This is a genomic window from Acinetobacter sp. YWS30-1, from assembly GCF_033558715.1.
Taxonomy (GTDB): Bacteria; Pseudomonadota; Gammaproteobacteria; order Pseudomonadales; family Moraxellaceae; genus Acinetobacter.
Genome location: NZ_CP114606.1, coordinates 1,153,432 through 1,211,102 on the forward strand (window position 1 = coordinate 1,153,432; position 57,671 = coordinate 1,211,102).

A 57,671-nucleotide genomic window follows, 5' to 3' on the forward strand; every position below is an offset into this window, starting at 1 on the left:
CCAAGCTATATTAACCAGACCGCCATTATCTCGCGTCCTGAAGACCTGAAACATCATGATGTTTTGCCTTTAACGCATATTAAAAATCATCAGAATTTCAGTTTTCAGCATGTGCATAGTGCAGAAAAGGTTGAATTTGAACTGAGCTCACGCTTTAGTACCAATAACAGCCTGGTTGCAAAAGCCATGTGCCTGCAAGGCAATGGGGTTGCCAAGATTTTATATCTTGATGTTAAAAAAGATTTATTAAATGGTTCACTGATTGAAGTCTTGCCTGAATGGAAACTTCCGCCAGTCACCCTTTATGCAGTTATGCCTAATCGAGAACAGCAACCGACTAAAGTCCTGCGCTGTCTGGAGGCATTGAAACAATATTTTAGCCAGATCTCTGGTGGACGTTTGTTACAAGTCGCATCATAAATTCCCTATAAACAAAAAAGCCGCTTTAAAGCGGCTTTTTTGTTGTTCAAGATAGACTTAAGCAAGATAAGCCTTGATCATTTTCACTAAACGTTTGATCAGCTGATCAGCCTGTTCCTGAGTAATGTTCAGGGTAGGCAACAGACGAACGACATTACCTGCAGTCACGTTGATAATGGTTTTGTATTCATCGCGTGCAATATCTACCAGCTCACCGCAGTCTTTAGGCAACTCAATCCCGATCATCAGACCGAAACCGCGTACAGTCACTTGATGATCTGCAAGCTGGTTACGTAACTGCTCAACAATATATGCACCTTTTTCAGCGGCATTGGCCACGATATTCTCTTTTTGCATAATATCGATAATGGTATAAACCACGCGTGAACCCAATGCAGTACCGCTATAAGTCGAACCGTGGTTACCCGCAGTCAAAACACCGACACCACGACCTTGAGTCATCACGGCACCAATCGGGAAGCCATTGCCCAGACCTTTAGCTGTGGTCAGTACATCCGGCACAATATTGGTGTGCTGATAAGCAAAATATTTACCGGTACGGCCATTACCTGTTTGTACTTCATCCAGCATCATCAACCAGTTGTGCTGATTACAGATCTGACGGATTTCTTCTAGGTAGCTAAAGCCTTGCGGTGCAGTGTTGACACCACCTTCACCCTGAATCGGTTCAACCAGAATAGCCACGATATCCGGATGGTTAATTGCAGCTTCTTCAATGGCTTCAATATCACCAAAAGGTACACGAATAAAGCCTTCAACCAATGGACCAAAGCCTTGTTGAACTTTTTTGTTACCGGTTGCAGACAGGGTTGCCAGCGTACGGCCATGAAAAGATTTGTCAGCTACAATAATTTTTGGTGACGCAATACCTTGCATATGACCGAATTTACGCGCAATTTTGATCGCACCTTCATTCGATTCTGCACCACTGTTGGAGAAGAAAACTTCTTCCATGCCAGCGACTTCAGCCAGTTTCTGTGCTGCAGCAGTTTGCCAAGGCACTTCAAACAGGTTACTGGTATGAATCAGGGTTGCAGCCTGTTCCGCAATTGCTTCAGCAATCACTGGATGAGCATGACCCAAACCGCAAACGGCGATCCCAGTTAAGGCATCTAAATACTCTGTACCATCTTCGGTATAAAGATATGCACCTCGTCCTCGGACAAAGCTGATCGGTTGACGACCAAAGACTGGCATCAAATGTGAAGGTTGATCAGTTTGTACCGGAGCGAGGGTAATATTGTTCATGACTAACTCTTTACTGTTAGGTGGAAAGAAAAACTTATATAAGCAAAAACTTGGTCAGATTTAAAGGGTAATTGTAAATAAAAATGGATTTATTACTTTAGACGTACTGTTTTTCTCTGTTTTGGGTATAATGCGAGACAGATTAGTTGAGGATTTATCAATGACTGAACAAGCACGCGATACCGAAGCGTTAATTCGTGACCAAATTGCCAAGCACGCAGTACTTCTTTATATGAAAGGCACACCACAATTTCCACAATGTGGTTTTTCTGCACGTGCGGTAGAAGCACTCAGTCAAATTGGTCGTCCATTTGCTTATGTTAATATTCTGGAAAACCCAGATATTCGTGCAACTCTGCCACAAATTGCGAACTGGCCGACATTCCCACAACTTTGGATCAATGGTGAATTGATCGGTGGTAGTGACATCATGCTAGAAATGTTCCAAAAAGGTGAATTACAGCCTTTAGTAGAGCAATACAGTCCAGCACCTGAAGCTTAATCCTTGGATTAAGCTGATAGATATGAAAAAGCGCTTCCGAAAGAAGCGCTTTTTTTATGGGTGAATAGTGAGGCAGGGGGCAGAATTAATCTTTTGCCTGATCCTCAGATTTTTCCAGTTCTTTTGATTCAGCAACCAAGGCCTCAGCTAAGGTATCTGGATCGGTCTGAACTTCCTTTATAGGCGCCTTATCTTTTTTCTTTTTCTTCTTTTCTTTCTTTTTCTTAGGTTCTTCCTCAAACTCGGCACCATCTTCAATGGCTTGCCAGTATTCGAGTTGGTCCATCACAGCAGCAAAGATCGAGTTTTTGCTATAACGACCTTTCTTGTCCATAGTCCCGACCGGACGTGCCATTAGAATTTCCAAAGCCTGCGCGATATTATCAATGGCATGAATATGGAACTGACCTTCTTCGACCGCAGCAATAACATCTTTACGTAACATCAGATGCTGCATGTTTTGTCGTGGAATAATCACACCCTGCTTACCTGTCAGGCCTTGCAGCTTACAGGCATCGAAGAAACCTTCAATTTTCGCATTAACTCCACCAATCGGTTGTACCTGACCAAGCTGGTTCATAGAACCGGTAATCGCCCAGGACTGGTCAATCGGTAACTGACTAATCGCAGAAATCAGCGCTGAAAGTTCAGCAACTGTCGCGCTGTCACCATCCACCTGACCATAGCTTTGTTCGAAAGCTAAAGCGGCAGAGAAGTGCAGGGTCTGTTCACGACCAAAATGGGCTTTTAGAAAAGAGGCCATCAATAGGACGCCCTTAGCATGCAAAGAACCGCCAAGTTCTACACTACGTTCGATATCCAGAATATCACCGCCACCTTGATATACAGAAGCAGTTAAGCGTGAAGGTAGACCAAATTCAACATCTGCATAATGAATCACAGACAGCGCATTGATTTGGCCTAGACGATGACCGCGAGTTTCAATCAGTTGAGTGCCACGGGTCAGATCTTGCCAGAATAGCTCACGTAAATAGCCTAAGCGATATTTACGATGATCCAGTGCGGTATTGATATGCTTTTCTGACACCATCTTATCACCCGCTTCGAATGCATGATGATGCGCTTCACGAATCAGGTCGCCCAGCGTTAATGCATGTAGTGACAGGGAACTCTGATCTTCAGCCTGACGGCTTGAGTCGGTCAGCAGAGCAGATAATGCAGAACGGTCAAATGGTAATAATTTATCTGATTGCACATAGTCAGCAATGAGCTGCATATAGGCTTGCTCATTTTCATCATTACGTTGCAAGGTATCGGTAAAATCAGCACGGATTTTAAAGATACTGCCTAGTTCTGGTTCAAGTTCCAGAATTTCATAATAAATTTCTGGCTCTGCCAGCAGCACCACTTTGATATTCAGCGGAATAGAAGCTGGTTCAATGGAAATGCTACCGGTGAGAGTCAGCATATGCTCTAAAGATGAAAGCTTGAGATGCCCAGATTTCAGGGCACGTTTCAGACCTTGCCATGCATATGGCTGTTCCAGTAATTGTTCAGCTTCAAGCATCAGGAAACCGCCATTGGCATTATGCAAGGAGCCGGGACGGATCAGTGTGAAATCTGTAGTAATCGTACCATTTTGGGTCAACTGTTCCACATGACCCAATAGATTGTAATGCGTCGGGAAATCTTCAAAAATAACGGGTGCACCGCTATTTGGCTTATGGGTGACAATCACATTGGCCTGGAAGCGCGCTGGTACGCGGCTAAACTGGGCAGGGGTAAAATCGTCTTCTTCCTGTTCCAGTACAATTTCAACATTATTAATAATGTCTTCAGCATATTGCTTCAGATATTGTTCCAGACCTTCGACATGCTTGAATTTAGTCAGCATCTGCTCAACGCGTGGCATGACTACCTGTTTAGCGATATCACGGTTCAATACTTGAACACGGTCACGCGCATCATCTTCCAGGTCACCCAAATGAAGTCCCAGGCGTTCCAGTTTCTTGTCCATGTAACGCATGTTAGAAGCAATCTCAGCACGATCTTTATTGCTTAAAGCATTCAGATCTTCCTGAGACATTTCCTGTACTTTGTCATCTTTCAGATGAATTGGCACAAAACAATGTTCATCATTGCGGGAAATCAGTTTCAGATCGAGTTCTTCACCTTCACGGGTTAGTTCGATCAAGGCGAGTTGCTGTTCATCACCCGTTTCCTGGCGAATCATTTCAATCCTGTTGTGATAGCTTTCCGCAGTAAAACGACGTTCAAGCTGTTTTAGAATGGATTGCCAGCTTTGATGCAGCATCGCCTGAAACTTGGGCCCCTGACCGGCTGGAAATTCCAGTGCGATAGGCTGACGAGGATTCTGAAAATTATTGACGTAGACCCAGTCATTTGGCGTTTGCATGGTTTTGGCATGTTGCTGCAGCAAACGCTTCACCATGGTGCGTTTACCGAGTCCAGCTGTACCCACGGCAAAGATGTTATAGCCTGAATATGGCAGGGCAATACCGGCTTCAACCGAAGCACGGGCACGGTCCTGGCCTAGAAAATTATTTAAAGGCTTGATTCGCTTGGTCGATGCCGGGATTTTATCCGGATCGGCAATACGCGTCAGTTGTGCCGGTTTCAGGCATGTCTTTTCAAGGGTTGGTGTAATTTCGCTTTGTTCAAAGGCTGAGATAAGTAGGTCGGAGCTGATGTTTTGTTGAGATATAGTTGTATTACTTGAAATTGAAGAATGAATTTGATCGAGTCTCTGAGTCACTGTTGAAAGTCCAAAACGAAATATGACGTGGATAAGGTTTAAGGTATACAGATTTACTTGAAAAATTCAAGCCAACATGTCAGTTTTGCCACAAAATAAAAAACGGGTATGCGAGAAATATATAAATTTTGTTGAAAGATACGTTATTAAAGGATTGAATAGCAGCAATTGGTTTTCGTGGAAAATAACAAGGCAATGACAACACAAACGACGGGTTGGAAATCCGCATTTACAGCATTTCTGGATCGACGTGCCCTGATCATGCTGTTTCTCGGATTTTCAGCCGGTGTCCCGATTCTTTTGATTTTTTCCAGTTTGTCTTTATGGCTCGGTGAAGCCGGAATCAGTAAAAGTGCCGTGACCTTTTTCAGCTGGGCTGCCCTTGGCTATTCATTCAAGTTCGTCTGGGCGCCACTGATCGATGAATTACCTGTCCCATTTTTGACTAAAGCTTTGGGTAGACGAAGAGCCTGGCTATTGATTGCCCAGATCCTGATTGTAACTGCGATTTCAATTATGGCTTTTTCAGATCCAGCATTGGGGCAGGCACATTTACAGCAGATGGCACTAGGTGCCGTTCTGCTAGGCTTCTCAGCGGCAACACAGGATATTGTCATTGATGCTTACCGTATCGAGCTGGCCGAAACCCAGATGCAGACCGTACTGGCTTCCACCTATAACGCGGGTTACCGGATCGGGATGATTGTGGCTGGGGCTGGGGCTCTGTTTCTGGCGGCGTATTTAGGTACGGCCAAAGGCAACTATATCTATGATGCCTGGAAATGGACTTATCTGGCGATGGCAGCGGTTATGCTGGTTGGGATTATTACCACACTGGTCATCCGTGAGCCTCAAGTGGATCGGGCACGTAAAGATTATCAGCGTAGCGATTATTTCCGTCTGGTCGGCGTGTTTTTTGTGGCTGTCATCAGCTTTGTTTTGAGCTATGTCTATTCCGGTGACTTGGTATCGAGTTTCACTGAGCAATGGGCGATTCAAGATACTTTTGCCTTGTTCTGTTTTGAGGCTTTACGCTTTATCGGTTCAGGTGCTGTCGCTTTCGGTGTGGGTACGATTCTGGTCAAAATGGGTGCTGTGAATAAGCAAATGGCATTCGAAACCTGGGTCAATCCCGTAGCAGATTTCTTTGATCGCTATGGCTTAAAGCTGGCTTTGGTGCTGTTATTGCTGATCGGTTTCTATCGGGTCTCCGATATTATTGCCGGTGTGATTTCCAATGTGTTCTATCAGGATCTGAATTTCAGCAAGGAGCAGATTGCTGAAGCCGTGAAAGTGTATGGGGTGATTTTCTCTCTGCTTGGCGGTTTCTTAGGTGGCTTGCTGGCCCAGAAAATGAACATCATGAAACTGATGTTTGTAGGCGCAATTCTGGCCTGTTCAACCAATCTGATTTTTATTGGCTTAGTGAAGTCTGGTGAAAAGCTGGGGCAGGTCGAAGTTCAGGTAGGTCAGCAAACCTTTCGAGCAGATACAGATGAAGTCGGTTACTGGAAACTGAATGTACCCACTACTGCTTTTAAAGAGGCCGAACAGATTCAGGTTCGTGCACATTATCTGAATCATCCGGCAGATGCAGTACAAGTCAACCTGCCTTATCTGCAACAGAATGCTTCGCAAGCAGCACAATTACAGCTTCTGCCTGTTACCACAGATAACCTGATCAGTGCCAATGAGCAGGAGAATAGCATCGTGGTTCGCGGTCAGTATCTAGGGCCGGATTTAACTGCAGAGCAAAAAATTGTATTAGAGCTGAATGGCGATAAATTCGATGCCAAGCTGGATGAAGAGCGTGTCTTTAGTGCTGCTATTCCTGCCGAGAAACTGATTACTGCACCTGTGAAGCGAATCAATGCAAGCTTAATGCAGCAGGAGCAGCCAATAGTGACCCAGCAGCATTCATATGCTGTGGACTTGTCGCAGACTCAGGCCAATCCGATGGATATTGATATTCAGCCGATTACAATTGGAACAGGCGAGAATGTTGAAATTCAAGGTAAAGTGATTAAACCGTATAGTTCATGGTGGCTATATTTTGCAATTATTGTCGATAATCTGGCCGCAGGTCTCGCAGGCGCTGCTTTTATTGCCTTCCTGTCCAGTCTGACCAGTGTGTCCTTTACCGCTGTTCAGTATGCTATTTTTAGCTCACTCATGACCTTGACTCCTAAGATTTTAGGTGGATATTCGGGTACTATAGTGACCAATATCGGTTATCCGAATTTCTTCCTGATGACCACTTTAATCGGGATTCCAATCCTGATTCTGGTCGTTTGGGTGGCAAAATTGCTCGGTGAACACCAAAAACAATCTGTAAATAAGGATGATTAATATGCGCATGCTGCATACCATGTTACGTGTAGGCAATCTGGAACAATCACTCAAGTTCTATACTGAAGTTCTTGGTATGACTTTACTTCGTAAGCGTGATTATGAAGAAGGTCGTTTTACCTTGGCTTTTGTGGGTTATGGCGATGAGGAAAATCACACTGTGCTTGAACTGACCCATAACTGGGATACAGAAAGCTATGACCTAGGCAATGGCTACGGTCATATTGCGATTGCGGTAGATGATGCTTATAAAGCTTGTGAAGAAATCAAAGCACGTGGTGGCAATGTCGTTCGTGAAGCTGGCCCAATGAAAGGCGGTGTCACTGTCATTGCATTTGTGGAAGATCCAGACGGCTATAAAATCGAGCTAATCCAGCAAGACAACAACGCACGTAATAACTAAGTGTTATAAAGCGATATATGTGAAATGTATTCATGTATGGATGAAAATATTACATCAATCTGAATGCATAACATGGACCCGGCATCTGTTAAGATAGCCGGGTATTTTTTATCGAATAATAAAATTTTGAGGGAAGGACATCAGATGCTTAAACTGCTGGCATTGGACCGCTTTACGATCTTGCTCTTTGTTATGGTGTTACTGGCCAGTGTATTGCCAGTGTCAGGGCAGGCAGCTGAAGTCTTTAGCTGGATCACCACAGCAGCCATCGCGATCCTGTTTTTCCTACATGGTGCCAAGCTTTCGCGTGAAGCCGTAATTGAAGGCTTGATGCACTGGAAATTACACACTTTGGTCTTTGCGTTGACCTTTGCACTCTTTCCAATTCTAGGTTTGCTGGCAAAGCCAATATTATTGCCAATGCTGGGGCAGGAATTATATTGGGGATTCCTGTTTATGTGCTTCTTGCCATCAACCGTACAGTCTTCGATCGCCTTTACCTCAGTGGCTCAAGGAAATATTGCTGGTGCGATCTGTAGTGCTTCATTTTCCAATATTATCGGGATGTTCATTACCCCGATGCTGGTGGCATTCTTTATTCTTGGACAATCCCAGCACGGTTTCGATCCGACGGTATCGATCCTGCAGATTACACTGCTGTTATTGGTGCCTTTTATTTTAGGTCAGTTACTACGTCCCTGGATCTTCCCAAAAATGCAAAAAATGCCGAAGATCGTCAAGGTATTCGATCAGGGCTCAATTCTGATGGTGGTTTATGGGGCATTTAGCAGTGCGGTGGTGGCTGGACTTTGGCGTGAAGTCAGCTTAAGTACTTTGCTCTTGCTGCTGCTGGCATGTTCGGTTTTATTGACCATCGTAATGCTATTGTCGCTATTTATTCCACGCTGGTTAGGCTTTAATCGTGCCGACCAAAAAACGGTGTTCTTCTGTGGTTCTAAAAAAACGCTGGCCAGTGGTGTACCGATGGCACAGATTCTGTTTATTGGTCAGCCACTTGGTATGATAGTTTTACCGATTATAATTTTCCATCAAATCCAGCTTATGGCCTGCGGTGTGATTGCGAATCTCTGGGCCAAACAGGCGGTACATACAGAAGAATAATTCGCTTATTGCTTTTGTTTGCCGTATAATACTGCCCAACTTGTTGTGCTTAGCTCTGACGGTATCCGTCTCGGTGGGCCAAAAGAATGGTCTGTTGTGGTGTTGATCTGCCTGAATCCTGTTTCTGGCCCTTCCTCAATATTTGAGAGTGATCAATTGCGATGACAGCAAAACCTTCTTTCATCTTAATGGAGTAATCGACGATGCGCGCCGATATTCACCCAAAATACGAAAAACTAGTTGCTACTTGTTCATGTGGTAACGTAATCGAAACTCGTTCAGCTGTTGGTAAAGAAACTCTTTACCTAGACGTATGCTCAGCTTGCCACCCATTCTACACTGGTAAGCAAAAGAACGTTGACACTGGCGGCCGTATCGACAAGTTCAAACAACGTTTTGCTGGTATGTCACGTTCTGTTAAACGTTAATACCCAAAATGAAAAAACGGGCTTTATGCCCGTTTTTTTGTGCCTGCAATTTAGAAAATCATTTCACGTTTCTAGATTGAAAGGCGAGTACAAGACCTTAGTGGTCTTGTACATCAATCAGATGATCCAGTTTTTTCTGGAAATAATCACCCTGAATAAAGCGGGCATCGACGTTCCAGGCATTCGCAAATAAGGTCATGTCATTCAGTTCACGAATCATGATATTCACTGGTTTGATTTCATTGTACGTGGTGATTTTTTCCTGTAACTGTTCAATTTCAGCATCATTGTTCAGCATCTTGGTCAGTTTGCTATCCAGGCTCAGACCATTAATATCGAACTCACGTAGCAGGGTTTCACTATACATAGAGTGACCAAAGTTACGAATCGCAATCCGCGCGCCATGTTCACGTAAAGTACGTAGATATTTCTGCGCATCCTGCTGGTTCATCAGGATATCCTCTTCAGAGAACTGTAAAGTTAAAGGATGCTCGACTTTACTGCGAATAATGGTAATCAGTTTGGAAATAAATTCAGGGAAAGTACGGTCTTTAAATAGCACCGCACGGTTCAGGTTCACGATTAAACGGGCATCCGGATACTGGGTAATAAAGTTGTGCAACTGCTTGCTTGATTCAACCAGAATCCAACGATCCAGTTTAATAGACAATTCATCATCTTCATTAAGTTCCATCAAGGAAGAAATATCCTGCCATTTATTTTCAAAGATAAAGCCACTAGTCACCTCATACATATAGAGGTTGGTATCTTCTTTATCATAGAGCTGTTGATATTTCAGATGAATTTCACCACGTTCCAGACATTCACGCAGTGCTTTTAATACTGGAGAGGTTGTGAGTGGTACAGTGCTGACTGCCGGACTGACCGGTATGGACTCAGACGCTGGAATAACGGGTTCTGAAACCGTGAAGTCAATGCTCGGCATTGAAATCGATTCCTGAGTCGTTGCAGTAATATCCAGAACAAATTCAGACGTTTTTTGTGCTTGTGGTAAAGGAGTAGAGAAGGCCCGACCGACTAATTCATTACAATGGCTTTCATCACGCAACTCACCGTCAAGCAGGGTATAACCGATGCGTAGATTGAGCGGATAAGTTTGCTGATTCACTGTAATAAGCTGTGGTTTGGTCAATGAACCTAACCCAACAAGTTTGGATTCCAGAATGTCTTGCGCATCTGCCTGAATGATCCCCACCAGAACATCATGTTCCAGTTTAAAGAGTGGAATACGAACCTGCTCTTTTAGAAATTTCTTAACTTCATGGAAATAACCTATGTAGGTCGCCCAATCACCATTCAGGACTTGCGGCTCATACGCAGCAAAGGAGAACGTGATCAATGCATTGGCTTTGGCCGGTTCACGATTGAGTTCACGCTTAAGTGACTGTAAGGTATTTGGCTTGTTTGCAACTTTTTCAGAAGAGGCACTCGCCTGATTAGTCGCTGTATCAATCGTGATTTGAAGTGCATCTTCTTCAGCGCTAGATGCCAGAAATTCCAGTTTTAGCGGGTTGGCAGCAGCCACATTTGGATTCGAAGAAGTAATATCAAAACGGCCTAAATCAAACTGACCCTGAGAAATCTTTTTAAAGCGGGATTTAAAATCATTTAAATCTTGCGGCTGTAATAGGTCTAAAAGTGGCAGACCGATAATATCGTCCTCGCTTTTGAGTCCAAACAATTTGAGATAATCGGCATTGGCCTGAATATGGATGCCTTCCTGAATGGTTGCGACTGCACGGTTACTATCTTCTACCAGTGATTGTGCCTGGCTTTGTGCAGTTTCCAGTTCTTCCATTAAATGGCGCTGGGCTTGCATGGTACGGCTAAAGGAAAGGGCACGCACCAGATTCAGGAAGAAGCGGTCTGGATAATCCAGATTCAGAATGTCAAAAATGCCTTTACGGATATATTGGGCATATTGTTCAGCCTGATAATCTTCTGGTTTTAACAAAAGAATAGGAAGGTCAGGTTGCTGCGAAAGTTGAACCAGACTTAAGGCCTGTTCATATTTCAGATCATACGCACGACCAAAAATAATCAGGTCCCAGTTAAAGTTTAACTGTTTTTCAAAAGATTGCAGATCATCAAGCAGAACGGCGTCGACCTGATATTCATTACTGGTTAAGAGATCACGGATTTGGTTATATCTAATTTGATTATCATCAATGATCAGTAAACGTGTTTCAGTACGTTTTAACTTTTTAGACAATAATGGATTTCTCACTTCAATGCTTCCCATAAATCGTGATTTCTAGTTTCATTCAATTGCTTATGTATAAAGTTTTCGATGACATCTTCTTCTTGATCATTTAATAATTCATAGTCAAAACGGATAAAACTTTGTGTAATGAGCTGTGCCTTGGTCAGGTAGATTCTGAGTTCTTTTTGGCCAAGACGTAAATGAATGGTCTGTTTTTCCCTAAACATTTGTGAGCCAGAGACAATAATACTGGTTGAGACCTGATCGAGTTGGGTCATCTGTACCAGAATAGCTGGCTGATAATTGATACTATGTTTGTCGGTACGGGCATAGACTGCGCAAGGGAACAGTTCCTGTGCGAGAATTTCCAGACCAATTTCCAGACTTTTATCTGCTGACTGTTTGATCCAGCGAATGACTCCGCCACGCCACTGGCTTTGAGATTTTTCCTGAACCAGAATAAATTCACCAGTTTTCAGATTGGCAGGCGTGATACCTGACCATTTAATCCGGTAACCATTGACACTGATATCGAGAACTTCAGCGGTATGAATCTGTTTGGCTTCGCGATCGAGCGCCTTGATACTGCTGAATCCGCTTGGAACGGCATTATGCATTGAGCTGACAAAACTGCTTTCGCTCTGGAAACCATAATTACCTTCCAGTTCCAGCGTTTCATTAAAGTTTTTACCCTTAGACAGATAAAAATGCGCCACCGTTAAGCCAAAGCAGATATTGATCTGTGCGGAATATTCATAACGTTCATGACGGCGTTCGACATTATTCGAAAGCAGGTTATAGATATGAAAATGCAGGGCAGGTGTCAGGAACAGTTTTTCATTACGTGACAGATACTGGGCATTTTTGCTTTGCGTACCGGTCAGGTGTTCCATCAGGTTTTGTGTCGAAATATAGAAGCTCGGCTGGAAATGCTGACCCTGATGAGAATTCAGTAAAGGCGGATGATCTTTGCTGGCATCGACCACATAACGTGACAGTGTGGTTTCTTTTGGCAGAATCTGAACCAGTTTTGCCCAGTCCGCACTGCATAAATATAAACCCTGAATTTCAGCTGGACGGATCTGATGGGTATTGAAAATATCCAGCAAAATCAGTCGTGCATAGGCTTGGGCAATATTCTGGATTTCGTGCTGGGTGCCAAGAACCTGATTGATGTTGGTCTGATAGAAATTATTTTCCATCGCACATTCCAGCAACTGATGTGCTGCCAACCACTGACCGGCACCAGGTGTGCTATACAGCATATGCTGTTGATAGAGCAGCAGGCTTAACTGTTGCAGGCCATAGTAGATGGACACCATCCGGGCACTTTGCAGGCTTTTCTTTTTGCCCAAGGAAAATAGTGAAAACTTTTGATGATTCAGCTGATGATTACAGCGTTTGGCAATATCTATATAGATTTTGGCAAAATAGCTGCGTAACAGCATAGCCAGCTCAATAATCTGGTCATTGCGATCTGTCGTGATCAGACCCTGATTGACGAAATGTTTCTCAAGACTGGCCAAAACATTTTCAAGGGTAGGGTGCAATACCTGAATCAGGTCAAAACGCAAGGTTTCCGCACATTTCAGTTCGGAAATTTCCAGTAAAGCACTGAACAGAGACTTGGATGAATTCCCCAATTGCAGGATTGAAATTCCTGCGACCCATTCCTGCAATGCTTTGGCATTTGTGGGACAAAAACTTAGCTGTTCTATGGTGAGTTCAGCCGTTGTCTGAAAAATGTCTGCAGTATGCTTACTCATCTTTATTATTTAACTCAAAAATGTTGAAACCCCAAAAAGCGGTGTCTTATTCTTCTCGCCCGCTATTTCTCGAACTAGTTTAGGAACCAGATACCCCGGTAGGTTCGCTAAAACTTCTGTATAAATCTCATTGATGTGCTCAGCAGGTAAATCAAAATGATGCGCACCTTTTACTTTATCAAGTACATGTAAATAATAGGGCATCACGCCAGCATCAAACAAGCGATAGCTTAAATCAATCAAAACTTGAGCAGAATCATTAACCCCTTTTAATAAAACTGCTTGATTGAGTACCGTGATCTGATGCTGAACCAGCTGATTAAGCTGCTTACAGGTCAGGTCATCCAGCTCTGATGCATGGTTCGAGTGTACCACTAGAATAATACGTAGCCTACTGTTTTTTAACATGCTTAGTAGCTCTTCGTCGATCCGGTTTGGGATCACAATAGGAACTCGTGAATGTATTCTTAAAAATTTGAGATGTGGTACCGATTCTAGTCGTTCAATCCAGGTTTTTAATTTTCGGTTAGATAAGGTCAGTGGATCGCCGCCGCTTAGAATTACTTCATTAATATCTGGCTGGCTTTCCAGATATTGTTTGATATTGATCCAGTCCTCATTTTTAGGCAGGTTTTCCTGATAGGGGAAATGGCGTCGGAAACAGTAACGACAGTGGACTGCACAGGCACCGGTCAAGGTCAGTAGAAAACGTGACTTATATTTATGTAGAACACCAGGCTGCTGGTTGGCCTGTTCTTCACCTAGGGGATCGGTGACAAATCCCGGATGGTCTTCCAGTTCCAGATGATGCGGTAACACTTGTAATAAAAGTGGATCTAAAGGATTGCCTGGCTGCATTCTGGAAACAAAAGCTCGCGGCACACGTAGTTTAAAGGCTTGAGAGGCCAGCAGAACACCAGATAACAGCTGATCTGGAGAAAGCTGTAGAATTTGCAGTAATTCCTGTGGATCGGTGATCAGGTCGCTCAGTTGCGATTGCCAATTTGCTTCTTGATATAAATACTGTGTCATGCCGGAAGATCAAAAAAAGATGAAGGCGATAGCCAGAAGTGCGCAGTTTAGCAGTTTGTCTACAGATGGGAATGTGAAAGCTGGCTAAAATTTCTCTAAACACGATCAGTTTGCTATGGTATGCAAAAGCATAGAGACTTTTATGTGTTTGGAAGACTGGTTGTGCATCAGTATTGGAATAGCTGATGCTAAGTTAAGCAGTGTCAGCAAGTTAAAACCGATTTTTTCGTTGCGACTTGGTGTATTGCTCATTTAGAATACGCAACATTAAATGAATGTGCATGTGGCAACTCATGTTCGTGTCAGACTTGCTAAATGACATTGCAACAGCCCATAGCATCAATAGCTTAAAGTTAGTAAGTTTGGAGTGAGCCAATCATGGCCTATTATTCTACGAACGATTTCAAGTCTGGCCTGAAGGTTATGCTTGATGGTAACCCATGTTCAATCATGGAAAACGAATACGTTAAACCAGGTAAAGGCCAGGCGTTCAACCGCGTTAAATTACGTAACCTTCGCAGTGGTAAAGTTTTGGAAAAAACTTTTAAATCTGGTGATTCTCTAGAAGCTGCAGACATCGTAGAAGTAGAAATGGAATATTTGTACAACGATGGCGAAATGTGGAACTTCATGGATCCTGTAACCTTTGAACAGATCGCTGCTGATAAAACAGCAATGGGCGATGCTGCAAAATGGTTAAAAGACGATTCAAATGAAAAATGTACTATCATGTTGTGGAATGGCGTACCTTTAACAGTAAGCCCACCAAACTTTGTAGTATTAAAAATTGTTGAAACTGATCCAGGTGTTCGTGGCGATACTTCTGGCGGTGGCGGTAAACCAGCGAAACTTGAAACAGGTGCAGTAGTACGTGTTCCATTATTCGTTCAGCAAGAAGAAAGCGTTCGTGTAGACACTCGTACTGGTGACTATTTAGAACGTGCATAATGGTCGGAAAATAGACTATTATCAAAGGGGATGACTAAAATCATCCCTTTTTTTATGCCAAAGTCTTAGAGGAATTCGAAAGGAACAAGCGTAAAGTCGCAAGGGAAAACAGCAGTACCTCGAATAAAAAAATCACGCTGATTTATATGCTTCACAAAATGAGGGATTGAATGGAAACTTTACAACAGAAGTCAACCATGACTTCGAAAATCATCTGGCTCCTGGTAGCCATAGTCGGGGCAGTCTCCTTCGGGATACTTGCACTCAGTCGTGGTGAGCATGTGAATGCAGTCTGGCTGGTACTGGCCGCAGCCTGTGTGTACAGCATCGCTTACCGTTTCTACAGTTTATTTATTGCCAATAAAGTTTTTGAACTGAACGCACGCCGTTTAACACCCGCACATCGTCTGGGTGATGGTCTGGATTATGTGCCGACCAATAAAAGCGTGTTATTCGGTCACCATTTTGCCGCGATTGCCGGTGCGGGTCCTTTAGTCGGTCCTATCCTTGCAGCGCAGATGGGTTATCTGCCAGGCACGATCTGGCTACTGGTCGGTGTGGTACTGGCAGGTGCGGTACAGGACTTCCTGGTACTGTTTATTTCTACCCGTCGTGACGGCCGTTCACTGGGTGAAATGGCAAAACAGGAACTGGGTACCTTTGCTGGTATTATCGTGATGCTTGGTGCGCTGGGTGTAATGATCATCATCCTTGCAGTATTGGCGCTAGTGGTTGTTAAAGCGCTGACCAACAGTCCATGGGGTGTATTCAGTATTGCCGCTACGATTCCGATCGCCATCTTCATGGGAATCTACATGCGATTTATCCGTCCGGGTAAAATTGCAGAAGTTTCGATCATTGGTTTCGTATTGATGATGCTTGGCATTATCTATGGTGAAAATGTTGCACAGCATCCATACTGGGGACAGCTATTTACCTTAACAGGTACTGAACTGACTTGGGCACTGATCATTTACGGTTTCATTGCATCGGTTTTGCCCGTCTGGTTATTGCTTGCACCGCGTGACTATTTATCTACCTTTCTGAAAATTGGTGTGATTGCCGGTCTGGCGATTGGCATTCTGTTCGCGATGCCGGAAATGAAATTGCCAGCGATTACTAAATTTGTCGATGGTACAGGCCCAGTATTTGCGGGTTCAATGTTCCCATTTCTGTTTATTACCATTGCTTGCGGTGCGATTTCTGGTTTCCACGCACTGGTTTCTTCAGGGACGACACCGAAACTGGTCAACAACGAACGTGATATCCGGATAATCGGTTATGGCGGTATGTTGATGGAATCCTTTGTAGCGATCATGGCTTTGATCTGTGCCGCGATTCTTGATCCAGGTGTGTACTTCGCGATTAACTCACCAGCAGCACTACTAGGTACAACCGTAGATACTGCGGCTGAAGCAGTACGTAATCTTGGTTTTGTGGTAACGCCTGAAGCGCTGACTCTCTTGGCTCAGGAAGTAGGTGAGAACTCGATTCTGTCACGTACGGGTGGTGCACCAACTTTCGCGATTGGTATGGCGCATATCATTACCGAAATCTTTAACAGTCGTGAAATGATGGCCTTCTGGTATCACTTTGCAATTCTGTTTGAAGCTTTATTCATTCTGACCGCAGTAGATGCGGGTACGCGTGCATGTCGCTTCATGGTTCAGGATACAGTTGGTATCGTGATTCCTGCAGTAAAACAATCTCATAACTTCTTCGGTAATATGCTGGGTACAGCCATTGCTGTTGCTGGCTGGGGTTTCTTCGTTTATCAGGGCGTTGTTGATCCATTAGGCGGTATTAACAGCTTGTGGCCATTGTTCGGTATTGGTAACCAGATTCTGGCTGCAATGGCATTGATTTTGGGTACTGTGATTCTGTTCAAGATGAAGAAAGAGAAATATGTGTGGGTAACCATTGTTCCAACCGTATTCCTGTTTATTACTTCAATGACGGCAGGCTGGCAGAAGATTTTCCATGAAAATCCAAAGATCGGTTTCCTGGCACAGGCAGAGCGTTTCAATACGGCAATTGCGAATAATGAAATTCTGGCACCAGCGAAAACCCTGGCTGAAATGCAGACTGTCGCAATGTCGAACCAGATCAACGCAGCACTTTGTGGCTTCTTCATGATCGTAGCGTTTGTAATGCTATTTGCTGCGATTGGCGTGATCCGTCGTGCCCTGGCGAGCCCGGTACCAACCGTAAATGAAGCAGAAGCAGTATATCGCGATCCTGAAGAAATTCAGCCTGCAAAAGGACATTAAGGAGCAGCGCATGAACTTGAAGTTTGCTAAAGGTGGAAAAGCGGTTATCTATAAAATCATCAAGATGACCGTGATGTCACAAAAAGACTTAATCCTGAACCCGAAAAACTGGTCACGGATTGCGACGTTGTGGCAGCGTTTACAGCAGAGTTTCCGCCTGATGGTGGGTGTGCCGGATTATCAGACCTATCTGGCGCATATGAAAAAGCACCATCCTGATCTGGAAGCGATGGACCCTAAAACATTTTATCGTCACTGTGTAGATTCGCGTTATCCATCTGCCGGTGGAGATATGAAGAAGTGTCCATGCTAATGGATGAATAAAATGAGCGCCTTTCGGGGCGCTTTTTTACGGGCAAATTTTAGGATTCAAACAAGATAAAACAAAATTATGATCTATTTTGACATTGGGAATTTAAATTTTTAAAAGTCTTTACCTTTTAGGTATAAGTTCAGATCTCAAAGGTTTTTAATAACCTGTTTTCTCTAATAAATATGCCAATCAAAATGTAATTTTTCTAAACTTTAATCTTAAAGCTTCAATTGGCTCTTATAGGAAATTTAATCATATAAAATTTCTAAAATTCCTAATTTATTCTGCAGAAATAAAGTCGGCAGATGACTGATCTTTGGGGAATTTTAAAAAACAGTGTATGTTAATCCTACAGCATGTTTTATTAGGGAAAATATTGTGATCTGGGGCATGAAACAAAAAGAAAAGCTGGATATTGCGCACAACAATGATGAGCTTGAACAGAAGCTGGCTGATTATGCACCCAAGATTCAAAAATTTTTCCAAGAAATTAATGCCATTGTTCTGGATAAACATGCACAGACCAGATTAGCACTATGCTGTCTGATTGCAGGCGGGCATGTCTTGTTTGAAGATTTACCCGGTTTGGGCAAGACAACATTGGCAAGCAGCCTAGCCCATCTCGCAGGACTGAAATTTCAGCGGATTCAGTTTACCAATGACATGCTGGCCAGTGATGTGATCGGTATCAATATGTTTAACCAGAAAGAACATCAATTCGAGTTTAAGCAGGGGCCTATTTTTACCCAGATTTTGCTGGCAGATGAAATTAACCGTTCCAGTCCCAAAACTCAGAGTGCCTTGCTGGAGGCGATGGAAGAAGGCTATGCCACTGTCGATGGGATACGTTATGCATTGCCTAAGCCATTCTGGGTAATTGCGACCCAGAACCCCTTATTTCAAAGTGGCACTTATGCCTTGCCTGAATCCCAACTTGACCGTTTTTTAATGCGCCTGTCTTTGGGTTACCCATCCCGTCATGCTGAAAAACTGTTATTACAGCAAGAATCCCGTTTTGCCTTGATCGCAAGCCTAGCACATGTGTTTAGCGAAAATGAGGTGCTGGAATTACAGCAGTTGACCCAGCAGATTTTCATTAGTGAAGCGGTTCAGGAATATATGCTGGATCTTGCGGAAGAAACCCGTAAGAAACGCCAAGGCTTATCAACACGAGGTTTGCTGGCGCTTAAACGTGCAGCACAGGCGAATGCCATTATTCAGCAACGTAGCTTCGTAACTCCGGACGATGTACAAGCCGTTTTTGTGGCAGTCGCCGCCCATCGTCTGGGGCTGAGCGATGCAGAAACATTAAATGTGATGCAACAGGTCGCAGTTAGTTAAAGGAGTCCGCTCTTGGATAAAACCTGGCAAAACTGGCTGGCGAAACGCTTTCAATTTTCACAGCAAAAACAGCTTTCTCAAAAGGATGTACTGGTCTTTATTTATCAGCAGGGTTATCTGTTTTTGGTTCTGATTTTTATCACCTTTATTGCTGGCGTGAATTATGCCAATAACCTGATTTTAGGTTTCTGCTTTCTGATTAGTGCAGTGCTATGTGTCAGCTTCTATCTGACCTTTAAACAGTTGCATGATCTGAATATCGAAATGGTTGCTGAAGACGTCGGGCAGGTGGGTCATGCACTTAACCTGCATTTTTATTTTCAGCAAGCCACAGCCCGACCGCGTTATCTGTATATTAAGGCCGGTAATCAGCTGGAGAAAGTTTATCTGAGTGAACAGAAACAGCATTGGGTGCTGCCATTTTATGCTGAACGTCGCGGTAAATTTGAGTATCCGGTGATTCAGATCTATTCGGTTTATCCCTTTGGCCTGGTACGAGCCTGGACCTATCTTTATCATCATCAGTTTGCCTGGGTGGCACCTAAAGCTCAAAACAATACTTCGGAAAACAAGATTTATCAGAATAGCTTTGAACCGGATATGGATGAGTTCCGTGAATTACGAAATTATCAATCTGGAGACTCATTGCAGGCGGTTTCCTGGAAACAGTTTGCACGTGGGCAAGGCTTGTATGTCAAAGTCTTTGAACAGTATCAGGATGAACATAGCTTTGAGATTCATTATGAACACATGCCTAGCCAGTCGCATGAGGAGAAACTGGGCTTGATGATGGGACTGATTGAGCAATGTGAGCAGCAGCAATGTGCATATGCACTGCATTTACCTCAGGCAGAATTGCCGCAGGGAGCAGGTGAAGAACAGTTACGTAAGGCCAAACAATTATTGGCTCAGGCATAACGGGTGAATCTATGATTGATGGAAAAATCCGAATTTCGATCGTCTTGACCCTAGGCTTGATCATCCTTGCCCAAGTAGCTTTCATCCCGGTGCTGCTCAGCATTATCTTTGTCATTAGCTTACTGTGTATCTGGATTTTTCTTAAACGGCAAAAGCCATTTCCTAAAATAGGAACTTTTCTTCTCACGACCTTAGCATTAGGTAGTATTTATCTTAGCCACCAAAGTTTTATTGGAGTGGAGGCAGGTGTTGCAGTTCTTTCCACTTTTTTATTTGCCAAATCACTGGAAACGAAAAACCGGCGGGATCTGATTATTCTGTTTAATTTTGCGCTTTTTGTTGCGGCCAGTTCATTTCTATATAGCCAATCTTTTGGCATGGCTGTTGTGATTATTCTATGCTTATTAAGCTGTCTAATTGGCTTATACCGGATTCAGACCAGTGAGTTTCAGCAGAGTCAGCAATCACCACGTATAGCCTTACAGCAAGATGCCAAATATGTCGGCAGATTTGTGCTTTATGCTTTGCCGTTTTTTATTTTGTTATTCATTTTCTTTCCGCGTTTGCCACCGCTTTGGCATATCCCAATTCCAGAAAATAAAGGTATAACCGGAATCGGTGACAGTATGTCACCGGGCGATATTGCTGAATTATCTCAATCTAATGCTCTAGCTTTCAGGATTATTGGTGATGTGAGTAAACTGCCGCCACGTTCAGAGTTGTATTGGCGGGCATTGGTGCTAGATGAATATGATGGACAGCGCTGGACCAGTAGCTTTATTAATCAGCAGCCTTTAATCCGTCAGCCTGGAGAAGTTGTTCCAGTATCCACATCAGGGTGGAATTACCAATATCTGGCTGCTGATCCTTCTGTGTTCTGGGTGATGGGCCTGGAAAAGTCGATGCCTTTGGAACGCCGTTATTATAATCGTCAGGACTGGAGTATCGTACCAAGGCGTTTAACCCAACGAGTAGAACCGATCCATTTGCAATGGCTGGGTAATCACAATGCTGAAAGTGCTCTACCAGAACAATTTGTTCAGCGACTGAATACCCAGACTCAAGTCCATTTGGATACTCAGGCACAACAGCTGGCACAGCGTTTATATCTACAAAGTGGGGAGGATCCGCGACGTTATATCCGAACAGTCTTGAACTGGTACCAGCAAAATCATTTTGTATATACCCTGAAACCAGGTGTACTCGGCAAAAACCGGATTGATGAATTTCTGTTTAAATCCCGGCAGGGTTTTTGTGAGCACTATGCTTCCAGTTTTGTGATGCTGATGCGATATGTGGGAATTCCGGCACGTGTGGTCACAGGTTATCAAGGCGGACAATTGGCGCCCGATGGGAAAAGTTGGGAAGTTCGTCAGTTGGATGCTCATGCCTGGACAGAAGTCTGGATTGACCAAAGATGGCAGCGTTTTGATCCTACCGCAATGGTAGCCCCGCGACGTATTGATGATGGGATGCAAAATTTAATCTCACAAGATGAGCGAGTATGGGCAAGTAATTCTGGTTGGACATCACATCGTAATGCATGGCTGACTAAATTAAGAGTCTGGAGTGATTATGCAAGTTATCAATGGCAAAGTAAGGTCGTGGGCTATAATGCTGAATCTCAACAAGGCTGGTTAGCGAAGCTAGGTCTAAGTTCAGTTTATTCCAGTGTGATCATTCTCATATCCGGGATTGGCATACTCATATTGCTTTATATTTTAAAAATCTATCTTAAAAACCGTCAGTTAAAATCGCCTTTTGATTACTCCATTCAGCAGTTTAATCAGTCTTTAAAAAAAGATTTAAGAAAACAGCCTGTGGAAACTTTTCATCAGTGGATGTTAAGGCTATCTCAGCAAGTTCAGGACAAAGATCAGACTGTATTTTTTGAAGCAATTAGACTATTTGAAAAATCAATTTATTCAGGCAGGGAATTCTCAGACCAAGATCTGAAACAATTCAAAGATTTGCTTAAAACTTGTACGTATATATTGAAAATTAAATGAAAAGACTTGTTTTGAGATCGAAAAATTTATAATATGCCAAGCATTCTAGGTGTATAGCTCAGTTGGTTAGAGCGCTACGTTGACATCGTAGAGGTCTCCAGTTCGAGTCTGGATATACCTACCATAATTCGATTATAGATGTATTTATATGTACATATATGGTCACTAAAAGCTCCTAAATTCAATAATTTAGGAGCTTTTTTTATATTCTATGTATTTATATGGATCTATATAGTACAGCCCTATTTGTATCACCACGTGTATCACGGTTTAATAATCGAACTCGTGATACAAGGTATGATGCATGCTACGGAAAGATATAAAGAAACGACCACTCAGTGAAAAAACTTTAGCTTCTTTAGAGCCTGAAGAAAAAGATTACCGTGAACTTGACGGCGCTGGCTTATATTTTTTAGTCAAGAAACATGGGACAAAATCTTGGCAGTACCGTTATAAAAATACTGAAGGCAAATGGGCATGGATTGGTATTGGTGCATATCCTAATGTGAGTGCAAAACTTGCTCGTCAAAAAGTACAAGAATTTAATTTAGCCATATCTAGAGGTGAAGCTTTAAAATCAAAAAAAGTATTGGTTGAAGAACGTAAAGAGTTGGAAAGTCTTTATTTTAAAAATCTAATGGATGATTGGTTGGATACAAAATCAAGTAAGTGGGGGGATGCGACATTTATCAAAGCTAAGAAATCGATTTATAAACATCTGATCCCCGTTTTTGGTAAACATAATTACAGGCAAATCAAGCCGAAAGAATGGTTCGATTTTTTCCAAAGTCTACAACGTAATTTAGGCATTCATACACAAACTGAGAAACTGGTATCCTATGTGCGTGGTTGTTATGACTGGGCAAAATTTCAGGGCAAGATAGATTCAAATCCGATTGAAGGCATGAGCAAGCATCTAGATGATCATGTGTCAGGGAATATGGATTTTGTAAGCATTGAAGAAGTCCCCACTTTGTTGAAGAAAATTCGTAGTAATAGAAAGCGCGCAATCGGTATTGGTCTTGAATTACTGATTATGCTCTTTCCTCGTCCAGGTGAACTGAGAAATGCAAAATGGGAACATTTTGAGTTTAAGAAAGCTTTATGGACCAAACCTGCAGAAATGACTAAGACCCGTCAGGAACATCAAGTGCCTTTACCTAAGCAAGCTATTACCTTACTTAAAGAATTAAAAGCGATTCAGCCCGAATCAGAGTTTCTGTTTCCGAGTCGTTTATCGGTCAATAAGACGATTAGTGATATGACCTTTAATTTGGCTTTGAAGCGTTTGGGTTATCAAGGCAAGCAGGATCCTCATGGATTTAGGCATCTTGCAAGTACCATTTTGAATGACACATTCAGTAAGAAAGAGCAAGTGATAGAAGTGTGCCTGGCGCATAAGAAAAAGGGCGTAAAGGGTATCTATGATAAATCACAGCATTTAGATGAGCGCCGTGAACTGATGCAGTGGTGGGCCGACTATTTAACTAAAATCGCTCTATAAAAAGTAAACCTTTTTCTTGAACTTTGATGAAAAACTCTCTGAACGAATCGAGTGCTGTGATCAACTGATATCAACATGTTTTTATTAAAAGTTGTAATGAAACGCACTGATTTAAAGAAAAAAGGTTACTTAGCAGATACAGTACTTACTGCACTAGAAGTAGAAATGAAAGATTATCGTCTATGGGATAGTCCAAATTTATATTTTTTAGTAAAGGCGAATGGCAGTAAAAGTTGGCAGTTCAGATATAAGAATGAAATTGGAATATGGACTTGGAAAGGACTAGGTCAATATCCGAAAGTGAAGTCTAGCCAAGCTCGAAAAATTGCACGTACCTTCTTAAATGAAATAGAAGAAGGTACATTTTTCAAAAATAGAGAAGAGGAAGCCCAAACATATTCTCTGACGACATTAATGGAAGGTTGGCTCAATACAAAGCTCATAAACTGGGACAAAAATACCTATCAAAAAGCAAAGGCATCTATTCAAAAACATATTTACAGCAACTTTGGTCAGCATGATTTTAGATATATCACAGCTAAAGAATGGTTTGATTTTTTTCAAAATCTGCAGCGAGATGTTGGAATCAAAAGCCAAGTAGAAAAACTATTTTACTATGTTAAGGATGCTTACGATTGGGCGGAGGTAAGTCATAAATTTAAAGAAAATCCAGTTAAAAATTTAAAAAAACGTTTAGATAAATATAAGGGTAATAATTTAAAGTTTGTTGAAATTGGTGAATTACCTAAACTATTAGAAAGTATAAGATCATATCCAACTAAATCAGTCGCGATAGGGCTTGAGCTGATGGTGCTTTTATTCCCACGACCAGGCGAATTACGGTTAACAATGTGGGAACATTTTGATTTAGAAAAGAAAATTTGGATCAAACCTCCAGAGATTACAAAAACTAAAAAAATACATAAAGTGCCGTTATCTGAGCAAGCGGTAAAGCTTATCTATCGGCTAAAGCAAATTCAGCGAGAATCGGATTATTTGTTTCCAGGAAGAAATTCACGAATGCAACCACTTTCAGATGGGACATTTAATAAAGCCTTAAAGTCTTTAGGTTACGACAATAAACAACATCCACATGGTTTTCGACATCTTGCCTCTACTGCGCTTAACGAAGCTTTTAGTAGTAAATCACAAGTGATTGAAAAAGCCTTGTCGCATGTCAAACAAGGAACTAAGGCTGTATATGATAAAGCAGAACACTTTGAAGAAAGATCCGATCTCATGCAGTGGTGGGCTGACTATGTGTATTCACTTAGCTGATTTCTTAATATAAAGATTTAAGAGTCACCTTAAGGTGACTTTTTTTTCCAGTTTTATCTCAAAATAATTTTCAATTTTTGGTCTTTGCTACGCTCTACTTAATGTCTTTATTTGAGATTAAAAATGGGTTTTGTGATTAATAGAAATGAATCTGAATTAACTGAAAACATTGAACAATCTGAAGTATTCAGCATTGTTCAGATAAAGCCTTTCTTATTGAGTTACAACACGGTATGTAAGCTTCTAGGTATAGAAAGAAACGCATTGCGAAATTTAATGAAGAAAGATGACAGCTTCCCAGAACCCTTGAAAATGGGGCAATCTCGTCAAGCAGCTGTCTATTTTGATCGGGAAGAAATTGAAGTGAACCGTACCGGGTTTGTCGGAGACTTTTTTATTTAAGTTAGGCCACCTGACCTAACGGGTTAATCTTATCATAGTACATTGCTTCAAACTCAAAAGGCGATACATAACCCAGTGCACTGTGTACACGCTTTTTATTGAACCAATCTACCCAGTTTAGTGTCGCAAGTTGTACATCTGCTAAACCTTGCCAATCTGCTTTTAGATATTCAATTACCTCTGTTTTGTATAAGCCATTCACCGTTTCAGCCAAAGCATTATCGTATGAATCACCAGTCGTACCGACTGATGCTCGTAAATTTGCTGCTTCTAAACGATTGGTATAGCGAATGGAAAGATATTGCACACCTCTGTCGGAATGATGAATCACATTCTTTGGCATGCCGCGATCATGCAATGCTTGCTCCAATGCATCGAGCACCATATCTGTATTCATCCGTGTAGATACTTTCCATCCAACAATTGCTCGTGAAAACACATCAATAATAAAGGCGGTATAGACCCAGCCTGAATGAGTTTGAATATACGTAAAGTCACCGACCCATAGTTGGTTTGGATGATCAGCACTAAAATTACGTTTCACTAAATCATCTGCCCGTTTTTGGTCATCCCGGCTACGGGTAGTTTGTTTATTCTTACCGCGCCAAACACCTTGTATACCTAGCTTCTGCATCAATCGAGCAACTGTACAACGTGCAATCACATAGCCTTCACGTTTCAGTTGTTGCCAGACCTTACGCACACCGTATCGACCTGAACTTTCTTTCCAAATTCGTTTAATCTCCTCAGCATGATGCAAGTCATGTAAATCTCGCTTTGCTCGATGTTCTGGATTTTCGCAGAGATCTAGAGTCCGGTAATAGGTTGAAGGTGCGATCGGTAAAATTCTACAAATCGCCTCGACTCCGTACAGCTCTTTATTATTATGGATAAAATCCACCATTATTTGTGTGGGCGGTCGAGCTCCGCCTGGGCGAAAAAAGCGGCTGCTTTACGTAGAATTTCATTGGCGCGTTGCAGTTCTTTATTTTCGCGTTCGAGTTGTTTGATACGTTCTTGGTCTGAAAGCTGCTGTACTTTAACTGGATTTTGTTTATCTAAATATTTTTGATACCAAACACGTAGTGTTTCAGGAGTACAACCTATCTTGGGAGCAATAGCGGTGATCGCAGCCCAATTCGATGGATAATCTTTTTCAGATTCAATCAATAATTGAACCGCTCTTTCTCTGATTTCAGGGGTATATTTTAATTTTGTCATCGGGATAGTCTCTCAGAATATTGACTCTCCGACAAACCCGGTACGGTTCAAAGTCTGGTATCAAAGGTTTAAAGAAAGATGCCGAGGTCAAAATGAGAAAATTTAAGAAGTTAGAGAGGATTCTAGAAGTGGCCAAAAAAAATGGTAAATATCAGATAAGTAAACAATACGCTGTAGTCACCAAAATGTATCAGCCATATATCAATATGACCGTTAATCAAATTGATATTGATGACATATTAGAGAATAAGAATAAAAAGCCAGTCATATTACAAGAGGGCTTCTGGATTGAGGATAAGAAGGGGACGTATCTATTTTGTGGCTATACGGCGTTGTGTATGTACATGCATCTTAAATACGTCGGAATGGATGAAATCGTAAAACAGTTATACGGCAAAAAAGCATTAATTGACGACGAACAATACGAGCTACAGACGATGAAATACTGCTAAAGATTGGAAATATTACATGAAAACAATCATGAAAATTTAATCCTTGTTAGTGTAAGAGATGTATTTGCATCGATAAAAGGTACACGTCAATAATATTGAAAGAAGCGTAGGTAAAAAATGAAAAAATTCAAAGCACTCATCACTCTTGTGAATCATGCTAAAGAATCTGGATGTGAAGTTTTTAAAAAGTCTGATATTTATTTTTTGACAGGAGCATATCAACAAGAATATGACCGCCTTTGTGATGAATAAGATTTATATGGGGAGGAAAATGAAGATTATGTCAGTAAAGAGAGATACGACCAAAAGGGTGGATTTTGGATGCAAGCAGGTTGTGATGGAATTTTTTATTTAGGTATGACCATGGCTGAAGTTTATGAGACTTTGAATGAAGATAGTGTTGGAGACCAATATGGTCACTTGTTTGGCGATAAACCCTTATCACCTCAAGAGTTAGATTTCTTAGCAACAATTCAAGCAAGTTAATACATGATGAAATTATGAACCACCTTCGGGTGGTTCTATTTCAGTTATTTAAAAAATAAACAATTATTGATTGTCTGAAGATGCGGATCGTGGTGTGAGTATGAATCGTTTGGTATCGGTAAAATTGGGTATGCAGTTTTATCTCTTGAGGAGCACCCAAATTGCAGATAAGCATTCTTAGGGGTGCTCTCTATTCTAAAAATATGATTTATTCAGACTGTATAACCATATAAAAAATTGATAATAACTCATTAGAGAGTTCTTGGTAATTGATAATCCCTTGCTTGTTAAAGCCATATTTTTCAAAGTACTGGTTGTCTGTAAAGTAAGCAACTGCTTCAAAAGTATTGAGGTGTTGTGCTACATCTAACTTGTTGCAAAATATCGGATTGAACTGAAGTTGTAGCGCCGTAGCTTCAATGATTTTTGTCGCAATAATTTTAGAAATTTGACGGACATTTAAATTTCGAATTACTGAGTGGATCGAAAAAGGGATATGACTCGGTGAACTGCTCATAATAGATTCCAAGATAATTTTACTTAAATGGTCTGTTATGAAAGAATGCAAAGGTAAAATGTCGAAATTTTACATTCTTTTCATTTCAGTGATTTGAGATGAAAAGCATGAGTGCTTTATTGTCGAGATAAGGCACTCATGCACATACACTATTCTTCATATTAAATTTCCTCTTTTAATTTCTTTTGATGATGTCTTTTTGTCGAAATAGACAATAAAATACTGACAATATATATATTTAAAATTGTCTATATAGTCAAGTTTTATTGTCGATTTATGGTGTTTTATGCTGGCTGAAATGGATTCTGAGTTGTTTTGTGCTCGGCTCAAAGAAATAAGAAAACAAAGAAAATTGACTCAGCAAGAACTTGCTGAAAAGTCTGGTATTCCATCTACGTCGATTTCCCATATTGAAGCTGGCTCTCGTAAGCCCTCTTTAGAAAATTTTTATAAGCTCGTGGTTGTCTTAAATGTGTCTGCTGACTATCTACTAGGGCGTACAGAACGTTGTTCAGATGTAGGTAACGATCCTATTGCTAAATCAATTCAAGAGTTACCTGAGTTGGAGAAAGAGATGATTCAGAAATTTATCTTGTCTTTGCAAAAGTAACGTGAGCATCAGGCTAACTCATATTACCAACCGATCTTATAAGTCTTAATTTGGTTCCCACTTAAAAAACAAGTGGGGACTTAGTCCATGAGTATGGATATATATTTTACAAGACATATGGTTGCTAAAAAAACGTAGAATATACAGCAAAGAATTCAAACTCAGCATTGTAAATTCCTGCAAAGATCCTCATGCCTCGGTTGCACTGAAGCATAGTCTTAATGGCAACCTCGTCAGTCGTTGAATCATGAACATTCATCATGATGGTGTATGTAGAATCCTGTTCATATTAAGCCAGTCAGCAAAGCTGAAAGGGCTGGATCCGTATGCCTATCTCAGTGATGTGCTGAAAAGGTTACCGACGCATTTTACAGGTATTTTTATGTGCTGATCTTTTTAGAGTTTAGCTATATCACGAAAATAATATTTTGATAGTTCAAACTACTAATTCCATTCTTTCCCATAATCTGCCAAAGACGGTTCTGCATTTGCCACATACAAAATACTGCTCTTCCCTGTTTTAAGACGTGTAATTGCGGTATAGAACAAGGCATGGTCTTTGAGTTGATAGATTTTATCCCAAACCACCAATAGCGCCTTAGCTTCCCAACCTTTAAAACTGTGTACCGTACAGACTTTAATACGGGTATCGCCTTTAAAAAACCACATCTTTTTTTGGCGAGATTCAATCGGATCTTTAGAAAAAATATCAATATATTTTAAACCCAGACACTCTAATACTTTGCAGACCAACAATCCAATATCATGTGTCTGTACAAGAATGGTCATATCCGAATGACTTAACTCTAACTGAATGACTTCATTCTTAAAACTCTTAAATTCATCTAGAAACGCAGTTTCTGTGATTTCAGGTAAATTGCGCCATACTAATGTAGCCTCTTCGATGACACCAAAATCTAAAGCACCTTGTAGCTCATTTTTAGACTCTGACTTAATCACTTTTTCTATTGGTAAGAAGAGCTCTGCATATCGGTTGGCTAAGGGAATCAAATTATCAGGTAAACGATACGTCTGTTTTAGTTCTGCCCAGGCTCCACGAAAACCAGCATTTTTCATGACATCATCTGTCCACAAATCAGCAGATGCATAGATATCCTGTGTTGTATCAGCACATAACAACATTTCACCGCCATCGGCTAATAATTTCTTAAGAATATCCCACCACTGAGGATTAAAGTCTTGCCCTTCATCCACCAAGATTGCATCATATTTTTCTGGTTCACTTATATCTAAAGCATTTTGTACTATACTGCACAATGCAGCTGACGATGGGAAATCAGAGACTTTAGCATTTGGATCTTTTTTTAATGCTTCTTCCGCAGTTTTTTTTGCATTTATGAAAACCTCAGCATACTCACGCTCTAATCCAGCGTCATAACACAATCGTCGACATAAATAATGAAAATTAATCCAAGTCGCCGCTTTACGTATATGTGGATATTCACGTACTGCTAAATCCTGAAGGTAATTTAGTAGTGTGATATTAAAAGTGACAATCAAAACCGACTTTTGCTCTTTCAGAAGTGTTGCAGCTCGCCCTGCAACAACCACAGACTTACCTGATCCCGCTGGACCTTTCAAACGCCTAAAGCCTGAATCAGTTCTTTCTTTAATAAATTTAAGTTGTTGGGGATTATAATTTAATGGTTCTCGTTGCTCTTTACTTGATTCTGGTTCTCGAAGCCATACTCTCAATTGCTCAGCAATGATGTTATTCATATACTTAGATGATATTCGGGCAATACCCGTTGGAAAATTTTCAATTAATCCTTTTTGAAAATTATCTCTTCCAAAAACAACGTAACTATTATGTTTATCATCTTCAGTCGGTTTAAATATCTTACGATTCCGACTTTGGAATATTGGATAGAATAATTGTTCAATCTCCTTTTCAGATGCCGATGGCAAAACAAGTCCGCAAGACACCACCACTCCGTATTCACGGCGACTTAGAATAGGACAATAAAGGTCTAAAATTTCTTTTCGATATAGTAATAATTGATCAACAGGGTTTTTCTTAACATACGAAATTTTTTCGCCTTGGGAGTTTACTGCATAAAGGTGTTTTTTCCCGTTACTAAACTCTTCAATGCCATATTGCATGGCTTTGAAATCCCAATTTTTAACTTCAAAAACACCAATGCCAATCTTAGGATGCAAAATGACGATATCAGGACATAAACCATTCAAATGAGGTTGAATATAAATCTCCCAACCTTGCGGTAAATACTGATCTAAGTATTCAATAAATTGAATTTCACCAGCCTCTAAAGGCTGGCGTAATTTATCCCATTGATCTTTAGATGGAGAAATTAAACGGTTATTCATCATTTAAAGCATTTTTCTTATCAGGATGAACGAACTACCATAGAGATGTTGATACAAGTGCTATGGGAACTAATACATACTGGATTTTAACCCCTACATAATCCAGCATAAGGAAGCATAAAATTAATAATATCCAAGAAATTCCAGCAATTGTGCCAAAAAAATTGGCTAAAGTGGAGCGAATTTTGAATAGCATACTACCTCTATCACTACTAAGAATTGATCCAATATTAATAACTGATGTTACGCAGTAAGTGTATTTTTTGGTACTTTCACCACAATATGTTGTGGTTGAATTTTTGAAAATTTACAACATATATGCTGGGTGCGTAAAAGCAGTTAATAATTAGATTTTAATATACTCTGCCTTAAACCCACTCTAAGATAACACTAAAGATTCACATAAATGATTATATTTTATACATAATTTTCCAGAAAATCGTAAATAAATGATCTGTTTTACTCTTCCTGTGTAATCTCTTTTCCAAAGCCTCAATCAAAGTATCTCGCTTTTCAGTAATCTCATCTTCAACATCAAAAAATTGTTGTCGCATACGGCGTTTTTCTTTTTCAGCCTTTTTGATTTACTCTTAGATATTTCACTCTTGTTCAATATCATTGGCTTGGCGTGATTCTCGTTTCAATGCATTAATCTTAAGTTTAATATCATCCAACATTTTTTCAGTCGCCAACATACGATCTTTAGCCGATTGTTCTCACTTATTCCTTTCCTTGCGATAGGCTTAGACTCCGCCAGATTCCAGCCAGAACTATTTAATCAATCGTGAAAGCTGTTGCCGTTTCCTCGCAGTTTTACTGGTGGGTTGCTTTAACTATGCCATTAGGTTTGATTAAATTGCCAGGATTTGGATTTTATTGTCAGTTATTTACACTTAAATACCAATAAGTGGTTCTAACAGACAATTCATAGCAAAACCTATCCATTAAGTGGAATAGACAGGTACTTGATGTTATTTCTCTTACATTCTTTGTTACTTTGGTGTTATAGGGTGTTCTGACAGATCCAAGCGGGTATTTTTTACTGCCAATAGGGTGGAAATGCATAACCATTTTGTGGTAATTCACTGCCAAAATTGCACAGTGGAAATAGAGAATTTGTTTTAAATAATTAATTTTTTGAGCCTGATTTTTATAGTGTAATGAAATGCCAAATATAGTGTAATGCACCTATTTTATAGTGTAACGCACCCCAAAAAATGGGATTTTTATAGTGTAACGCACCCCAAAAAATGGGATTTTTATAGTGTAACGTACAGTCAAATTATAGTGTAACGCACCTTTTTTTATAGTGTAACGCACCTCTTTTTATAGTGTAACGGTAGGAATGTATAAAAAATAATGAAATCTAAGGTTTTTTCTGGGTGACTTTAGGTTGGAGGTGATTAGGATTGTATATTTTTGATTAAATTTTAATCGCATGGCTGTTTGTTAATTTGTAAAAGCAGGGTGCGTTCATATCAAAATCGATCATTTTTAGAAGGGAATTTATGCGACAAAATGACGCATTGGTTAGAGAATTAACTCTGTCTTTGAAACTTAAAAGGAAAGTTTTGAGGACCACGGCTTTATGATTTCTAACTAAAGAGTGTCTACAAAATCGGTGGCTATTCAAGCGTATAGAAGTTGTGATTTACTTGATTATTTATCAAATGAGGCTGCTTCATTTTCTATTCAAGAGCAGTTGTATCAGGACTGCACTCGACTTGAAGAGGAGGTGGATAAAGTAAAATTAGAGATAGAAATATTAGGATCTGTTGACACTTACTGTTCATAATTAACCCTATAACGGTAGCCATAAAAATATACAGGCTAAGGCAACAGAACTTTGATAATTTCTTTTGAGCTTGTCATATCGAGTAGCTATTCCTCTAAATTGCTTTAATCTACAAAACATATTTTCAACTAAATGCCTGATTTTATATAAATACCAGTCCATATGGTCATTGTTCGATTGGCTATTCGTTTTCTTTGGTATATTCGCTTTAGTCCCTGTTTTCCTGATCTGTTCACGCAGTGGTTCTGAATCATAGCCTTTATCTGCACATACCACTTTTGTCTCTTTTAAATCTAATGTTGATATTAAATCAGGTGCAACTTTAACATCATGTGTGGTTCCATCGGTAATCATGAAATCAATAGGATTGCCATGTGCATCAACAATCAAATGTATTTTTGAGGAGTTTCCTCCTGCACTTTTAGAAATAGATTGATTCGCTATGCCGGCAGAATGTTGATGAGCACGTACATGAGAGCCATCAATAAAAATCCACTCCATATCGGGGCATGAGGCTAGTAATTTGAATAATCTAAGTAACTTACCGCTGCTTGACCAACGATTAAAACGTTTGAAAATAGAGTTTGAATGACCAAAACAAGAAGGAATATCTCGCCACGGACAACCTGTCCTAATTCTATAGAGAATAGCTTCAATAAAATTGCGTAAATTTGAGTTGTGGTGAATGGATAAATTACGCAGAATAACTTTCAACTTTTGCCAATGTTGATCTGTCAGCATGGTACGAGGCATAGCGAATAGTAAAATTGGGTTTGGCGATTTGATTTTACTACTTCGCTATTTTTTTAAGCTAAAAGTGTCAACACACCCTAATAAAGAGCATAGATTTATTTTTTGTGCGACATATAATGTCGCTAATGTGCTTATGATTGTAGATAAATATTAGGTAATTGATTAATATTTAAAAGAAAAGAGAGTAAATATAATAAGAGGGTAAACGTATTTCAAATCTAGATCAGGCATTAAAATTGGCATGTGAACGCCATGCAGGGCAAGTAGATAAGGCAGGACAGGATTATATTCAACATCCATTGCGCGTTATGGAAAATGTTCAACAGCCACATGCCAAGATCTGCGCTGTTCTCCACGATATTTTAGAAGATACACCAACGACAATAGATGAGCTCAAAGTCTTGGGATTTGAGCAAAAGATAATAGATGCGATTATTGCCGTGACTAAAGTAAATGGTGAAAATCGCTTCCAAGCGGTACAGCGTACTGTTAAAAATCCGATTGCTTGTGAAGTTAAGCTCGCTGATTTGAGCGACAATATGGATTTATCTCGACTCCCAAAAATATCTGCCAAAGATTTGATACGCTATAAACAATATCAAAAGGTCCAAGAAATACTAAAAGAGGCTTATGCAATTCATCAGCATGTAAAAGCTTTAGATCTGGATACTGAATATCCAGAGTTTGAATATGGAAGTATGCGATTTAATTTTCAATATTTACTTAATGCACTATTTGATCAATTGCATCCGCTAGGAGGGAACCAAATTGATAGACCCCAGGAATGGTGGATTTTATTTGAAGATGCTAGTGAATATTTTGCTTACTGTAAGCGTAAAAAATTAAGACCTTCTCCAAAACACTTTATCCAATTATTTAATACGACTGATCGTGATTTTTTCGGCAGTTCATTTCAAACCTTAGCGGATCAAGATGTTTTGATGGATGTCTACAATAATGTTCTTAGTCATCATTTTACGAAGGATATCGCATGATTTTGAAAGAAGACTTGATGATTGATGGATTACACTACGTATTAAAGTTTGATCATTATAGTTTTTCCTTCTCATTGAATAACCCACCACGCGCCAAAGTCCAAATCAATTATCGTAGACATCCAGAATTAGCCTTATTTAGAGATGACCCCATATATGAAGATCTCAACTTGAAGTTACCAGCCTTGAAAGTTTTTAATGCGATTAGTCAGAGAGTTGAAGAACTTATTTATAAGCATAGGATTCATTATTGGTCTTTTAGTGCCACTTCAACTAAAAAAGCCAATGTTTATGAAAAACTTTTAAAGCGATGGATGAGTCGTAACACCATGGTCTTTAAATATGATCGTGTGGGAAATGATTTTTATGTATATGTAGAGAACAATTTTAATGAGTAATATTGCCATAATATAAAGAATCTAATGCGGATATTGATTAAAAGTTCTTGAAGATCTAGAAAGCTTAAAACTGAAATGTGTTAAATATAGTAAGTGTATTTTTGTCGTATATACAAAAAAATGAGGGGAGTTAAGTGTTAAACACGGCGCAAAACAATAGAGCTTTGAAAGATTATTTATACAACTTACAGATTGATATTTACGACACTGAAGGACTTCCACAATCGTTTCACAATACGGTAAAAGCCAATATCACATTCACTAAAAAACTAAATGACTTTAAACAGCTGATTGATTGTTTAAGTGGAGACCGTTGCTTTAAACCTTGGGTATGGGAAACAGAGGAAGTGTTGGAACAGTCTGAACGATATATACGTGATTTTGCATATCAAGACATAGCGGTACAGCAATTTATCCAAGCGCATCAAGATTTAGCAATTAGAATTTTAGAGCTAGCTGGTCGTATATACGAAGGACATTGGGCTCATGGGGTGTCAAAAGAAACAGACCAGCAATTTTATGACCTGACAGAGTTTTGTAGACGTATATGGTTAAAAGAAAGTAAAGCTTGGGTAGCATTGGCTAGAGCATGGCGTAAGAGAAACCAAAAGTAAGTAGCTATTAAGATTTAAAACAGTAGATTTTGAAAGATTGGGGTAAAGAGTGTCAGTAGAGCAACACCAACAATTATTATGGAATCAGTTCTTAGAGGCTTGGCCACTTGGGCGACTGAGAAATATGACCATCGAGGAATACTCCCAGGCTGGAGATAAAGAAAATTTTACATATTGCCTAGAACGGGAAACCAAACCAATAGCAAATATTTTAGGTGGCTCAGCATTTAAGTTCGGTATATTTCACCGCAGTGCTACGGAAGAAAAACTCGATGGAAAAGGCAAGATATATCAAGATGGATATGCTTGGTTAGAAAAATATGGTGCGACCAAAGAACAAGCATTTGCAGAAATTAAAAGACGAATAATTGAAACAATTGAAAATGCACAAACAGGGAATTTAGAAGCTATTGATGCTTTGGATTTTTCACCTGTAGTGAAATGGAAAATAGCCTTTTTATATCAAAATCAGACACAGCCGAAAATCATCTCTATTTTTTCAAAGACGATGCTGGACTTTCTGACAAAGGATAAAAAGTTAAATTATGCTCAGACTTATCAATATGAACCGTACCGGGTTTGTCGGAGAGTCAATATTCTGAGAGACTATCCCGATGACAAAATTAAAATATACCCCTGAAATCAGAGAAAGAGCGGTTCAATTATTGATTGAATCTGAAAAAGATTATCCATCGAATTGGGCTGCGATCACCGCTATTGCTCCCAAGATAGGTTGTACTCCTGAAACACTACGTGTTTGGTATCAAAAATATTTAGATAAACAAAATCCAGTTAAAGTACAGCAGCTTTCAGACCAAGAACGTATCAAACAACTCGAACGCGAAAATAAAGAACTGCAACGCGCCAATGAAATTCTACGTAAAGCAGCCGCTTTTTTCGCCCAGGCGGAGCTCGACCGCCCACACAAATAATGGTGGATTTTATCCATAATAATAAAGAGCTGTACGGAGTCGAGGCGATTTGTAGAATTTTACCGATCGCACCTTCAACCTATTACCGGACTCTAGATCTCTGCGAAAATCCAGAACATCGAGCAAAGCGAGATTTACATGACTTGCATCATGCTGAGGAGATTAAACGAATTTGGAAAGAAAGTTCAGGTCGATACGGTGTGCGTAAGGTCTGGCAACAACTGAAACGTGAAGGCTATGTGATTGCACGTTGTACAGTTGCTCGATTGATGCAGAAGCTAGGTATACAAGGTGTTTGGCGCGGTAAGAATAAACAAACTACCCGTAGCCGGGATGACCAAAAACGGGCAGATGATTTAGTGAAACGTAATTTTAGTGCTGATCATCCAAACCAACTATGGGTCGGTGACTTTACGTATATTCAAACTCATTCAGGCTGGGTCTATACCGCCTTTATTATTGATGTGTTTTCACGAGCAATTGTTGGATGGAAAGTATCTACACGGATGAATACAGATATGGTGCTCGATGCATTGGAGCAAGCATTGCATGATCGCGGCATGCCAAAGAATGTGATTCATCATTCCGACAGAGGTGTGCAATATCTTTCCATTCGCTATACCAATCGTTTAGAAGCAGCAAATTTACGAGCATCAGTCGGTACGACTGGTGATTCATACGATAATGCTTTGGCTGAAACGGTGAATGGCTTATACAAAACAGAGGTAATTGAATATCTAAAAGCAGATTGGCAAGGTTTAGCAGATGTACAACTTGCGACACTAAACTGGGTAGATTGGTTCAATAAAAAGCGTGTACACAGTGCACTGGGTTATGTATCGCCTTTTGAGTTTGAAGCAATGTACTATGATAAGATTAACCCGTTAGGTCAGGTGGCCTAACTTAAATAAAAAAGTCTCCGACAAACCCGGTACGGTTCACTAAGTTATTTTATTGAACATATATCGTACTTTATCTATCCGACTATTTGGACGACGGGGCTGGCAAACAGGTTCACCGGTAGTAACATGGTACCCTTTTAACTCTGTTAAACAAACACTACGTCCATTTGTAAAGAAAGTTAAATCACTACGATATTCTTGAATACACCGAGCAGGGATTTCTCCACTAAGAATGACCTCATTATTTTTCAATTGAGTGTCTACGATGTTCGCACAATATTTAGGAGCATCGTTGTATGCTCGTGAAAGATATTCCTGTGGCGCATAAATTTTAAAACTAAGATATGGCTCTAACAATTCTGTTCCAGCTTTTTTTAAGACTTGTTCCAATACAATAGGAGCAAGCATCCGAAAATCTGCTGGGGTACTAACAGGGCTATAGTATAAGCCATACTTAAAACAGATTTTACAATCCGTCACATTCCAACCATATAATCCTTGTTCGCAACCATAGCGTATCCCTTCCATAACTGCATTTTGAAATGATTGATTTAAGTATCCAAGAGAAACCGAGCTCTCATACTGCATTCCACTTCCCAACGGAAGCGGTGATACAGATAAACCAATGGAAGCCCAGAAAGGATTTGGCGGCACTTCGATGTGAATGGTATATTCTGCATTTTTTAACGGTCTCTCCATATAAATGACTGTAGGCTCTTTTAGTTCTATCTCCACATGATACTTTTCTTGCAACAGTGCACTAATCACTTCCATTTGTACTTTCCCTAAGAAAGAAAGTATAATTTCATGTGTCGTAGAATCCACGTAATATCGTAGAAGCGGATCACTATCTGAGATTTCCAAAAGGGCATCAAGCAACATTTCTCTCTGTTCAGGTTTACTCGGTTCAACAGTTGTTTGTAGTAGAGGGTGCGGATTTTCAATCTTTTTTCTCTGTGGCAATAGTTTTGTATCTCCAAGAACACTATTTAACTTCAAAAACTCATTTTGCAAAATAACAATTTCTCCAGAATAAGCTCTATCAATCTTACATAATTCACCATTTATTGAAGTATACATTTCTGTAACTTTTATTTTTTCTTTTTCTGATACTCTAACCGAATCTCGTAAATGTAGTACTCCACTATAAAGGCGTATATATGCAAGACGTTGTCTTTTTTTTGTATATTCAATTTTGAAAACATTTCCGCAAAGTTCAGACGGACCTCGATGTGTTGATGAATAAAATTTATTCGTAATCACTTCTATAAGGTTATCAATCCCTATATTGTTTTTTGCACTTCCGTGATAAACAGGGAACAGGGAACAATTATGAAATCTTATGCTTTCCTCTTGTTCGAGTTCCAATGCTTCTAATGATTTACCGGACATATATTTCTCTAAAAGGTCATCGTTTCCCTCTATTACCGTATCCCATTGTTCAGATTCGGTAAAGTTCGTCACACACATATTAGGATACAGTTCTACCTTCTGTTTGATTACAATTTCGGCAGAAAGTTTCTCTTTAATATCCTGATAAACCGTTGATAAATCAATTCCATTTTGGTCAATCTTATTGATAAAAAAGATTGTGGGAATCCCCATTTTCCTAAGTGCATGAAATAATATACGAGTTTGTGCTTGTACGCCATCTTTTGCAGAAATCAGTAGAATTGCCCCATCTAAAACTGATAATGAACGATATACTTCTGCTAAGAAATCCATATGTCCTGGCGTGTCTATGATGTTCACCTTCGTATTTTCCCACTGAAAAGAGGTTATTCCTGTCTGAATTGTAATTCCTCTCTGACGTTCTAAAAGCGTATTATCCGTCCTCGTTGTACCTTTGTCCACGCTTCCTAATTCTGTAATCGCTCCACTGTTATATAATAAGCTTTCTGTTAAGGTAGTTTTTCCTGCATCAACATGAGCTAAAACTCCAATATTAATAATTTTCATGTGATTTTCCTCCATTCAAAAACCCAAAAGGGCATAAAAATCCCAGTGATAAATACTTTTATCACTGGGATTTTTATGCATAACCATAGGTATACAAAGCATACAGATATTCTCTGGATACTTTAGAATCACATGATAAAGGTATTCTTAAACTGGGTACAAAAAACTAAGCCCTCCTAAAAAAGGACATCTAATTATGAACCGTCCCGGGATTGTCGGAGACCTAAAACTCTGAGACAATACCCTTATGAAAAGCAAACAATACCCAACAGAAGTTAAGAAAAGAGCCGTCGAATTACTGATTGAATCACAAAAAGATTATCCCTCATTATGGGCGGCTATCCAAGCCATCGCCCCCAAATTTGGCTGCACACCCGAAACCCTACGCTCATGGCATCAAAAGCACCTAGCTAAGCAAAATCCTGTGACCGTTAGCACTGAAAGCCAAGCGGCTCGTATCGCTGAGCTTGAGCGAGAAATCAGAGAACTCAAACAAGCGAACGAAATTATTCGAAAGGCAGCCGCTTTTTTCGCCCAGGCGGAGCTCGGCCGCCCACACAAGTGATGGTCAAATTCATTGATGATGAAAAAGAAAAATATGGGGTCGAGCCGATTTGTAGAATACTGCCAATTGCCCCATCTAGCTACTATCGCGTCAAAGCTGAACAGGAAAACCCAGAGAAGCAAAGTCGACGCAAACAAAGCGACAAACACCTCATGGCACAAATCAAACAGATTTGGCAAGACAGTGGCTGTCGTTACGGCATTCGTAAAGTCTGGCACAAGCTTAAGCAAGATGGCATGCCAAAGCTTGGTCGCTGTACCGTTACGCCTTATGAAACAGCTAGGTATTCAAGGCGTATGGCGAGGCAAAGGCAAAATCACCACCAAACAGCGACCAGGACAACAAAGTCCCGATGATTTGGTCAAACGCAACTTTACTGCAGATAGCCCAAACAAGCTGTGGGTGGCTGACTTTACCTATATCAAGACCAAAACAGGCTGGGTCTATACCGCCTTTGTCACCGACGTATTCAAGCGAGTTATTGTGGGTTGGAAAGTATCGAATCATATGGACACTCAGCTAGTTCTAGATGCCCTAAATCAAGCATTAGACGCTAGAGGCAGACCAAGCGGAGTAATTCATCATTCTGATAAAGGTAGTCAGTATCTATCGATTAAGTACGGTGAACGGCTTAAACAATCGGGGCTTGCCGCATCAGTCGGCACGACAGGTGACTCTTATGATAATGCCCTAGCTGAAAGTGTGAATGGGCTATATAAAGCGGAGGTGATTGATTATTTGAAACAGGAATGGGATGGCGTAAATGATGTTGCGCTAGCAACCCTTGATTGGGTACACTGGTACAACCATGAACGATTGCATTCTACCAATGGATATGTATCGCCTGTTGATGCGGAAAATATCTACTATTGTTCATTAATTCCGTCAGGCTATGCTGCCTGACTCAAGCAAACCTGTCTCCGATAAAACCAGGACGGTTCAATATCTAATTCGTCAACAGGGTGATAGATCATTACTGCAGTACAGTAATGACTTAGTGCAAGAATATATTGATGCGCATCCGAAACAAGGACATTTGACACCCGCTGAAGCAGATGAAATTTTAAATGCAAAATATCCAGATCAATATATAAGTCGGCAGAAAATGACAGTGGTCACGAATGAAAATGGTCGTGAAATTGCATTGGTTTTAACAGGTTCTAAAGCGAGTTTCTTTATCGAGATTGATCCATCTGATACTCAGGATTTTCAATTTCAGTTTAAATCTACGCAAAATGTAGCATCAGGTAAATACACTGAATCTGATGGACGCCACAGTGGATTAAAATCACAAAGTAAAAATTTGTGGTTAGGTAATAAAATTTATTACATTGAAATTAGCTCTGCAGAAGAATTAGAGAAATTTTGTAATTGGTATGAGCAAAGCCATGACCAGACTACGGCGCTGGAACGTAAAATTAATGCATTCTTAGAATTATGGCCTGCTGAACGCCTGAAAAATTTAACCGTTGAAGAATATCATCAAGCTAGAAACAAAGATTGCTTCATTGCTCAGATTGACAGTTTTGATCCAACACAAGGCGATCCTACCTTTGCTTGCTATTTTGATCTTTGGGAGCCAGTCAGCTTAGGTGACCATGATAAATATCATAATGAAAGACCATATTCATGGAATAAAAGACTTGGAGATAATGCTGAACAGGCCTTTCAGAAGATCAAACAGGAAATACTAGAGATTGTAGATGCAGCTCAGCGCCGTGATTTAAATGCAATTGCCGATATTCAGTTTACTAAAGGACTGAAATGGATGATTGCGTTTTTGTATCAGGACTTTAGCAATCCTTGTGTGATTCCCATAGTAGGGGAAACTAACATAAAAAGGATTGGCTATGAATCCTATGTAAAAACGCCAGTACTAGAGTTTTTGCCTATTTTACTGGCAGATCAGGGAGATCTAGAGTTTTTCCCATATGTGGAAAAACTATTTGCGAAGGTCAAAAAAGGCTATTTAGATAACAAACAGAAGAAACAGCAAACTAAAGAATTAATGGAAGAAGTTATGATTCAACAACCTTTAAACCGTATTTTATTTGGTGCAGCAGGGACGGGTAAAACCTTTCATTGCATTAATCATGCCTTATCCATCATTGAAAATAAGCCTTTAGATGTTTTAGAGCAAGAAGATCGCACGGTGCTAAAAACACGTTTTGATCAATATAAAGAACAAGGTCAAATTAAGTTTGTCACTTTCCACCAAAGCTTTAGCTATGAAGACTTTGTAGAAGGGATTCGGGCTGAAACGGATGAACATGGAAGTTTAACTTATAATGTAAAATCTGGAGTTTTCAAAGAAATCTGTGAAGATGCTGAGCTTGAAAGCGAAGTAAAGAGTTCAAAAACTTTAGTTCCTACGGAAGCAAGCATAAATCAGGTAATTGAGAGTCTTATTCAAAAAGCTAAGTTGGAGGAGCAAACATTTTATACAAAGCGGAATGTTGAATTTAAAGTAACAAGTAATGCATCTGGTACTTTATTTGCACAAACATCTAAAGATACAAGTATATCTTTATCATTAAGACATATTAAAAATTACCTTAAATTTCAATCTAAAAATATTGTAGATAATAGGGCTTATGAATGGGCAATTGCCAATTCATTGAGTTCGGAAATCCAATTTGAAGACATAGACAAACAAATAAAACCTTATGTATTGATTGTTGATGAAATTAATCGAGGTAACATTTCTCGTATCTTTGGTGAGCTCATTACCTTAATTGAAGACTCTAAACGTCAAGGTGCTGAAGAAGAATTATCTGTAACGCTGCCATACTCAAAAGAAGAATTCTGTGTTCCAAGTAATGTCTACATTATTGGCACAATGAACTCGTCAGACCGTTCTTTAACAGGCTTAGACATTGCTTTGCGCCGTCGCTTTACCTTTGTTGAAATGCCACCGAAGCCAGAGTTATTGAATGATATTGAGGTGGAAGGGGTGAATATTGGCAAGCTATTAGAAGTCATCAATCAGCGTATTGAGGTGTTATTAGATCGAGATCACTGTATTGGTCATGCCAACTTTATGAATTTGAAGAAACAGCCAACACTTGAGAATTTAACATTAATCTTCAAACAAAAAATAATTCCTCAACTTCAGGAGTACTTCTTTGATGATTGGTCAAAAATCAATATGGTGTTAAATGCCAATGGCATGTTGAAGCCTAAAGCTGTTGAGCGCTCGGTATTATTTCCAAATGTAGATAGTGAGCCAGAAAGGTTCTTCGAAGAACAGAAAACGTGGCAATTGGTAGATACGGCTTTTGATTCGATCACAAGCTTTAGCAAAATCATCAAGCATTAATCGGGGATTTATATGCATGATTTTACCGTGAGAGAATATGCCTTCATCAGCGTTGCTTATGAAGGTTGTCCTACCTCAAGCTTAGACCATGCTTATATTCCTGAAAAAGCATTTGAGCATCTGTGTGATCTCTCTGCTTCTTTTTCCAAGCATGGCGCAAGAGTCTTTGAACTTGCAGGACGTAGAAAGATAAAGCTAGACCAGTATGTTGGTGTAATTGAAACGCCGTGTGGTACACGTATAGAGATATTACCGAAGCATGTAGAGCTGAATGGAACAAGTGATCAAGAGCTTATTTTAGCAGAGCGTAAACTCCTACAAAAAATGTTGAGTGTATCTTTACACTTACCTTATAGAGAGGCAGGGAGTGCAAATCTAAATCGTTTTAAACAACCTCTGCATGAATGGATTATTACTCAGTTCCTCGCGTCATTTGAGCGTTTATTGCAACGTGGTTTACGATTTGACTATAACCGTGTGCAAGAAGAACAAAAGTTTCTACGTGGGCAATTACAGCATGTGAAATATATGCGACAGCCACCTGCAAAGAAACATATATTCCCGATTGAGCATGATGTTTATGAGGTCAATCGACCTGAGAACCGTCTGATTCGTACAGCGTTGGAAGTCATTTGTAAAAAGACCAAAGATGCGAACAATTGGAAACTTGCCCAAGAACTCAGGTTGATGACCAGTGAAATACCACGAAGCCAAAAGATTCAGCAGGATTTTAGACAATGGCAGTCAGGTCGCTTACTTGCGCTATATGCTGAGATCAAACCTTGGACAGAATTGATTTTAGGTGAGTACATGCCTGTATCTACACAAGGTGAATGGCGGGGCATGAGTCTATTATTCCCGATGGAAAAGCTCTTTGAATACTTTGTGGCTTATCATTTGCGCCGTGGATTACCTGAATATCAGGTTAAAACACAGCATGCGACAGAGCATATTTGTGAACATCAAATGAGTAAGATATTTAAGTTAAAGCCTGATATTTTTATTGATCGCTCCAAAGCTAAAATGCCGAACATTGTGCTGGATACTAAGTGGAAGCTGATTGATCAAAATGAGCGTAGTGGACGATATGGCTTAAAGGACAGTGATATTCAGCAGATGTTTGCGTACAGTCACTATTACTTGAAACATGAGAGTGAAGTGATCTTGGTGTATCCATACCGAGCAGGGAAATTTGACCAACCTCTAGATGATTTTGACTTTAGGCGTACAAGTGGTGCAAAGCTTCGAGTAGTACCGTTTAACTTGGATGAGCCAGAAAATTTCAAAATAATTTAATGTGAAGGTTACCTATTAAGTACAAAGTTTGGTACTGAAAGCCTCTTTTTTGATGATTAAGTACAATTTTCTATACTTAATCATCAGCCGTACTGGATTTGCATTATGAAACGGAAAACCTATACCTTTGTGAAAAAGGGATTAGGATGCAATCGGCGATATGGCTACTAAAGAAAAAATTGTAATTGATCAATTTTTAAAATTTAAGCAAGGGGGGGTGTTCTGTCGCTTCGATTTTGGTATAGAAATAAGCGATAAAGAACTAAAACGGATTTTATATCAATTTATTCAGTCAGGTGAGGTGCAGGTCATCTTGTCTAAAGTTTATTATAAAGTTGAAATGAATAAACTCAGCCAATTTAAAAATAAACCGTTGAGTCCTGATATCACTGATGTACTGGAAACTCTGTCGAGAGCCACGGCGCTCAAATTTCAGGTGCATGGTGGAGTCGCTGCTAATCGGCTAGGACTAAGTACTCAAGTGCCTCTTATTCATGTTTTTTATACAACGGGAAGATCTAGAGATATTAAACTTTACGGGCAAACTGTACGTTTCATCCGTACTCGTTGTTTAGATGTATTCCAGTATGCTTATAAGCCAGTTGGATTGGCAATTTCCGCATTATATTTTTTAGGTCCACAAATTGTTAATGGAGTTATGATTAAGCAGTTAAAAAAAACATTGGGTGAAAATGACTATCAGAGGTTGATAAAAGCTAAAAAACCGTTATGGATAGAAAATAGGATATTGGAAGTTGAAAAAAAATATTAAGAAAATATGAAATAGAACTTATGGTTATGCGATATCACATAAGGCTACGGCATATTTGTCATTAATAACAGAGTAGAATATTTAAATCCAAACCAGATAAATTCATAGATCATTCAAAAAATATTTAGTGTGTACTTAGTATGCTAAATGCAATATTTTGCACTTAAAGCTATTTTTTGACGATTAAGTACAATTTTGTGTACTTAATCATTAGCCATGCTAAATTTGCATTGTTAAAAGGAAATGACATATCTTCGTATTAGGATCATTAATATCAACAAAATATGCAATTTCACCGTAATGACTTTCCGACATCGATTGCTGAAGCCTTAGGAGATCGGCTAAAACGTGCACGCCTCAATAAGAATTTAACTCAGCATGAAGTTGCTCAGTTGGCATGGATTTCGAGACGGGCAGTATTGAAAGCTGAGAAAGGGGATGTTCGCCTAGCGGATTTAGTAGCGATTTTACAGGCTCTAGATTTGGTTGATCAGTTAAATTTATTTTTACCAGAGCAACCATTATCACCAATCCAACTTTTGAAGTTACGAGGTAAAACTCGTAAACGAGCATCGGGTAATGCCAATACGGATAATAATAAAAGCTCAGAAGTCTTAGATTGGTAGTGTTTAGCTAGTAGCAAAGCGAGAAAGATTTTTTCTTTTTTAGTTGAGACTGAAACTACTATTTTTACTTCTAGTTAAATGATTTTAAGTTATTGATTTAATTCAAATAAAATGGTTTTTTGGGTTTGTATCTTGATACAGACGATATACAAGCGAGAAAGATTTTTACTTTTATTTGATTTTGAAGCCACTGTTTAAAATTTATTTTTAGATTTCAAGTTATTGATTTTATTAAATGTTAAAGTAATTCTAGTTCGTAATTTGATAATGATGATATAAGCGAGAAAGTTTTTTCTCATTAACTAATTAAAAAATGGTAGAACTATAAACAATAATGAGCTTAAAAGTCGCATTTACTTTTATTTTATTATCAGGCTTTATTCATTAGAAGATTGCAGATTGCTTAAAATCCTTCACGGGTAAGGTATATGGGCTATGGTAGAAATAGTTAAATACATTGATGGACAACAATTCTCCGCTGTCTATATTGTGGGGGACTTACATGGTTGCTATAGCTTGTTGATGCAAGAACTTAAAAAAATTAATTTTGATTTTTCAAATGATTTACTTATTTGTACAGGTGATCTCATAGACCGTGGTACTGAAAATTTAGAGTGTGTTAGGTTATTAGAACAACCATGGTTTTGTACAGTACGTGGAAATCATGAAGAAATGTGTATTAGAGGTCAATATGATCACAAAATAAAAGATATTCATGCACGCAATGGTGGCGAATGGTTTTATCAACTCAGCTCAAGAAAGCAATCCGAAATTAGCTCCCGTTTTCAACAATTACCATTGGTTATAGAAGTTCAATTAAAAAATAAAAAGATTGGTGTGGTACATGCGGATATTGATATTCATGATTGGAATGTTTTTAAGGTAGATATTATGCAAGGTGACTATAAAATATCAGGTGTAACTTCTGCTTATAATAATGCGTTATGGGGGAGAGGGCGTATTAGGAGTTATTCAGATGCATATGATGTTGTTAGTAATATTGATGAAATTTATTTAGGTCACACTATTGTAAAAGAGCATATTCAAATTGATAATTGCCATTATATAGATGTTGGATCTTCTTTTACGAAGAAGCTTTGTCTTATCAAAGTACAATAAAAATAATTATATCAATAAATAATCTTTCGTATATATATTTTCAATTAAAACAAGCGGTTGAATGTATTTTACTTTTTTGTTAGTTTCTAATTTTTGGAGAAAATATAATGCAATTATTTGCCGATGAAGAGCCAAAAGCTGTCTTGGACATGATGAATAATTATGTAGTATCTGTTTTAGGTTATGATTTGAATGAGTTAGAATTTCAACCTGCTGTAGATGCAAGAATTGATATTTTTCATGCTCTTTTCCATAAAGGAGAAGATGATCTTTATATTAGGTTTGGGAAATATTGTGAATATAGTGGAAAAGTTATCGTTGTCGCTAGAATTGGTTTTGAAAAACAAAAAAGAGGATATGGAACGGCTCTGATATCTAGATTGATAAGGATAGCTGAAAAATATAATTATGAAAAAATTATTTTTGAAGCAGCAAATTCCAAATGTAAAGCATTTGCGAAAAAAATAGGTTTTGCTAATGAAATGAATCAATCAATTGAACTAATAAAGCAAGCTATACAATTAAAGAGTTAAAGATTTTCTATAGCCCTAGAGATATAGTCGAAGAATTTTAACTACATTTCTAGGGAATTCATATTTCTAATCATTGATGTTATTTCATAATTTTTTCTGTCTAAAATAATATATACATATAGGATTAGACTAATTCACCAGACTTAAACAAGCCAAAGATTATTTTTTACAAAAAATTACAATAAAAAGCACTTATTTTCTTGTATCACTATGTGTATCACTAAATTATTTTTGTTAAATAAATTATTTAAAATCATGAGGTTAAATAATGGTACGGTAGAGGATATAAGAACAGGCGATCTGCCTAAGCACCTGGTAGGTAAAAGTCGTTTAAAACGTAATGGGGAAGTGATTTGGGAAAAAGAGTTTCTTTCAGGTGAAAACAATATGTGTCATAGCCTGAGTAATCTTGAATATCACCATTTCAAATACCAACAGTTCCTCAAACCAGGGGATGTGCATATTCATTATTTCGGAACAGCCACACTGTCTTTTGCAGACGGTATGAAAGCTGAAATTGGTGATGAATTTGAAATTGAAATGAAAGAGTTTGGACAACCCTTAGTTAATAGATTGGCACCAACTCAACCTGAATTACCAATTGGCTCAGTTATAACTCTTTAAGGATCTTAGATATGAATTTTGGACACAACTTTATAGCAGGTAGTCGTAGTGCTGAAGGCGATAAAATCCTTAAAAGCCTGAATGCCACCACAGGTGAGGCACTGGATTTCGATTTCCATCAGGCCACCGAACAGGAAGTCAACCGTGCAGTAGAAGCTGCCCATGCTGCATTTAAAACCTATCGCCATACTTCTCCTGAACAGCGGGCTCTATTCTTAGAATCCATCGCAGATGAACTCGATGCTTTGGGTGAAGACTTCCTCAATACGATTTCTCAAGAAACGGCTTTACCTATTGCTCGTCTGCAAGGTGAACGCGGCCGTACCAGCGGGCAAATGCGCCTGTTCGCGAAAGTATTACGTCGCGGTGATTTCCTGGGTGCACGAATTGATACCGCACTACCAGACCGTCAACCTTTACCACGACCAGACTTACGTCAGATTAAAATCGGTGTAGGGCCAGTTGCCGTTTTTGGGGCAAGTAACTTTCCTTTAGCTTTCTCCACTGCCGGAGGTGATACCGCTTCTGCATTAGCAGCAGGTTGTTCAGTAGTAGTTAAAGCGCATAGCGGTCATATGGCCACAGCAGACTATGTGGCTCAAGCCATTGAACGTGCCGTTGAAAAGACTGGCATGCCTAAGGGTGTATTTAATATGATCTATGGCAATGCAGTCGGTACCTTACTGGTCAAACATCCCCTGATTCAGGCTGTAGGATTTACCGGTTCTCTGAAAGGTGGCCGTGCACTATGCGATATGGCAGCAGCCCGTCCGCAGCCTATTCCAGTCTTTGCAGAAATGAGTAGTATCAATCCAATGCTGATGTTACCAGAAGCCTTAAAAAACCGTGGTGATCAGATCGCCCAGGAGCTGGCGGATTCAGTAGTCCTCGGTTGTGGTCAGTTCTGTACCAATCCTGGATTGATTCTCGGAATTAAATCGCCTGAATATACCCAACTGATCGAACAGCTCAGTGAAATCATGGCAAACAAGCCACCTCAGACCATGCTCAATGCAGGTACTTTAAAAAGCTATACATCAGGTCTGTCTCATTTAGCCGAGCATGCAGGGATTCAGCATCTGGCAGGTCAGGATCAGCAAGGAGATCAGGCATTACCTCAGTTGTTTAAAGCGGATGTGGAGCTACTACTTGCAGGAAATCAGTTACTGCAGGAAGAAATCTTTGGCCCAACCACCATCGTAATTGAAGTGGAAGACAAGGCACAGTTACTTCAGGCACTCAGCAGTATGAATGGACAGTTAACAGCCTCACTGATTGCAGAAGATCAGGATCTGGAAGAATTCGCGGAAGTAGTACCGGTATTAGAAGAAAAGGCTGGCCGTTTGTTGTTGAATGGCTATCCGACCGGGGTAGAAGTTTGTGATGCCATGGTACATGGTGGCCCTTATCCGGCCACTTCCGATTCACGTGGCACTTCTGTAGGTACCCTGGCCATTGATCGTTATCTTCGTCCGGTCTGCTACCAGAACTATCCACAAAATCTGTTGCCGGAGGCATTGAGAGATGAGAATCCACTAAATCTGTTAAGACTGGTCAATGGTGAAATGACCCGGGATCGTATCTAAAAGAGAAGACATATATAGCCAGAAGGCGGGGAACTCTATTTAACTAGGTTGCCCACTTCTAAAAAAACATAGAGGTCTATACAGACTACTAAATGCTCGCAATGAGTTAAGTATGAATTTATCTGCTTAGCCTAGATAACCATAATCTCAATAATAAATTAAGAAACATTTAAGGATGAATGTAATGAATACTCTTGTGAAATTTTCACTAGTGGTAGGGACACTTATGCCTTTATCACCTGAGTTATTGGCAAATGAACTATTTGAAGACGGTCAATTTGATGTAGTCAACCGCAATTTTTATTTTTATCGTGATTTTAGAAATGGAGCTTCAAATCCTTCGGGCGCAAACACACAGTTAGCAGAAGAAGATAGAGAAGGCTATCGTAGTGAATGGGCGCATGGTGTCATGGCAAAGTATACGTCTGGTTATACTGATACCGCCTTGCAAATAGGATTTGATACGTATGGCATGGCAGCTATAAAACTATACAGTGATGAAGTTAAGACTGGTACGAATTTAATAGAATTTGATCCTGTAACTGGTAAGACTAAAAGCTTCAATGGAGAAGTTGGAGGTGCCTTAAAAGTCAAATATAAAGACACTGTATTGACCTATGGTAATCAATTTCCCAATGTACCAGTATTAGCGACCAATACATCTCGATTACTCCCATCTGTGAGTACAGGTGTAACTTTACAGAATACATCTATAGATCATTTAGAATTAAATGCCGGTTATTTTTATAGTATGAATCCGGTAGATTCCACAAAGGATTTAAACTTTTTTACTACAGATTATGGCTCAGCTGCTGGTATTAAAGCTGATAGTGTTAGTTTTGCTGGTGGAACCTATAAATTACCAAACACATCCGTAACTGCTTATGCTTCTGAATTAGAAGATGTTTGGAAACAATTCTTTCTAGGTGCAAATTTCCAGCATGCTCTTGAGAATAACCATAAATTTAAAGCAGCCTTTGCCGGATATAGTAATAAAGATACGGGCAAAAAAGTTGCAGGTAATATCGAAGCAAATATTGTGTCTGGTTTAGTGGGATATCAGCTAGATCAACATACTATTTCTCTAGGATATCAACAGGTATTTGGTGATGAACCTTTTGACTGGGTAGGATACTCCACAATTGGCGGTAATATTTCAATTTTAAATGCAGCGCAGTTTGCTAGTTTTTCTGAAGCAAATGAAAAATCACTCCAGCTTAAATATGAAACAGATCTGAGCACTTATGGATTGCCCGGCCTAAGCCTAATGGGGCGGTATATTTATGGTTGGGATGTAGACAATAGTAATAGTGACAATACTTTTTATACTCGAAGATTTATTTACGACCCTAGCAAAGACAATAAGCATTGGGAACGTAACATTCAATTAGCTTATAAGGTTGCTTCGGGTTTTGCTAAAGGTATGGATATTAAATTGCGACAAGCTACTCACCGAGCGACTAAAGGCTATCGATATAATGATATTGATGAGCTTCGGGTTATTATTGAATATCCTTTTTCATTTTAAATGACTCAAAACTCTTAAATATTTTCATTTTTAAATTTGAGTAGAGTAAATTGTTCTAGGATGATTCTTTATGAGTCATCCTGAAACTATTTTGAATTAAAAAATAATTTACATTGTTTATAGGCTATTTAAGCCATCCAAGGTTTAAATTACCTCAAGTCTCTTCTTGCACCTTATTAGTTCGATTAAAAAAATGCACATAATTTAAACTGAAGAAAGAGTAGAAAAATGACTATTGTTTAAGTTGTCTTAAGTCTTCAGGATCAACTTTCAATTTATCAGGTGCAGATCATAAATTTCGATAGGAAGGAGCAGATCTGTTTCAATTCGCTTTTTAACCCATACTTATGGAAATTACGGCCATTGATAATTTATTTTCATGATACCCAACATGTAGATAAAAATTGATGGCAAAAAACCGAATTAAGCACACATTAAGTTTATAGGTGAATTTGTCTGATTTTTAATTTAAGTAATTGAATTATAATGATTAAATTATGATTTTTGGTAAAATTAAGCAAAATCTGCAAATTAACCTTCTAATGCACAAATCGCATGGTTTGGCAATGTGCCGATTCGAAAAAAGGTTCATTTTCACGTAGAATACTGCTGTCGGTGAATCACGCTGACAATTTTTACGAATTTTTCAGGCAAAGTTGAATATGTATTGATATTCCTTTGACTGAGGTGCAACCAGCACCACTACTTTCAAAGTTTATTTAAGTAACCGGTTCGCTGAAATTAGGCCAAAAGCCTGATGATCAGAAACTCAATCCAAAGCAAGGGGCTATATATGGCTGGTGGAAAGTCAACAATCATTTACACACTGACCGACGAGGCGCCATTATTGGCGACTTACTCTCTACTGCCGATCATTGAGACCTTTACTAAGCCGGCGGGCGTTGAGATTGTTAAGACAGACATCTCTGTAGCCGCACGCGTACTTGCAGAATTCGCAGACTATCTAAGCGATGAGCAGAAAGTTTCAGATAACCTGGCAGAATTAGGTCGTCTTACTCAGGACCCAGATACTAATATCATTAAACTCCCTAATATTAGTGCGTCTGTTGCTCAGTTGACGTCATGCATTAAAGAACTTCAGTCTAAGGGCTATGCACTGCCTGATTATCCGGAAAACCCGACTACTGAAGAAGAAAAAGCAATTAAAGCGCGTTATAGCAAGTGCCTAGGTTCAGCAGTGAACCCAGTACTTCGTGAAGGTAACTCTGACCGTCGTGCGCCGACAGCAGTGAAAAACTACGCGAAAAAACACCCACATTCTATGGGTGAATGGAAACCTTGGTCACAAACTCACGTTTCTCACATGCAAGAAGGCGACTTCTACCATGGCGAAAAGTCTATGACTTTAGACCGTGCACGTAATGTGAAAATGGAACTGATCACCAAGTCTGGTGAAACTATCGTTCTTAAGCCAAAAGTTGCGCTTCAAGACGGCGAAATCATCGACTCAATGTTCATGAGCAAAAAAGCCCTTTGCGACTTCTATGAAAAAGAATTAGAAGATTGTAAAGAAGCTGGCATCCTGTTCTCTTTACACGTTAAAGCGACCATGATGAAAGTATCACACCCGATCGTATTCGGTCACTGTGTGCGTATTTACTACAAAGATGCGTTTGAGAAACACGGTAAATTATTCGACGAGCTCGGCATTAACGTAAACAACGGTATGGCTGGTCTTTACGAAAAAATCGAATCTTTACCGACTTCTTTACGTGAAGAAATCATTGAAGATCTTCATGCATGTCAAGAACACCGTCCAGCACTTGCGATGGTTGATTCTGCAAAAGGTATTACCAACTTCCATTCTCCAAACGACGTGATTGTAGATGCTTCTATGCCTGCAATGATCCGTACTGGCGGTAAAATGTGGGGTGCTGACGGTAAACCTTACGACTGTAAAGCAGTTATGCCTGAATCTACATTCGCACGTATTTATCAGGAAATGATCAACTTCTGTAAATGGAATGGTAACTTCGACCCACGTACTATGGGTACAGTTCCTAACGTTGGTCTGATGGCTCAAAAAGCTGAAGAATACGGTTCTCACGACAAGACTTTCGAAATTCCAGAAGCGGGTGTTGCGAACATCACTGACCTTGAAACTGGTGAAGTGTTGATGTCTCAAAACGTGGAAGAAGGTGATATCTGGCGTATGTGCCAGGTGAAAGACGCACCGATCCGCGACTGGGTGAAACTGGCTGTAACTCGTGCACGTAACTCTGGCATGCCAGCAATCTTCTGGCTTGACCCGTACCGTCCACACGAAAACGAACTGATCAAAAAAGTTCAAACATACCTGAAAGACCACGATACAGAAGGCTTGGACATCCAAATCATGTCTCAAGTACGTGCGATGCGTTATACACTTGAACGTGTTGCTCGTGGCCTAGATACCATTTCAGTAACAGGTAACATCCTGCGTGACTACCTGACTGACCTGTTCCCAATCATGGAGCTTGGTACTTCTGCGAAAATGCTGTCTATCGTGCCTCTAATGGCAGGTGGCGGTATGTACGAAACTGGTGCTGGTGGTTCTGCGCCTAAACACGTACAACAATTGGTAGAAGAAAACCACTTACGTTGGGATTCTCTAGGTGAGTTCTTGGCATTGGCTGTTTCTCTGGAAGAAATGGGCATTAAAGAAAACAATGCACGTGCGAAACTGCTTGCGAAAACACTGGATGCTGCGACTGGTAAATTGCTTGACAATGACAAGTCTCCATCACGTCGTACTGGCGAGCTAGACAACCGTGGCAGCCACTTCTACCTGGCTAAATTCTGGGCTGAAGAACTTGTAGCGCAAGACGAAGATGCAGAATTGAAAGCGAAATTTGCACCGATCGCTCAATCTCTTGCTGAAAATGAAGAGAAGATCGTGAGCGAATTGAATGCAGTTCAAGGCCAATCTGTAGATATCGGTGGTTACTATGCAGTTGATCCTGCAAAAGTAAATGCTGTAATGCGTCCAAGTGCTACATTGAACCAAATCATTGAATCACTAAACGCTTAATCAGGCTGTACTAGCTTTAAAGCTCGTAAAGTGAATAAAACCGGTGCTTAGGCGCCGGTTTTTTATTGTTTTTAGATATACATTTAGATAAGAAATGAAGAAATGAGATTTCAGTTAAGTTTCTGATCTATCGTTATTTGATTGAATAATCGAAATGATTAAAAAATAATTCTGAAATTGTTATATTGATTTAAAGTATAAGCGCTATATTAAAAAAAAGGTTTTATTGACCTGGGTAGGGTAGAGCCATGAGTAATCAGATATTCATACAGCAGACTTTTGATGGTCCGGTGGATATTGTTGGCGATATTCATGGTGAGATTGATGCGCTACAACAATTGTTAGAAGTATTGGGCTACGATCTGCAAGGTCGTCATCCTGAACAGCGTAAACTGATTTTTGTCGGGGATCTGTGTGATCGTGGACCAGACAGTATCGCTGTCATCAGACAGGTTAAAACCTTAATAGAAAATGGCAATGCGCAATGCATTCTGGGTAATCATGAAATCAACTTGTTAACCGATACGCTACGGGAAGGCAATGGCTGGTTTTTTGGTTCACCGCATCAGGATGATCTCAAAACTTTTGATTCAGTTCAGGCTTCAATTCAGGATCGTGCATGGATTCTAGAATTTCTAAACAGCCTGCCTTTGGCTCTAGATGCACCCCATTTAAGAATTGTGCATGCTTGCTGGGATACACAGGCAATTCAACAATTGAAATCTGTTCCTTTTAATTCAATCAGACAGGCTTATGATCATTTTGTCCTGAAAAATGAGCTTGAGTTACAGACTTTAGGCTTTGATGAATATATCCAGAGTGAACAGCAGCAATATCAGGGACAATTCAAGGATCCAGCAGCCAGTATTCCCTTATTAAAATATATCGCTGAAAAAGAGTTACGCGACCAGATGCAAAATCCGATTCGTACCTTAAGCTCAGGCGCAGAAAAAATTGCACAACGTCCAGTCTATGCAGGGGGGCGCTGGCGTATGATTGACCGTTTGCCATGGTGGGAGCGTTATACAGATAAGATACCTGTGGTGATTGGCCATTATTGGAGAAACTTTAAAACCACCGAAGAAAAATCCGGTCTGTTTAAGCATATTGATGCCTTGCAATGGTTTGGTCAGCAGCAGAATGTATTTTGTGTCGACTATTCAGTGGGCAGGCGTTATCGCGATCGTCAGCAACAGGCTGAGTTTGCCCATCATCTCGGGGCTTTAAGATGGCCTGAAAATCTGGTGATTTTTGAAGATGGCCAGCAGTATTTCACTCAAAAAATGACGTAAAAAAAGCAGCCACGAAGACTGCTTTTTTATTGAAATTAGCGGATTATTCCACTTCTACAATTTCAAAATCGTGAGTAATTTCGACCCCACCGTCAGATAGCATTTTACTGGCAGAACAGTATTTCTCAGCAGAAAGTTCTACGGCTTTAGCGACCTGTTTCTCTTTGATGCCTTTACCGCTGACCACAAAGTGTAGATGGATTTTGGTAAATACCGCAGGAATTGTATCGGCACGTTCTGCTTTTAATTCACAGCGAACATCAGTAATCTCCTGACGTGCTTTCTTTAAAATTGTCACAATGTCAAAAGAAGCACAACCGCCCAGACCGGTTAAAATCAGTTCCATTGGGCGAGGACCACGGTTTTCACCGCCATATTCAGGTGAACCATCCATGATGATACTGTGACCACTTTGAGTTTTTGCTTCAAAAGCAACATTCTCTAGCCAATGAACACTCGTTTGCATTGCAACTACCTAAAAAAAGCTATAAATTTACGAAGTAACTGTACACTAACATAAATTGGGTTGATAAGGAATTTCAATCCCACTGTGTGACAAGTTCACATTAGGTCTTGTGCGATCTATAAATTATCCATATTCGGAACTGTAAGCATGACTTCAAACTTTTCACAATTAAGCACAGACGCACTTTCGCCGGGGCAACTACCTGAATCAGTGAAGGCGTTATTAAAACGTGCATATATCAATCGCTATCCAAAACGTACCACGATCGTGGATGCAGGATCAGAATCTAAATCGCTGTATTTAATTCTGAAGGGGTCTGTGTCTATCATTCTTCGTGAAGATGATGAACGTGAGATTGTGGTAGCTTATTTAAATGCGGGAGACTTCTTTGGGGAAATGGGTCTTTTCGAAGCAAATCCACAGCGTACTGCAGAAGTGCGTACTCGTGATGTCTGTGAAATTGCTGAAATTACCTATGAAAACTTTCATGAAATTAGCAAACAATATCCAGACCTTAGCTATGCAGTTTTTGCCCAGCTGGTTCGCCGTCTGAAAAATACCACACGTAAAGTGACTGACCTGGCATTTATTGATGTATCTGGTCGTATCGCACGTTGTCTGATTGACTTGTCATCTCAGCCAGAAGCGATGATCTTGCCAAATGGTCGTCAGATCCGTATTACCCGTCAGGAAATTGGCCGTATTGTTGGGTGTTCACGTGAAATGGTCGGTCGTGTTCTAAAAACTCTAGAAGAACAGGGCATGATTGAAACCGATGGTAAGGCGATTCTGATTTTTGATGCATCGCTGGAAGAACCTGAAGCAGTGGGTGCTGGCGAGTTCGAAGACGAATAAGCCAAAAGCACGATAAAAAGCAAATCTTCGGATTTGCTTTTTTTATTCCTGTTTAAAAATTTCAGCCTGATTCAGAACATAACAAATTGGCACAAGCTTGTTAGAAAAGATGATTTAAGTCCGTCTTATAATTCCGATAGGCTATAGCACACTTGCTCTTGATAAATAACAGATAAACTTAAAGGACATTTTTATGCAATTCAGACCATTGGCGGATACGGGAATCTTATTGCCAGAAATCTGTTTGGGCACCATGACTTTTGGTGAGCAAAATACTCAGGAAGAGGCTTTTCAGCAATTAGACTATGCCTTGGAGCAAGGTTTATATTTCTGGGATACCGCAGAAATGTATCCGGTGCCACCCAAGCCTGAAACGCAAGGGGCAACTGAACGCATTATTGGTAACTGGATTGCTTCACGTGGTGGTCGTGACAAACTATTTTTAGCTTCGAAAATTGCGGGTCCGTCACAAGGTGGGAGCCATATCCGTGATGGTCAGACCCGGTTTGTGGCAGATGAGATTGCATCAGCAATTGATAATTCATTGTCACGTTTGCAAACTGATTATATCGACCTGTACCAATTGCACTGGCCTCAGCGCGCAACCAATTTCTTTGGCAAGCTGGGTTATGGCAATGCAGAAGCTGCAGATGATCGTGCCGTAACGAATCTGGAAGAAACCCTGACTGCTTTGCATGACGAAATTAAGAAAGGTCGTATCCGTTATATTGGCTTGTCCAATGAAACCCCTTGGGGCACCATGAAGTTCCTGCATCTGGCAGAGAAATTGGGACTTTCTAAATTTGTTAGCGTGCAAAATCCGTATAGCTTGCTGAATCGG

46 protein-coding genes, 1 tRNA gene, 6 pseudogenes and 3 other annotated features (2 of these 56 only partly in view) are annotated in these 57,671 nt (G+C 39.9%); of the genes and pseudogenes, 41 read left to right on the forward strand and 12 right to left on the reverse strand.

What is annotated here, in order from left to right; all coding sequences use genetic code 11:
• Window positions 1-420 carry the 3' end of a LysR family transcriptional regulator gene (locus O4M77_RS05335; protein WP_034702058.1) on the forward strand. 510 nt of this gene lie to the left of the window's left edge, so only the last 420 of its 930 coding nucleotides appear in the window; the start codon falls outside the window, past its left edge; the stop codon is at window positions 418-420.
• 57 nt (window positions 421-477) lie between these two features.
• On the opposite strand, the gene O4M77_RS05340 is transcribed toward O4M77_RS05335, so the two are convergent.
• Complete coding sequence (locus O4M77_RS05340) at window positions 478-1,689, reverse strand: aspartate aminotransferase family protein (RefSeq protein ID WP_323713968.1); 1,212 nt, start codon at window positions 1,687-1,689, stop codon at window positions 478-480.
• 160 nt (window positions 1,690-1,849) lie between these two features.
• Between O4M77_RS05340 and grxD the strand changes: the two genes are divergently transcribed.
• On the forward strand, window positions 1,850-2,191 hold the full coding sequence (gene grxD, locus O4M77_RS05345; RefSeq protein ID WP_034702064.1) for a Grx4 family monothiol glutaredoxin: 342 nt from the start codon (window positions 1,850-1,852) through the stop codon (window positions 2,189-2,191).
• 85 nt (window positions 2,192-2,276) lie between these two features.
• Here grxD and O4M77_RS05350 read toward each other — a convergent pair whose 3' ends face one another.
• Window positions 2,277-4,928 carry an ATP-binding protein gene (locus O4M77_RS05350; RefSeq protein WP_323713969.1) on the reverse strand — a complete coding sequence of 884 codons (2,652 nt, stop codon included), beginning with the start codon at window positions 4,926-4,928 and terminating at the stop codon, window positions 2,277-2,279.
• 195 nt (window positions 4,929-5,123) lie between these two features.
• Here O4M77_RS05350 and O4M77_RS05355 point away from each other — a divergent pair, with 195 nt between their 5' ends.
• The 4 genes from O4M77_RS05355 to rpmE all read left to right on the forward strand — a co-directional run bounded on the left by O4M77_RS05355 (window position 5,124) and on the right by rpmE (window position 9,230).
• Window positions 5,124-7,277, forward strand: a complete 2,154-nt coding sequence (locus O4M77_RS05355) for an AmpG family muropeptide MFS transporter (protein ID WP_180130452.1) — start codon at window positions 5,124-5,126, stop codon at window positions 7,275-7,277.
• 1 nt (window position 7,278) lies between these two features.
• Window positions 7,279-7,680 carry a lactoylglutathione lyase gene (gloA, locus tag O4M77_RS05360; protein WP_004782618.1) on the forward strand — a complete coding sequence of 134 codons (402 nt, stop codon included), beginning with the start codon at window positions 7,279-7,281 and terminating at the stop codon, window positions 7,678-7,680.
• 144 nt (window positions 7,681-7,824) lie between these two features.
• A complete protein-coding gene (locus O4M77_RS05365) occupies window positions 7,825-8,802 on the forward strand; it encodes a bile acid:sodium symporter family protein (RefSeq protein WP_323713970.1) in 978 nt (325 codons plus the stop codon).
• Between the two features lie 203 nt (window positions 8,803-9,005).
• Complete coding sequence (gene rpmE / locus O4M77_RS05370) at window positions 9,006-9,230, forward strand: 50S ribosomal protein L31 (protein ID WP_004782616.1); 225 nt, start codon at window positions 9,006-9,008, stop codon at window positions 9,228-9,230.
• Between the two features lie 97 nt (window positions 9,231-9,327).
• On the opposite strand, the gene O4M77_RS05375 is transcribed toward rpmE, so the two are convergent.
• Genes O4M77_RS05375 through epmB form a run of 3 tightly spaced genes read right to left on the reverse strand, consistent with a single transcriptional unit; the run spans window position 9,328 to window position 14,252 of the window.
• On the reverse strand, window positions 9,328-11,493 hold the full coding sequence (locus O4M77_RS05375; protein WP_323713971.1) for an EAL domain-containing protein: 2,166 nt from the start codon (window positions 11,491-11,493) through the stop codon (window positions 9,328-9,330).
• Complete coding sequence (locus tag O4M77_RS05380) at window positions 11,475-13,220, reverse strand: GTPase (RefSeq protein WP_323713972.1); 1,746 nt, start codon at window positions 13,218-13,220, stop codon at window positions 11,475-11,477. The genes O4M77_RS05375 and O4M77_RS05380 overlap by 19 nt, the downstream gene beginning before the upstream one ends.
• 9 nt (window positions 13,221-13,229) lie before the next feature.
• Window positions 13,230-14,252, reverse strand: a complete 1,023-nt coding sequence (epmB, locus tag O4M77_RS05385; protein ID WP_323713973.1) for an EF-P beta-lysylation protein EpmB — start codon at window positions 14,250-14,252, stop codon at window positions 13,230-13,232.
• Window positions 14,253-14,630: 378 nt separating this feature from the next.
• Here epmB and efp point away from each other — a divergent pair, with 378 nt between their 5' ends.
• From efp to O4M77_RS05435, 10 genes are all read left to right on the forward strand, one after another.
• On the forward strand, window positions 14,631-15,200 hold the full coding sequence (gene efp / locus O4M77_RS05390) for an elongation factor P (protein ID WP_004782608.1): 570 nt from the start codon (window positions 14,631-14,633) through the stop codon (window positions 15,198-15,200).
• A 170-nt stretch (window positions 15,201-15,370) separates the two neighbouring features.
• Complete coding sequence (locus tag O4M77_RS05395) at window positions 15,371-17,470, forward strand: carbon starvation CstA family protein (protein ID WP_004782607.1); 2,100 nt, start codon at window positions 15,371-15,373, stop codon at window positions 17,468-17,470.
• 10 nt (window positions 17,471-17,480) lie between these two features.
• The gene (locus O4M77_RS05400) at window positions 17,481-17,783 is read left to right on the forward strand and encodes a YbdD/YjiX family protein (protein WP_004782606.1); all 303 of its coding nucleotides are present in this window, start codon (window positions 17,481-17,483) and stop codon (window positions 17,781-17,783) included.
• Between the two features lie 390 nt (window positions 17,784-18,173).
• Window positions 18,174-19,124, forward strand: a complete 951-nt coding sequence (locus O4M77_RS05405; protein ID WP_180139588.1) for an AAA family ATPase — start codon at window positions 18,174-18,176, stop codon at window positions 19,122-19,124.
• 12 nt (window positions 19,125-19,136) lie between these two features.
• Complete coding sequence (locus tag O4M77_RS05410) at window positions 19,137-20,042, forward strand: DUF58 domain-containing protein (RefSeq protein ID WP_323713974.1); 906 nt, start codon at window positions 19,137-19,139, stop codon at window positions 20,040-20,042.
• A gap of 11 nt (window positions 20,043-20,053) precedes the next feature.
• Window positions 20,054-22,051 carry a DUF3488 and transglutaminase-like domain-containing protein gene (locus O4M77_RS05415; RefSeq protein ID WP_323713975.1) on the forward strand — a complete coding sequence of 666 codons (1,998 nt, stop codon included), beginning with the start codon at window positions 20,054-20,056 and terminating at the stop codon, window positions 22,049-22,051.
• Between the two features lie 47 nt (window positions 22,052-22,098).
• Window positions 22,099-22,175: transfer RNA gene (locus O4M77_RS05420), tRNA-Val, on the forward strand.
• A 180-nt stretch (window positions 22,176-22,355) separates the two neighbouring features.
• The gene (locus tag O4M77_RS05425; RefSeq protein WP_159123144.1) at window positions 22,356-23,555 is read left to right on the forward strand and encodes a tyrosine-type recombinase/integrase; all 1,200 of its coding nucleotides are present in this window, start codon (window positions 22,356-22,358) and stop codon (window positions 23,553-23,555) included.
• A gap of 96 nt (window positions 23,556-23,651) precedes the next feature.
• Window positions 23,652-24,833, forward strand: coding sequence for a tyrosine-type recombinase/integrase (locus O4M77_RS05430; protein WP_180159505.1), 1,182 nt, complete (start codon window positions 23,652-23,654; stop codon window positions 24,831-24,833).
• Window positions 24,834-24,956: 123 nt separating this feature from the next.
• Window positions 24,957-25,235 (forward strand): hypothetical protein, encoded by a 279-nt coding sequence (locus O4M77_RS05435; protein WP_323713976.1) that lies wholly within the window; start codon window positions 24,957-24,959, stop codon window positions 25,233-25,235.
• Window position 25,236: 1 nt separating this feature from the next.
• Here O4M77_RS05435 and O4M77_RS05440 read toward each other — a convergent pair.
• A protein-coding gene (locus O4M77_RS05440) for an IS3 family transposase (protein ID WP_200230925.1) occupies window positions 25,237-26,456 on the reverse strand; the annotation gives its coding sequence in 2 pieces (ribosomal slippage) (window positions 25,237-26,180 and window positions 26,180-26,456; 1,221 coding nt in all).
• Window positions 26,065-26,181: a sequence feature (AL1L pseudoknot), on the reverse strand. (Overlaps the previous gene by 117 nt.)
• A gap of 128 nt (window positions 26,457-26,584) precedes the next feature.
• On the opposite strand from O4M77_RS05440, the gene O4M77_RS05445 reads away from it, so the two are divergent.
• From O4M77_RS05445 to O4M77_RS05455, 3 genes are all read left to right on the forward strand, one after another.
• Window positions 26,585-26,908, forward strand: a complete 324-nt coding sequence (locus tag O4M77_RS05445; RefSeq protein WP_228130254.1) for a hypothetical protein — start codon at window positions 26,585-26,587, stop codon at window positions 26,906-26,908.
• A 117-nt stretch (window positions 26,909-27,025) separates the two neighbouring features.
• Window positions 27,026-27,160, forward strand: a complete 135-nt coding sequence (locus tag O4M77_RS05450; RefSeq protein ID WP_005251355.1) for a hypothetical protein — start codon at window positions 27,026-27,028, stop codon at window positions 27,158-27,160.
• 69 nt (window positions 27,161-27,229) lie between these two features.
• Complete coding sequence (locus O4M77_RS05455; protein ID WP_005251357.1) at window positions 27,230-27,394, forward strand: hypothetical protein; 165 nt, start codon at window positions 27,230-27,232, stop codon at window positions 27,392-27,394.
• A 208-nt stretch (window positions 27,395-27,602) separates the two neighbouring features.
• Here the strand turns inward: O4M77_RS05455 and O4M77_RS05460 are convergent, their stop codons facing one another.
• Window positions 27,603-27,911: a hypothetical protein gene (locus O4M77_RS05460; protein WP_323713977.1), complete on the reverse strand. Its 309-nt coding sequence runs from the start codon at window positions 27,909-27,911 to the stop codon at window positions 27,603-27,605.
• Window positions 27,912-28,197: 286 nt separating this feature from the next.
• On the opposite strand from O4M77_RS05460, the gene O4M77_RS05465 reads away from it, so the two are divergent.
• The 3 genes and pseudogenes from O4M77_RS05465 to O4M77_RS05475 form a co-directional block, all read left to right on the forward strand.
• Window positions 28,198-28,521, forward strand: coding sequence for a helix-turn-helix domain-containing protein (locus tag O4M77_RS05465; protein WP_166138935.1), 324 nt, complete (start codon window positions 28,198-28,200; stop codon window positions 28,519-28,521).
• A gap of 87 nt (window positions 28,522-28,608) precedes the next feature.
• Window positions 28,609-28,762 (forward strand): annotated as a pseudogene (locus O4M77_RS05470) (IS66 family insertion sequence element accessory protein TnpB); the annotation flags it as partial.
• A gap of 39 nt (window positions 28,763-28,801) precedes the next feature.
• Window positions 28,802-28,912: pseudogene (locus tag O4M77_RS05475) on the forward strand (transposase domain-containing protein); the annotation flags it as partial.
• Between the two features lie 53 nt (window positions 28,913-28,965).
• Here the strand turns inward: O4M77_RS05475 and O4M77_RS05480 are convergent.
• Both O4M77_RS05480 and O4M77_RS05485 read right to left on the reverse strand, forming a co-directional pair.
• The gene (locus tag O4M77_RS05480; protein ID WP_200230344.1) at window positions 28,966-30,873 is read right to left on the reverse strand and encodes a nuclease-related domain-containing DEAD/DEAH box helicase; all 1,908 of its coding nucleotides are present in this window, start codon (window positions 30,871-30,873) and stop codon (window positions 28,966-28,968) included.
• 1,798 nt (window positions 30,874-32,671) lie between these two features.
• Window positions 32,672-33,418 carry an IS5-like element ISAba31 family transposase gene (locus O4M77_RS05485; protein WP_004787171.1) on the reverse strand — a complete coding sequence of 249 codons (747 nt, stop codon included), beginning with the start codon at window positions 33,416-33,418 and terminating at the stop codon, window positions 32,672-32,674.
• 209 nt (window positions 33,419-33,627) lie between these two features.
• Between O4M77_RS05485 and O4M77_RS05490 the strand changes: the two are divergent.
• The 5 genes and pseudogenes from O4M77_RS05490 to O4M77_RS05510 form a co-directional block, all read left to right on the forward strand.
• Window positions 33,628-34,038: pseudogene (locus O4M77_RS05490) on the forward strand (guanosine-3',5'-bis(diphosphate) 3'-pyrophosphohydrolase); the annotation flags it as partial.
• A gap of 371 nt (window positions 34,039-34,409) precedes the next feature.
• Window positions 34,410-34,811, forward strand: a complete 402-nt coding sequence (locus O4M77_RS05495) for a hypothetical protein (protein WP_166137313.1) — start codon at window positions 34,410-34,412, stop codon at window positions 34,809-34,811.
• Window positions 34,812-34,945: 134 nt separating this feature from the next.
• Window positions 34,946-35,425 carry a hypothetical protein gene (locus O4M77_RS05500; protein WP_086043908.1) on the forward strand — a complete coding sequence of 160 codons (480 nt, stop codon included), beginning with the start codon at window positions 34,946-34,948 and terminating at the stop codon, window positions 35,423-35,425.
• 49 nt (window positions 35,426-35,474) lie between these two features.
• Complete coding sequence (locus O4M77_RS05505) at window positions 35,475-36,065, forward strand: hypothetical protein (protein WP_323713978.1); 591 nt, start codon at window positions 35,475-35,477, stop codon at window positions 36,063-36,065.
• Window positions 36,040-37,259, forward strand: a protein-coding gene (locus O4M77_RS05510) for an IS3 family transposase (protein WP_200230925.1) whose coding sequence is annotated in 2 segments (ribosomal slippage) — window positions 36,040-36,316 and window positions 36,316-37,259 — 1,221 coding nt in all. Because the reading frame shifts where the segments join, the coding sequence is not laid out codon by codon here. The genes O4M77_RS05505 and O4M77_RS05510 overlap by 26 nt, the downstream gene beginning before the upstream one ends.
• Window positions 36,315-36,431 (forward strand) — a sequence feature (AL1L pseudoknot). It overlaps the preceding gene by 117 nt.
• A 39-nt stretch (window positions 37,260-37,298) precedes the next feature.
• Here O4M77_RS05510 and tet(M) read toward each other — a convergent pair.
• A complete protein-coding gene (gene tet(M), locus O4M77_RS05515) occupies window positions 37,299-39,218 on the reverse strand; it encodes a tetracycline resistance ribosomal protection protein Tet(M) (RefSeq protein ID WP_000691727.1) in 1,920 nt (639 codons plus the stop codon).
• A 15-nt stretch (window positions 39,219-39,233) separates the two neighbouring features.
• Window positions 39,234-39,281 (reverse strand): annotated as a pseudogene (locus tag O4M77_RS15915) (hypothetical protein); the annotation flags it as partial.
• 184 nt (window positions 39,282-39,465) lie between these two features.
• Here O4M77_RS15915 and O4M77_RS05525 point away from each other — a divergent pair.
• The 12 genes and pseudogenes from O4M77_RS05525 (at window position 39,466) to O4M77_RS05580 (ending at window position 55,509) form a co-directional block, all read left to right on the forward strand.
• Window positions 39,466-40,686 (forward strand): annotated as a pseudogene (locus O4M77_RS05525) (IS3 family transposase).
• Window positions 39,741-39,857, forward strand: a sequence feature (AL1L pseudoknot). (Overlaps the previous pseudogene by 117 nt.)
• 202 nt (window positions 40,687-40,888) lie before the next feature.
• Entirely contained in the window at window positions 40,889-43,102 is a 2,214-nt protein-coding gene (locus tag O4M77_RS05530; protein WP_323714091.1) for an McrB family protein, read from the forward strand.
• A 12-nt stretch (window positions 43,103-43,114) separates the two neighbouring features.
• Window positions 43,115-44,398 (forward strand): McrC family protein, encoded by a 1,284-nt coding sequence (locus O4M77_RS05535; RefSeq protein ID WP_323713979.1) that lies wholly within the window; start codon window positions 43,115-43,117, stop codon window positions 44,396-44,398.
• 160 nt (window positions 44,399-44,558) lie between these two features.
• Complete coding sequence (locus O4M77_RS05540) at window positions 44,559-45,170, forward strand: DUF6088 family protein (protein ID WP_180159493.1); 612 nt, start codon at window positions 44,559-44,561, stop codon at window positions 45,168-45,170.
• Window positions 45,171-45,454: 284 nt separating this feature from the next.
• On the forward strand, window positions 45,455-45,796 hold the full coding sequence (locus tag O4M77_RS05545) for a helix-turn-helix domain-containing protein (protein WP_180159492.1): 342 nt from the start codon (window positions 45,455-45,457) through the stop codon (window positions 45,794-45,796).
• Between the two features lie 435 nt (window positions 45,797-46,231).
• Window positions 46,232-46,915, forward strand: a complete 684-nt coding sequence (locus O4M77_RS05550) for a metallophosphoesterase (protein WP_323713980.1) — start codon at window positions 46,232-46,234, stop codon at window positions 46,913-46,915.
• A 107-nt stretch (window positions 46,916-47,022) separates the two neighbouring features.
• A complete protein-coding gene (locus tag O4M77_RS05555) occupies window positions 47,023-47,448 on the forward strand; it encodes a GNAT family N-acetyltransferase (RefSeq protein WP_323713981.1) in 426 nt (141 codons plus the stop codon).
• 285 nt (window positions 47,449-47,733) lie between these two features.
• Window positions 47,734-48,072 (forward strand): annotated as a pseudogene (locus O4M77_RS05560) (FAH family protein); the annotation flags it as partial.
• Window positions 48,073-48,083: 11 nt separating this feature from the next.
• On the forward strand, window positions 48,084-49,658 hold the full coding sequence (locus O4M77_RS05565) for an aldehyde dehydrogenase (NADP(+)) (protein ID WP_323713982.1): 1,575 nt from the start codon (window positions 48,084-48,086) through the stop codon (window positions 49,656-49,658).
• 184 nt (window positions 49,659-49,842) lie between these two features.
• Complete coding sequence (locus O4M77_RS05570; protein ID WP_323713983.1) at window positions 49,843-51,186, forward strand: OprD family outer membrane porin; 1,344 nt, start codon at window positions 49,843-49,845, stop codon at window positions 51,184-51,186.
• 793 nt (window positions 51,187-51,979) lie between these two features.
• Window positions 51,980-54,217, forward strand: coding sequence for an NADP-dependent isocitrate dehydrogenase (locus O4M77_RS05575; protein ID WP_034170011.1), 2,238 nt, complete (start codon window positions 51,980-51,982; stop codon window positions 54,215-54,217).
• Window positions 54,218-54,465: 248 nt separating this feature from the next.
• Entirely contained in the window at window positions 54,466-55,509 is a 1,044-nt protein-coding gene (locus O4M77_RS05580; RefSeq protein WP_323713984.1) for a metallophosphoesterase, read from the forward strand.
• 43 nt (window positions 55,510-55,552) lie between these two features.
• Here O4M77_RS05580 and O4M77_RS05585 read toward each other — a convergent pair whose 3' ends face one another.
• Window positions 55,553-55,975 (reverse strand): OsmC family protein, encoded by a 423-nt coding sequence (locus tag O4M77_RS05585; protein ID WP_004782528.1) that lies wholly within the window; start codon window positions 55,973-55,975, stop codon window positions 55,553-55,555.
• Window positions 55,976-56,122: 147 nt separating this feature from the next.
• Between O4M77_RS05585 and crp the strand changes: the two genes are divergently transcribed.
• Window positions 56,123-56,830, forward strand: a complete 708-nt coding sequence (gene crp, locus O4M77_RS05590) for a cAMP-activated global transcriptional regulator CRP (protein ID WP_004782527.1) — start codon at window positions 56,123-56,125, stop codon at window positions 56,828-56,830.
• A gap of 193 nt (window positions 56,831-57,023) precedes the next feature.
• Window positions 57,024-57,671, forward strand: the 5' portion of a protein-coding gene (locus O4M77_RS05595) for an NADP(H)-dependent aldo-keto reductase (RefSeq protein ID WP_323713985.1). 402 nt of this gene lie beyond the right edge of the window; only the first 648 of its 1,050 coding nucleotides appear in the window; it begins with the start codon at window positions 57,024-57,026; its stop codon lies off the right edge, out of view.

What these genes read in the sequence shown, in the direction of transcription:
- O4M77_RS05340 (WP_323713968.1), bottom strand. Translation starts at nt 1,689, where the DNA reads ATGAACAATATTACCCTCGCTCCGGTACAAACTGATCAACCTTCACAT.
- grxD (WP_034702064.1), top strand. Translation starts at nt 1,850, where the DNA reads ATGACTGAACAAGCACGCGATACCGAAGCGTTAATTCGTGACCAAATT.
- O4M77_RS05355 (WP_180130452.1), top strand. Translation starts at nt 5,124, where the DNA reads ATGACAACACAAACGACGGGTTGGAAATCCGCATTTACAGCATTTCTG.
- gloA (WP_004782618.1), top strand. Translation starts at nt 7,279, where the DNA reads ATGCGCATGCTGCATACCATGTTACGTGTAGGCAATCTGGAACAATCA.
- O4M77_RS05365 (WP_323713970.1), top strand. Translation starts at nt 7,825, where the DNA reads ATGCTTAAACTGCTGGCATTGGACCGCTTTACGATCTTGCTCTTTGTT.
- rpmE (WP_004782616.1), top strand. Translation starts at nt 9,006, where the DNA reads ATGCGCGCCGATATTCACCCAAAATACGAAAAACTAGTTGCTACTTGT.
- O4M77_RS05375 (WP_323713971.1), bottom strand. Translation starts at nt 11,493, where the DNA reads ATGGGAAGCATTGAAGTGAGAAATCCATTATTGTCTAAAAAGTTAAAA.
- O4M77_RS05380 (WP_323713972.1), bottom strand. Translation starts at nt 13,220, where the DNA reads ATGAGTAAGCATACTGCAGACATTTTTCAGACAACGGCTGAACTCACC.
- epmB (WP_323713973.1), bottom strand. Translation starts at nt 14,252, where the DNA reads ATGACACAGTATTTATATCAAGAAGCAAATTGGCAATCGCAACTGAGC.
- efp (WP_004782608.1), top strand. Translation starts at nt 14,631, where the DNA reads ATGGCCTATTATTCTACGAACGATTTCAAGTCTGGCCTGAAGGTTATG.
- O4M77_RS05395 (WP_004782607.1), top strand. Translation starts at nt 15,371, where the DNA reads ATGGAAACTTTACAACAGAAGTCAACCATGACTTCGAAAATCATCTGG.
- O4M77_RS05400 (WP_004782606.1), top strand. Translation starts at nt 17,481, where the DNA reads ATGAACTTGAAGTTTGCTAAAGGTGGAAAAGCGGTTATCTATAAAATC.
- O4M77_RS05405 (WP_180139588.1), top strand. Translation starts at nt 18,174, where the DNA reads ATGAAACAAAAAGAAAAGCTGGATATTGCGCACAACAATGATGAGCTT.
- O4M77_RS05415 (WP_323713975.1), top strand. Translation starts at nt 20,054, where the DNA reads ATGATTGATGGAAAAATCCGAATTTCGATCGTCTTGACCCTAGGCTTG.
- O4M77_RS05425 (WP_159123144.1), top strand. Translation starts at nt 22,356, where the DNA reads ATGCTACGGAAAGATATAAAGAAACGACCACTCAGTGAAAAAACTTTA.
- O4M77_RS05430 (WP_180159505.1), top strand. Translation starts at nt 23,652, where the DNA reads ATGAAACGCACTGATTTAAAGAAAAAAGGTTACTTAGCAGATACAGTA.
- O4M77_RS05435 (WP_323713976.1), top strand. Translation starts at nt 24,957, where the DNA reads ATGGGTTTTGTGATTAATAGAAATGAATCTGAATTAACTGAAAACATT.
- O4M77_RS05450 (WP_005251355.1), top strand. Translation starts at nt 27,026, where the DNA reads ATGAAAAAATTCAAAGCACTCATCACTCTTGTGAATCATGCTAAAGAA.
- O4M77_RS05455 (WP_005251357.1), top strand. Translation starts at nt 27,230, where the DNA reads ATGCAAGCAGGTTGTGATGGAATTTTTTATTTAGGTATGACCATGGCT.
- O4M77_RS05460 (WP_323713977.1), bottom strand. Translation starts at nt 27,911, where the DNA reads ATGAGCAGTTCACCGAGTCATATCCCTTTTTCGATCCACTCAGTAATT.
- O4M77_RS05465 (WP_166138935.1), top strand. Translation starts at nt 28,198, where the DNA reads ATGCTGGCTGAAATGGATTCTGAGTTGTTTTGTGCTCGGCTCAAAGAA.
- O4M77_RS05480 (WP_200230344.1), bottom strand. Translation starts at nt 30,873, where the DNA reads ATGATGAATAACCGTTTAATTTCTCCATCTAAAGATCAATGGGATAAA.
- O4M77_RS05485 (WP_004787171.1), bottom strand. Translation starts at nt 33,418, where the DNA reads ATGCCTCGTACCATGCTGACAGATCAACATTGGCAAAAGTTGAAAGTT.
- O4M77_RS05495 (WP_166137313.1), top strand. Translation starts at nt 34,410, where the DNA reads ATGATTTTGAAAGAAGACTTGATGATTGATGGATTACACTACGTATTA.
- O4M77_RS05530 (WP_323714091.1), top strand. Translation starts at nt 40,889, where the DNA reads ATGACAGTGGTCACGAATGAAAATGGTCGTGAAATTGCATTGGTTTTA.
- O4M77_RS05535 (WP_323713979.1), top strand. Translation starts at nt 43,115, where the DNA reads ATGCATGATTTTACCGTGAGAGAATATGCCTTCATCAGCGTTGCTTAT.
- O4M77_RS05540 (WP_180159493.1), top strand. Translation starts at nt 44,559, where the DNA reads ATGGCTACTAAAGAAAAAATTGTAATTGATCAATTTTTAAAATTTAAG.
- O4M77_RS05545 (WP_180159492.1), top strand. Translation starts at nt 45,455, where the DNA reads ATGCAATTTCACCGTAATGACTTTCCGACATCGATTGCTGAAGCCTTA.
- O4M77_RS05550 (WP_323713980.1), top strand. Translation starts at nt 46,232, where the DNA reads ATGGTAGAAATAGTTAAATACATTGATGGACAACAATTCTCCGCTGTC.
- O4M77_RS05555 (WP_323713981.1), top strand. Translation starts at nt 47,023, where the DNA reads ATGCAATTATTTGCCGATGAAGAGCCAAAAGCTGTCTTGGACATGATG.
- O4M77_RS05565 (WP_323713982.1), top strand. Translation starts at nt 48,084, where the DNA reads ATGAATTTTGGACACAACTTTATAGCAGGTAGTCGTAGTGCTGAAGGC.
- O4M77_RS05570 (WP_323713983.1), top strand. Translation starts at nt 49,843, where the DNA reads ATGAATACTCTTGTGAAATTTTCACTAGTGGTAGGGACACTTATGCCT.
- O4M77_RS05575 (WP_034170011.1), top strand. Translation starts at nt 51,980, where the DNA reads ATGGCTGGTGGAAAGTCAACAATCATTTACACACTGACCGACGAGGCG.
- O4M77_RS05580 (WP_323713984.1), top strand. Translation starts at nt 54,466, where the DNA reads ATGAGTAATCAGATATTCATACAGCAGACTTTTGATGGTCCGGTGGAT.
- O4M77_RS05585 (WP_004782528.1), bottom strand. Translation starts at nt 55,975, where the DNA reads ATGCAAACGAGTGTTCATTGGCTAGAGAATGTTGCTTTTGAAGCAAAA.
- crp (WP_004782527.1), top strand. Translation starts at nt 56,123, where the DNA reads ATGACTTCAAACTTTTCACAATTAAGCACAGACGCACTTTCGCCGGGG.